The sequence below is a fragment of the Providencia sp. NPDC089933 genome, from assembly GCF_049545585.1.
Lineage (GTDB): Bacteria > Pseudomonadota > Gammaproteobacteria > Enterobacterales > Enterobacteriaceae > Providencia > Providencia huashanensis.
In genome coordinates this window covers 1-56,966 of the sequence record NZ_JBMWDT010000006.1, presented here as the reverse complement: position 1 = coordinate 56,966, position 56,966 = coordinate 1, and the positions used below count along the sequence as shown (strand labels likewise).

63 protein-coding genes (1 of these 63 running past the window's edge) are annotated in these 56,966 nt (G+C 40.7%); 40 read left to right on the top strand and 23 right to left on the bottom strand.

All coding sequences use genetic code 11. The features are described 5' to 3' along the window. Nucleotides 1–92, top strand: partial view of a Do family serine endopeptidase gene (locus ACPEH5_RS10265; protein ID WP_042846207.1) — the final stretch only. Its footprint begins 1,303 nt before the window's first position; the window shows 92 of its 1,395 coding nt (coding positions 1,304–1,395); its start codon lies beyond the left edge, outside the window; it ends in the stop codon at nt 90–92. Between the two features lie 116 nt (nt 93–208). After that, nucleotides 209–1,273: an outer membrane-stress sensor serine endopeptidase DegS gene (gene degS, locus ACPEH5_RS10260; protein WP_042846208.1), complete on the top strand. Its 1,065-nt coding sequence runs from the start codon at nt 209–211 to the stop codon at nt 1,271–1,273. A gap of 108 nt (nt 1,274–1,381) precedes the next feature. Here degS and murA read toward each other — a convergent pair whose 3' ends face one another. The 7 genes from murA to mlaF form a co-directional block, all read right to left on the bottom strand. After that, nucleotides 1,382–2,644, bottom strand: a complete 1,263-nt coding sequence (gene murA / locus ACPEH5_RS10255) for a UDP-N-acetylglucosamine 1-carboxyvinyltransferase (RefSeq protein ID WP_281110765.1) — start codon at nt 2,642–2,644, stop codon at nt 1,382–1,384. A gap of 52 nt (nt 2,645–2,696) precedes the next feature. Then, on the bottom strand, nt 2,697–2,951 hold the full coding sequence (ibaG, locus tag ACPEH5_RS10250; RefSeq protein ID WP_042846210.1) for a BolA family iron metabolism protein IbaG: 255 nt from the start codon (nt 2,949–2,951) through the stop codon (nt 2,697–2,699). Nucleotides 2,952–3,169: 218 nt separating this feature from the next. Beyond that, nucleotides 3,170–3,460, bottom strand: coding sequence for a lipid asymmetry maintenance protein MlaB (gene mlaB / locus ACPEH5_RS10245; protein WP_042846211.1), 291 nt, complete (start codon nt 3,458–3,460; stop codon nt 3,170–3,172). 1 nt (nt 3,461) lies between these two features. Next, on the bottom strand, nt 3,462–4,091 hold the full coding sequence (mlaC, locus tag ACPEH5_RS10240; protein WP_042846213.1) for a phospholipid-binding protein MlaC: 630 nt from the start codon (nt 4,089–4,091) through the stop codon (nt 3,462–3,464). A 34-nt stretch (nt 4,092–4,125) separates the two neighbouring features. Continuing rightward, entirely contained in the window at nt 4,126–4,623 is a 498-nt protein-coding gene (mlaD, locus tag ACPEH5_RS10235) for an outer membrane lipid asymmetry maintenance protein MlaD (protein ID WP_042846214.1), read from the bottom strand. Nucleotides 4,624–4,626: 3 nt separating this feature from the next. After that, nucleotides 4,627–5,409 carry a lipid asymmetry maintenance ABC transporter permease subunit MlaE gene (gene mlaE / locus ACPEH5_RS10230; RefSeq protein WP_042846216.1) on the bottom strand — a complete coding sequence of 261 codons (783 nt, stop codon included), beginning with the start codon at nt 5,407–5,409 and terminating at the stop codon, nt 4,627–4,629. Between the two features lie 6 nt (nt 5,410–5,415). Then, the gene (mlaF, locus tag ACPEH5_RS10225) at nt 5,416–6,219 is read right to left on the bottom strand and encodes a phospholipid ABC transporter ATP-binding protein MlaF (protein ID WP_042846218.1); all 804 of its coding nucleotides are present in this window, start codon (nt 6,217–6,219) and stop codon (nt 5,416–5,418) included. Between the two features lie 477 nt (nt 6,220–6,696). Here mlaF and kdsD point away from each other — a divergent pair, with 477 nt between their 5' ends. The 11 genes from kdsD to rnk all read left to right on the top strand — a co-directional run bounded on the left by kdsD (nt 6,697) and on the right by rnk (nt 14,340). Then, nucleotides 6,697–7,665, top strand: coding sequence for an arabinose-5-phosphate isomerase KdsD (kdsD, locus tag ACPEH5_RS10220; RefSeq protein ID WP_042846220.1), 969 nt, complete (start codon nt 6,697–6,699; stop codon nt 7,663–7,665). Nucleotides 7,666–7,679: 14 nt separating this feature from the next. Beyond that, nucleotides 7,680–8,240 carry a 3-deoxy-manno-octulosonate-8-phosphatase KdsC gene (gene kdsC / locus ACPEH5_RS10215; RefSeq protein ID WP_281110764.1) on the top strand — a complete coding sequence of 187 codons (561 nt, stop codon included), beginning with the start codon at nt 7,680–7,682 and terminating at the stop codon, nt 8,238–8,240. Between the two features lie 16 nt (nt 8,241–8,256). Next, entirely contained in the window at nt 8,257–8,832 is a 576-nt protein-coding gene (gene lptC / locus ACPEH5_RS10210) for an LPS export ABC transporter periplasmic protein LptC (RefSeq protein ID WP_042846223.1), read from the top strand. A 1-nt stretch (nt 8,833) separates the two neighbouring features. Beyond that, complete coding sequence (gene lptA, locus ACPEH5_RS10205; protein WP_042846225.1) at nt 8,834–9,397, top strand: lipopolysaccharide ABC transporter substrate-binding protein LptA; 564 nt, start codon at nt 8,834–8,836, stop codon at nt 9,395–9,397. Between the two features lie 5 nt (nt 9,398–9,402). Then, a complete protein-coding gene (lptB, locus tag ACPEH5_RS10200) occupies nt 9,403–10,128 on the top strand; it encodes an LPS export ABC transporter ATP-binding protein (protein WP_042846227.1) in 726 nt (241 codons plus the stop codon). Nucleotides 10,129–10,171: 43 nt separating this feature from the next. After that, a complete protein-coding gene (rpoN, locus tag ACPEH5_RS10195; RefSeq protein ID WP_129466429.1) occupies nt 10,172–11,617 on the top strand; it encodes an RNA polymerase factor sigma-54 in 1,446 nt (481 codons plus the stop codon). A 22-nt stretch (nt 11,618–11,639) separates the two neighbouring features. Beyond that, nucleotides 11,640–11,927, top strand: coding sequence for a ribosome hibernation promoting factor (gene hpf, locus ACPEH5_RS10190; RefSeq protein ID WP_042846231.1), 288 nt, complete (start codon nt 11,640–11,642; stop codon nt 11,925–11,927). Nucleotides 11,928–12,020: 93 nt separating this feature from the next. Then, nucleotides 12,021–12,488 carry a PTS IIA-like nitrogen regulatory protein PtsN gene (ptsN, locus tag ACPEH5_RS10185; protein WP_042846232.1) on the top strand — a complete coding sequence of 156 codons (468 nt, stop codon included), beginning with the start codon at nt 12,021–12,023 and terminating at the stop codon, nt 12,486–12,488. Between the two features lie 117 nt (nt 12,489–12,605). After that, nucleotides 12,606–13,457 carry an RNase adapter RapZ gene (gene rapZ / locus ACPEH5_RS10180; RefSeq protein WP_042846233.1) on the top strand — a complete coding sequence of 284 codons (852 nt, stop codon included), beginning with the start codon at nt 12,606–12,608 and terminating at the stop codon, nt 13,455–13,457. Then, the gene (gene npr / locus ACPEH5_RS10175) at nt 13,458–13,730 is read left to right on the top strand and encodes a PTS phosphocarrier protein NPr (RefSeq protein WP_042846234.1); all 273 of its coding nucleotides are present in this window, start codon (nt 13,458–13,460) and stop codon (nt 13,728–13,730) included. Between the two features lie 199 nt (nt 13,731–13,929). Then, a complete protein-coding gene (gene rnk / locus ACPEH5_RS10170) occupies nt 13,930–14,340 on the top strand; it encodes a nucleoside diphosphate kinase regulator (protein ID WP_042846235.1) in 411 nt (136 codons plus the stop codon). A 339-nt stretch (nt 14,341–14,679) separates the two neighbouring features. On the opposite strand, the gene pmbA is transcribed toward rnk, so the two are convergent. Next, nucleotides 14,680–16,020, bottom strand: a complete 1,341-nt coding sequence (gene pmbA / locus ACPEH5_RS10165; RefSeq protein WP_042846236.1) for a metalloprotease PmbA — start codon at nt 16,018–16,020, stop codon at nt 14,680–14,682. A 181-nt stretch (nt 16,021–16,201) separates the two neighbouring features. Here pmbA and yjgA point away from each other — a divergent pair, with 181 nt between their 5' ends. The 4 genes from yjgA to ACPEH5_RS10145 all read left to right on the top strand — a co-directional run bounded on the left by yjgA (nt 16,202) and on the right by ACPEH5_RS10145 (nt 19,143). Continuing rightward, entirely contained in the window at nt 16,202–16,747 is a 546-nt protein-coding gene (yjgA, locus tag ACPEH5_RS10160; RefSeq protein WP_042846237.1) for a ribosome biogenesis factor YjgA, read from the top strand. A 167-nt stretch (nt 16,748–16,914) separates the two neighbouring features. Beyond that, on the top strand, nt 16,915–17,148 hold the full coding sequence (locus ACPEH5_RS10155; protein WP_042846238.1) for a hypothetical protein: 234 nt from the start codon (nt 16,915–16,917) through the stop codon (nt 17,146–17,148). Further along, the gene (locus ACPEH5_RS10150; RefSeq protein WP_042846239.1) at nt 17,145–17,465 is read left to right on the top strand and encodes a low molecular weight protein tyrosine phosphatase family protein; all 321 of its coding nucleotides are present in this window, start codon (nt 17,145–17,147) and stop codon (nt 17,463–17,465) included. The genes ACPEH5_RS10155 and ACPEH5_RS10150 overlap by 4 nt, the downstream gene beginning before the upstream one ends. 88 nt (nt 17,466–17,553) lie before the next feature. Next, entirely contained in the window at nt 17,554–19,143 is a 1,590-nt protein-coding gene (locus ACPEH5_RS10145; protein WP_226619140.1) for a hypothetical protein, read from the top strand. A 45-nt stretch (nt 19,144–19,188) separates the two neighbouring features. Here ACPEH5_RS10145 and ACPEH5_RS10140 read toward each other — a convergent pair whose 3' ends face one another. The 11 genes from ACPEH5_RS10140 to ACPEH5_RS10090 all read right to left on the bottom strand — a co-directional run bounded on the left by ACPEH5_RS10140 (nt 19,189) and on the right by ACPEH5_RS10090 (nt 31,556). Further along, nucleotides 19,189–19,776 carry an RBBP9/YdeN family alpha/beta hydrolase gene (locus ACPEH5_RS10140; protein ID WP_173424814.1) on the bottom strand — a complete coding sequence of 196 codons (588 nt, stop codon included), beginning with the start codon at nt 19,774–19,776 and terminating at the stop codon, nt 19,189–19,191. Between the two features lie 59 nt (nt 19,777–19,835). Further along, nucleotides 19,836–20,123, bottom strand: a complete 288-nt coding sequence (locus ACPEH5_RS10135) for a barstar family protein (protein ID WP_042846241.1) — start codon at nt 20,121–20,123, stop codon at nt 19,836–19,838. 15 nt (nt 20,124–20,138) lie between these two features. Next, nucleotides 20,139–20,627 (bottom strand): ribonuclease domain-containing protein, encoded by a 489-nt coding sequence (locus ACPEH5_RS10130; protein WP_042846243.1) that lies wholly within the window; start codon nt 20,625–20,627, stop codon nt 20,139–20,141. Between the two features lie 101 nt (nt 20,628–20,728). Next, nucleotides 20,729–22,174, bottom strand: coding sequence for a metalloprotease TldD (tldD, locus tag ACPEH5_RS10125; protein WP_071548617.1), 1,446 nt, complete (start codon nt 22,172–22,174; stop codon nt 20,729–20,731). A gap of 5 nt (nt 22,175–22,179) precedes the next feature. After that, nucleotides 22,180–23,031: a deaminated glutathione amidase gene (gene nit1, locus ACPEH5_RS10120; RefSeq protein WP_048606184.1), complete on the bottom strand. Its 852-nt coding sequence runs from the start codon at nt 23,029–23,031 to the stop codon at nt 22,180–22,182. Next, on the bottom strand, nt 23,031–26,822 hold the full coding sequence (gene yhdP / locus ACPEH5_RS10115; protein WP_281110763.1) for an AsmA2 domain-containing protein YhdP: 3,792 nt from the start codon (nt 26,820–26,822) through the stop codon (nt 23,031–23,033). The genes nit1 and yhdP overlap by 1 nt, the downstream gene beginning before the upstream one ends. Nucleotides 26,823–26,846: 24 nt before the next feature. Next, nucleotides 26,847–28,316 carry a ribonuclease G gene (gene rng / locus ACPEH5_RS10110; protein ID WP_042846247.1) on the bottom strand — a complete coding sequence of 490 codons (1,470 nt, stop codon included), beginning with the start codon at nt 28,314–28,316 and terminating at the stop codon, nt 26,847–26,849. Next, a complete protein-coding gene (locus ACPEH5_RS10105) occupies nt 28,313–28,900 on the bottom strand; it encodes a Maf family protein (RefSeq protein ID WP_129466433.1) in 588 nt (195 codons plus the stop codon). The genes rng and ACPEH5_RS10105 overlap by 4 nt, the downstream gene beginning before the upstream one ends. A 36-nt stretch (nt 28,901–28,936) precedes the next feature. Further along, entirely contained in the window at nt 28,937–29,425 is a 489-nt protein-coding gene (gene mreD, locus ACPEH5_RS10100) for a rod shape-determining protein MreD (RefSeq protein WP_042846252.1), read from the bottom strand. Nucleotides 29,426–29,462: 37 nt separating this feature from the next. Continuing rightward, complete coding sequence (mreC, locus tag ACPEH5_RS10095; protein WP_042846254.1) at nt 29,463–30,431, bottom strand: rod shape-determining protein MreC; 969 nt, start codon at nt 30,429–30,431, stop codon at nt 29,463–29,465. 81 nt (nt 30,432–30,512) lie between these two features. Then, complete coding sequence (locus ACPEH5_RS10090; protein ID WP_004908213.1) at nt 30,513–31,556, bottom strand: rod shape-determining protein; 1,044 nt, start codon at nt 31,554–31,556, stop codon at nt 30,513–30,515. A 603-nt stretch (nt 31,557–32,159) separates the two neighbouring features. Here ACPEH5_RS10090 and ACPEH5_RS10085 point away from each other — a divergent pair. From ACPEH5_RS10085 to accC, 4 genes are all read left to right on the top strand, one after another. Next, nucleotides 32,160–33,140, top strand: a complete 981-nt coding sequence (locus ACPEH5_RS10085) for an oxidoreductase (RefSeq protein ID WP_210846904.1) — start codon at nt 32,160–32,162, stop codon at nt 33,138–33,140. A gap of 233 nt (nt 33,141–33,373) precedes the next feature. Further along, entirely contained in the window at nt 33,374–33,838 is a 465-nt protein-coding gene (gene aroQ, locus ACPEH5_RS10080) for a type II 3-dehydroquinate dehydratase (RefSeq protein ID WP_042846258.1), read from the top strand. Between the two features lie 18 nt (nt 33,839–33,856). Beyond that, nucleotides 33,857–34,327, top strand: a complete 471-nt coding sequence (gene accB, locus ACPEH5_RS10075) for an acetyl-CoA carboxylase biotin carboxyl carrier protein (protein ID WP_042846260.1) — start codon at nt 33,857–33,859, stop codon at nt 34,325–34,327. Between the two features lie 12 nt (nt 34,328–34,339). Further along, entirely contained in the window at nt 34,340–35,686 is a 1,347-nt protein-coding gene (accC, locus tag ACPEH5_RS10070) for an acetyl-CoA carboxylase biotin carboxylase subunit (protein WP_042846261.1), read from the top strand. A gap of 75 nt (nt 35,687–35,761) precedes the next feature. On the opposite strand, the gene ACPEH5_RS10065 is transcribed toward accC, so the two are convergent. Genes ACPEH5_RS10065 through ACPEH5_RS10050 form a run of 4 tightly spaced genes read right to left on the bottom strand, consistent with a single transcriptional unit; the run spans nt 35,762 to nt 41,013 of the window. Next, complete coding sequence (locus tag ACPEH5_RS10065) at nt 35,762–37,012, bottom strand: anaerobic sulfatase maturase (RefSeq protein WP_129466436.1); 1,251 nt, start codon at nt 37,010–37,012, stop codon at nt 35,762–35,764. Nucleotides 37,013–37,043: 31 nt separating this feature from the next. Beyond that, the gene (locus ACPEH5_RS10060; RefSeq protein ID WP_048606178.1) at nt 37,044–37,760 is read right to left on the bottom strand and encodes a GntR family transcriptional regulator; all 717 of its coding nucleotides are present in this window, start codon (nt 37,758–37,760) and stop codon (nt 37,044–37,046) included. Between the two features lie 48 nt (nt 37,761–37,808). Then, complete coding sequence (locus tag ACPEH5_RS10055; RefSeq protein WP_240133299.1) at nt 37,809–39,578, bottom strand: sulfatase; 1,770 nt, start codon at nt 39,576–39,578, stop codon at nt 37,809–37,811. A gap of 13 nt (nt 39,579–39,591) precedes the next feature. Next, nucleotides 39,592–41,013: a PTS transporter subunit EIIC gene (locus ACPEH5_RS10050; RefSeq protein ID WP_042846264.1), complete on the bottom strand. Its 1,422-nt coding sequence runs from the start codon at nt 41,011–41,013 to the stop codon at nt 39,592–39,594. 149 nt (nt 41,014–41,162) lie between these two features. On the opposite strand from ACPEH5_RS10050, the gene ACPEH5_RS10045 reads away from it, so the two are divergent. The 19 genes from ACPEH5_RS10045 to ACPEH5_RS09955 all read left to right on the top strand — a co-directional run bounded on the left by ACPEH5_RS10045 (nt 41,163) and on the right by ACPEH5_RS09955 (nt 56,893). Continuing rightward, a complete protein-coding gene (locus tag ACPEH5_RS10045; RefSeq protein ID WP_042846266.1) occupies nt 41,163–41,519 on the top strand; it encodes a YidH family protein in 357 nt (118 codons plus the stop codon). Between the two features lie 8 nt (nt 41,520–41,527). Beyond that, nucleotides 41,528–41,827 (top strand): DUF202 domain-containing protein, encoded by a 300-nt coding sequence (locus tag ACPEH5_RS10040; protein WP_240133300.1) that lies wholly within the window; start codon nt 41,528–41,530, stop codon nt 41,825–41,827. A 144-nt stretch (nt 41,828–41,971) separates the two neighbouring features. Then, a complete protein-coding gene (locus tag ACPEH5_RS10035; RefSeq protein ID WP_042846269.1) occupies nt 41,972–42,214 on the top strand; it encodes a YhdT family protein in 243 nt (80 codons plus the stop codon). Further along, a complete protein-coding gene (gene panF / locus ACPEH5_RS10030) occupies nt 42,204–43,658 on the top strand; it encodes a sodium/pantothenate symporter (RefSeq protein ID WP_042846270.1) in 1,455 nt (484 codons plus the stop codon). Before ACPEH5_RS10035 ends, panF begins: the two co-directional genes overlap by 11 nt. Nucleotides 43,659–43,679: 21 nt before the next feature. Next, nucleotides 43,680–44,564 carry a 50S ribosomal protein L11 methyltransferase gene (gene prmA, locus ACPEH5_RS10025; protein WP_042846272.1) on the top strand — a complete coding sequence of 295 codons (885 nt, stop codon included), beginning with the start codon at nt 43,680–43,682 and terminating at the stop codon, nt 44,562–44,564. Nucleotides 44,565–44,881: 317 nt separating this feature from the next. Then, nucleotides 44,882–45,865 (top strand): tRNA dihydrouridine synthase DusB, encoded by a 984-nt coding sequence (dusB, locus tag ACPEH5_RS10020; protein ID WP_004908195.1) that lies wholly within the window; start codon nt 44,882–44,884, stop codon nt 45,863–45,865. A gap of 7 nt (nt 45,866–45,872) precedes the next feature. Continuing rightward, on the top strand, nt 45,873–46,169 hold the full coding sequence (gene fis / locus ACPEH5_RS10015; RefSeq protein WP_004258438.1) for a DNA-binding transcriptional regulator Fis: 297 nt from the start codon (nt 45,873–45,875) through the stop codon (nt 46,167–46,169). Nucleotides 46,170–47,653: 1,484 nt separating this feature from the next. After that, entirely contained in the window at nt 47,654–47,992 is a 339-nt protein-coding gene (locus tag ACPEH5_RS10010) for a helix-turn-helix domain-containing protein (RefSeq protein ID WP_042846274.1), read from the top strand. Between the two features lie 90 nt (nt 47,993–48,082). After that, the gene (locus tag ACPEH5_RS10005) at nt 48,083–48,604 is read left to right on the top strand and encodes a fimbrial protein (protein ID WP_042846276.1); all 522 of its coding nucleotides are present in this window, start codon (nt 48,083–48,085) and stop codon (nt 48,602–48,604) included. 65 nt (nt 48,605–48,669) lie between these two features. Beyond that, nucleotides 48,670–49,197 (top strand): fimbrial protein, encoded by a 528-nt coding sequence (locus tag ACPEH5_RS10000; RefSeq protein ID WP_155405707.1) that lies wholly within the window; start codon nt 48,670–48,672, stop codon nt 49,195–49,197. Nucleotides 49,198–49,267: 70 nt separating this feature from the next. Beyond that, nucleotides 49,268–51,835 (top strand): outer membrane usher protein, encoded by a 2,568-nt coding sequence (locus ACPEH5_RS09995; protein WP_281110762.1) that lies wholly within the window; start codon nt 49,268–49,270, stop codon nt 51,833–51,835. Nucleotides 51,836–52,016: 181 nt separating this feature from the next. After that, nucleotides 52,017–52,802, top strand: coding sequence for a fimbria/pilus periplasmic chaperone (locus ACPEH5_RS09990; protein ID WP_281110761.1), 786 nt, complete (start codon nt 52,017–52,019; stop codon nt 52,800–52,802). Between the two features lie 50 nt (nt 52,803–52,852). Beyond that, nucleotides 52,853–53,464 carry a fimbrial protein gene (locus ACPEH5_RS09985; RefSeq protein ID WP_129466439.1) on the top strand — a complete coding sequence of 204 codons (612 nt, stop codon included), beginning with the start codon at nt 52,853–52,855 and terminating at the stop codon, nt 53,462–53,464. Nucleotides 53,465–53,480: 16 nt separating this feature from the next. Beyond that, nucleotides 53,481–54,005: a fimbrial protein gene (locus ACPEH5_RS09980; RefSeq protein ID WP_240133302.1), complete on the top strand. Its 525-nt coding sequence runs from the start codon at nt 53,481–53,483 to the stop codon at nt 54,003–54,005. A gap of 9 nt (nt 54,006–54,014) precedes the next feature. Beyond that, a complete protein-coding gene (locus ACPEH5_RS09975; protein WP_129466440.1) occupies nt 54,015–54,515 on the top strand; it encodes a fimbrial protein in 501 nt (166 codons plus the stop codon). Between the two features lie 10 nt (nt 54,516–54,525). Beyond that, nucleotides 54,526–55,023, top strand: a complete 498-nt coding sequence (locus tag ACPEH5_RS09970; protein WP_042846282.1) for a fimbrial protein — start codon at nt 54,526–54,528, stop codon at nt 55,021–55,023. Between the two features lie 8 nt (nt 55,024–55,031). Then, the gene (locus ACPEH5_RS09965) at nt 55,032–55,550 is read left to right on the top strand and encodes a fimbrial protein (protein ID WP_042846284.1); all 519 of its coding nucleotides are present in this window, start codon (nt 55,032–55,034) and stop codon (nt 55,548–55,550) included. A gap of 19 nt (nt 55,551–55,569) precedes the next feature. Continuing rightward, on the top strand, nt 55,570–56,100 hold the full coding sequence (locus ACPEH5_RS09960) for a fimbrial protein (protein WP_166686615.1): 531 nt from the start codon (nt 55,570–55,572) through the stop codon (nt 56,098–56,100). Between the two features lie 34 nt (nt 56,101–56,134). Continuing rightward, a complete protein-coding gene (locus ACPEH5_RS09955) occupies nt 56,135–56,893 on the top strand; it encodes a hypothetical protein (protein WP_281110760.1) in 759 nt (252 codons plus the stop codon). Nucleotides 56,894–56,966 lie beyond the last annotated feature (73 nt).

The window sequence follows — 56,966 nt, the reverse complement described above, 5'->3', positions numbered from 1 at the left end:
AATTCCGTAAAATTATTGACGGTAAGCCACCAGTGCTAGCAATGAAAGTATTGCGTGATGGGGAAACCTTGTATCTATTAATGAAAAATTAATTTATTAAACTCCATCTTAAAATCAATAAAACAGGTACAGTATCACTCTGCTGTGCCTGTTTTTTTATGTTATGCTCAAGGGTACGTTGAAAAAATAACTGAATGTTCGATATTTTATGGTTAAGAAGCTAACTTTATCCGTCATGCTTGGCCTGTTAACTGCATTGATTATTATCGTTGCGGTTCCTTCGTTGCGTCCTCAAGGCTTAGCTGACTTACTGTATGGTAAAACAAATAGCGAACCCGTCAGTTATAATAAAGCTGTGCGCCGTGCGGCTCCAGCTGTAGTGTATGTGTATAGTAGTTCCAAGGGCAGTTTTTCCCAATCTGGTCGTGAACTAAAATCTCTCGGTTCTGGCGTAATCATGAGCCCAAATGGCTATATCATTACGAATAAACATGTTGTTGATAACCCAGACCAAATCCTTGTAGCCTTACAAGATGGCGCTATCTTTGATGCCTTGTTAGTCGGTTCGGATTCATTAACTGACCTCGCTGTGCTTAAGATAGACGCAGACAACCTGCCTGTAATCCCCATTAACACCAAGCGTGTTACCCATGTTGGTGACGTCGTTCTTGCTATTGGTAACCCCTATAATATTGGTCAAACCGTCACCCAAGGTATTATTAGCGCAACTGGCCGTGTAGGGCTAAGCTCAACACGCCGACAAAACTTCCTACAAACTGATGCTTCAATTAATTCAGGTAACTCAGGTGGTGCATTAATCAATACTGAAGGGGAATTAGTTGGTATTAACACGCTTTCATTTACCGCAGGCCAAGGTATTAGCTCTGAAGGGCTAAGTTTTGCTATTCCAACGGCACTAGCGACTAAAATCATGGATAAACTAATCCGTGATGGTCGGGTGATCCGTGGTTACATTGGGATCACCGCCCGCGAACTACCACAAATTAGGTCAAACAATAATAATATCAATCAAATACAAGGTTTACGTGTTTTCCAAGTGGCTCCGAATGGGCCTGCCGCCAAAGCGGGGATTTTGCAAGGTGATATTGTTTTATCCGTTGATGGTAAGCCTGCCATTTCTGCGGCAGAAACCATGGATTTAGTGGCTGAAATTCGCCCCGGAAGTAAAGCCGCAGTACAAATATTACGGGATGGCGAAGTCAAAAATATTGATGTTATTATTGAGGAAATCCCTGAAGGCCAAGCGGGTTAATTTATTCATTCTCTTTGTAATAAAAAAGGTTGTTCCATTCGAAGAACAACCTTTTTTTGGGTTTAACTAAGTCAATAGGTTTACTACCGACCTGTGCTAACAATATGACTAATCGTCAGAATGTACTCGCTGAATATCAGCACCTAAACCACGTAATTTATCTTCAATGTGCTCATAGCCGCGGTCAATATGGTAGATACGGTCAACCGTCGTAGTCCCCTCGGCTATACAACCCGCAATAACTAAACTTGCTGAAGCGCGTAAATCTGTTGCCATCACTTGGGCGCTGGTCAGTTTTTCAACGCCATGACACAACACAGTATTACTTTCAATTTCAGCATGAGCGCCCATTCGGATCAACTCTGGAATATGCATGAAACGGTTTTCAAAAATCGTTTCGGTGATCATCCCTACACCATCAGCAACAAGGTTGAGCAAACTAAATTGTGCCTGCATATCCGTTGGGAAACCTGGGTGTGGTGCTGTACGTAAAGTAACTGCTTTCGGGCGTTTACCTTCCATATCTAAGCTAATCCAGTCATCCCCTAATTCGATTTTCGCACCAGCTTCACGTAATTTAGCTAATACAGCATCAAGTGTATCTGGGCGTGCATTACGACAAATCACTTTCCCACGAGAAACTGCGGCGGCGATTAAAAATGTCCCTGTTTCGATACGATCAGGTAGAACTTGGTAGACACCGCCACCTAAGCGCTTAACCCCCTCAATCACAATACGGTCAGTACCTGCACCTGTAATTTTGGCACCAAGGGTATTAAGAAAATTAGCAGTATCTTCAATTTCTGGCTCACGAGCCGCATTTTCAATCGTTGTCGTACCTTCAGCCAACGTTGCTGCTGTCATAATAGAAACAGTCGCACCCACACTGACTTTGTCCATCACAATGCATGCGCCTTTCAAACGGCCGTCTACTGTTGCTTTTACATAACCATCTTCTAGAACAATATTTGCGCCTAATTGTTCTAAACCAGAGATATGTAAATCAACAGGGCGCGCACCGATAGCACAACCACCTGGTAAAGAAACTTCACCATGACCAAAACGCGCGACTAATGGTGCCAATGCCCAAATAGAAGCACGCATCGTTTTAACCAAATCATAAGGTGCACAATAAGTTGTCACAGTGCTGGCATCGACATACACAGAACCATTACGCTTAACTTTCGTACCAAGCTGATTCAGTAATTTAATGGTGGTATCAATGTCCCTTAAATGAGGGACATTCTGAATTTCTACTGGCTCTTCAGCCAATAAAGCAGCGAACAAGATTGGTAATGCCGCATTTTTTGCGCCAGATATAGTCACCTCACCCTCTAACCGGGTTGGCCCTTTAACTAAAAACTTATCCATTCAAGTGTTCTCGTATGTCGAATTTTACAGGCTGTTCGCTTAGGCTTTGAAATCAAAGACCACTAAGTTTACGATCGCGCTCCCATTGCGCAGGGGTGTACGCTTTAATTGATAAAGCATGAATGCGGTTATCCGCAATATACTCCATCAAAGGCGCATAAATTGCTTGCTGTTGCTTAACACGGCTCATGCCGTCAAACATGTCACCGACGGCAATAACCTGAAAGTGGCTGCCATCACCAGTAACAATAGCCTCATCCAGAGACAGCTTATCCATCAATACTTGCTTAATTTCGTTGGTATCCATAATGACTCAATTTTATTAATTATTTGTGATTTATAATATTACCCTAACTCACCATGTTTCGTTGCCTATATCAAAACATCGTAATCGGAGCAGTCAAGGCAAGACCCTATCCTAAAGGATTAAGCTTAACACTTAAACCAAAGAAAACGCCTCTCGAGCTGAAAAGCACATAGAGGCGCTTATTTTTACATAACTTGACTTAGTTTAGGACATTTAACCTAACTCGCAATCACCGTTTGAACCCCATATAGTTCAATCAATGTTTTCAAGTTCTCACTAATACCAGTAATACTCAGCGAGCGGTTCTTAGCTTGGAACTCGCCTTTTAAACGAACTAGCATCGCAAGACCTGCAGAGTCAACATGTGTTAAACCGGATACATTGATATTACCTATGCTTTCTAGTAATACCGTCTTTTTATCCCAAAACACCATTAAAGAATCGCGGTCTAACGTCCCCGTTAGATGCAATGTCATTTCTGTTTGTTCCCATGCTAACGGGTGGCTCATATTACTTTTTCTCTTCTAAAGTAATCGGGGCTTTTGCGCTAGCTTCTAACTGTTTTGTTAGGCCATCAACGCCTTGCTTACGTAAAATATCACCCCATTCATTTTGTTTGGTGGTGATCATGCTCACGCCTTCTGCAATCATGTCGTACGCTTGCCAGTAACCTGTTTTACTATTTTTACGCCATTGGAAATCTAGACGTACAGGTGGGCGACCATTGGTGTCAACGATTGTTACACGGATAGCAACAATGTTTTTATCCCCGATAGGTTGCTCTGGTGCAATCTGATAAGTTTGCCCATGATACATCGCTAATGCCTGGCCATAAACCTGTTCTAGATAAGCTTCGAATGCTTTGAAGTAAGCTTCACGCTGCGCTGGGGTTGCACCTTTATAGTAGGTGCCTAACACTAAAGCGCCCGCATATTTAATTTGAACATAAGGCAAAAGCTCTTCACGAACAATCGTTCTTAAATACTCAGGATCTTGCTTAATTTTCGGCTGTTCTGCTTTTAATCGATTAAAAGTTTTCGCTGCCGCTTCATCCATTAATTTATAAGGGTTGGTTTGGTCTACCGCCATAGCAAATGGAGCAATAACAAGCATGGCAACCATCATTAAACGTTTAAACATAATTAATTCCTTACTATTCAAAGAGAGCTTCAAATTACTCTGTCGCAGGCTCTGTACCTTGACTATCACCACTCTTATACAAGAACTGTCCGATGAGATCCTCTAGCACCATGGCAGGCTTAGTGTCTTCTAGACGCCCGCCATTTTTCAATATTGCAATACCTAACTCTTCATCATCTGGGCCAATATTCATTGCGATATATTGCTCCCCTAGTAACCCAGAAGTACGAATTGAAAGTGAGCTAGAGTCAGGAATATTGTCGTACTCGCTCAATAAATCAATTTTAACTTCGGGAATATAGTTTTTTTTGTCTAAAGTGATACTGGCAACTCGACCAATAACCACCCCACCGACTTTAATTGGTGAGCCTTCTTTTAAACCTCCAATGTTTTCAAAAGAGGCAGAGATTTGGTAGGTAGATTGGCTCCCAATCGACTTCAAATCAGCAACTTTTAAACACAAAAAAATGATTGCGGCTATCGCCAGCAACATAAAACAACCCACCCATATTTCACTTTTTTTACTTTGCATGACTTAGTTCCCAAACATCAGTGCGGTAAGTACGAAATCCAGTCCTAAAACAGACAATGATGCATGCACAACGGTTCGTGTTGTTGCTTGACTTATCCCTTCAGAAGTGGGGATTGCATCATAGCCATTAAATAGCGCTATCCAAGTTACTGTTAAAGCAAAAACTAAGCTTTTAATCACACAGTTAACCAAATCTAGCCGCCAATCAATTGAGGATTGCATTGACGCCCAGAAAAAACCTTCATCGATACCCTTCCAATCAACCCCAACCAATGCGCCGCCTAAGATACCGACAGCAACAAAAATCAGTGATAACAATGGCATACTAATAAAGCCAGCCCAAAAACGCGGAGCAATGACTCGCCTTAAAGGGTCAACTGCCATCATTTCAAGGCTAGAGATTTGTTCAGTTGCTTTCATTAGACCAATTTCGGCCGTTAATGCTGACCCTGCCCGCCCAGCAAATAATAGAGCTGTCACAACAGGACCAAGTTCACGTAATAGGGAAAGCGCCACCATCATCCCTAAGCTTGCCTCTGCACTAAATGTTGTCAGGACAAGGTAACCTTGTAACCCAAGAACCATTCCAATAAACAAACCTGAAACAGCAACTATCAGTAAAGACTGTACGCCAATGGCATACAATTGTTTCATCAATAATGGCCACTGTTTACGAAACTCTGGTTTGCCAAGTAAAGCGCGAAACAGCATATAACCAGCTCGACCAAACGCAGAAAAAATATCAATCCATCGGCGTCCGAAGGCTGCGATCGCCTTTATTATCATCTTATTTTACCCTAATAAATCAGCCAGATAATCATTGGCGGGAAAACGGAATGGTACCGGACCATCGGCAATACCATCAAGGAATTGCCGCACACGGGGATCTCGATTTTCACGTAATTCATCCCCTGAGCCATGTGCAATAACATGCTGCTGCGCAACAATATATGCTTTATCAGCGATGCTCAACACTTCTGGAACATCATGGGATACAACGACACATGTTACCCCAAGTGCTTGATTAAGCTCATCGATCAGTTTGACTAAAACCCCCATTGTTATCGGGTCTTGCCCCACAAAAGGTTCATCAAACATAATTAAATCAGGATCAAGAGCAATTGCCCGAGCTAAAGCCGCACGTCGCGCCATACCACCAGATAACTCAGACGGCATTAGCTTTGCTGCGCCACGTAACCCGACGGCTTCTAATTTCATCATTACCGTAGTATGAATCAAAGATTCCGATAAATTAGTATGTTCACGCAGTGGAAAAGCGACGTTATTAAATACGTCCATATCCGTAAATAAAGCACCTGACTGGAATAACATGCTCATTTTTTTACGTGATTGGTACAGCTTTGAACGTGACAAACTAGGAATGTTGTCACCATCAAACCAAATTTCACCTTCATTTGGTCTTAATTGACCACCAATCAAGCGCAGCAGTGTGGTTTTACCGATCCCTGATGGCCCCATAATCGCCGTAATTTTCCCACGAGGAACTGTTAGGTTAATATTTTCAAATATTTTCCGACTTCCTCGAGTAAAGGACATGTTCCGAACTTCAATTAAGTTGTCTGTCTGTGCTTGCATTGTTAAATAACTCGTTATACATCGTGCTTGAATATTTTTTATCCGTTCAGATGTTACCGAAAGATAAACTGAAAATCGTCAAATATCACAACCAAATAGAATTTATAGTATTATAGCGTCGAAAATGTGACTTTTAGTGTTACAACTGTATATTTATATAAATGAAACAGGCTATAAACAATAGTATTTACTTATAATCAGTAAAAATTATCAGTAAAAACAGCAGACAGCTCTTAGAATTCCGTAATTTATTGTACTTAAGAATACGCGAATTTACCCATGTTTTTTTGGTCCAAGATGCTATGGGATCTCACTTTACATACCAATTAAACATCGTCTCGCAATGAAATAACAATTAGACGCAAAACTATCCTTAAAGATAGCTTAACAGACAAAATACTTACTGATACTAAGTATTCGTTATACAATTTAATTCCGCTTATCCGATTAACTTAAAAGCTACGCATGGAACTAGAAATGTCAAACTTCGATTTTCAGAAAGTAGGTAAAGAAGTTCTCCATATCGAACACGAAGGTATAAAAAACCTTGAGCAATACATCAATACAGACTTTGACCGCGCTTGCCAGCTTATTTTTGGCTGTGAAGGGAAAGTCGTCGTTATGGGGATGGGAAAATCGGGGCATATTGGCCGTAAAATTGCCGCTACACTCGCAAGTACAGGGACACCTTCGTTTTTTGTTCACCCCGGAGAGGCCAGCCATGGTGACCTCGGGATGATTACCCATAAAGATGTCGTGTTAGCTATTTCCAACTCCGGTGAATCAGGGGAGATTTTAGCTTTACTTCCTGTTTTAAAAAGAATTAAGGTTCCCTTAATCTGTATGACCAACAACCCTGATAGTAATATGGGGAAATATGCTGATGTCCATTTGTGTATAAAAGTGCCACAAGAAGCGTGCCCTCTAGGACTTGCACCAACCACGAGTACGACTGCAACACTGGTCATGGGTGATGCACTCGCGATAGCCCTGTTAACCGCTCGAGGTTTTACAGCTAATGACTTTGCACTTTCTCACCCAGGCGGCGCACTAGGGCGCAAACTTTTACTCTTAGTTCGTGATTTAATGAATACGGGTGATGATATCCCCCATATTCCTAAAAGCGCGTCTTTGCGTGAGGCTTTAGTCGAAATTACACGCAAAAAACTTGGAATGACCGTTATTTGTGATGACAACATGAATATTGAAGGCATTTTCACTGATGGGGATTTACGCCGTATATTTGATATGGGTATTGACTTAAATAATGCTAAAATTGCCGACTTGATGACCCCTGGAGGTATCCGCGTTTCTCCAAATCTGTTGGCTGTTGAAGCCCTTAATTTAATGCAATCTAAACATGTTACATCTTTATTAGTTGCCGATGGTAATCAATTAGTGGGTGTGCTACATATGCATGATTTGCTTCAAGCGGGTGTTGTATAACATAAGGAAATACAATGAGTTCGGGAAATATAGAAACCTGCTATGGCCCTGTTGCCAACGCCATACTCACAAAAGCAGCAAAAGTGAAATTACTGATCTGCGATGTGGATGGTGTAATGTCTGATGGTTTGATTTATATGGGAAATAATGGCGAAGAGCTTAAAGCTTTTAATGTTCGTGATGGCTATGGTATCCGCTGCCTATTAACATCAAATATTGAAGTTGCCATTATCACAGGTAGAAAAGCCAAACTCCTTGAAGATAGAGCACAAACACTAGGCATTACATATCTTTACCAAGGGCAAAGCGATAAGCTTTTGGCGTATCAGCAACTGTTAGATACACTACAACTATCAGATGAACAAATAGCTTATATTGGGGACGATCTGATCGACTGGCCAGTTATGGCAAAAGTAGGCTTATCTGTCGCCGTAGCGGATGCACATCCGTTGTTACTGCCAAAAGCTGATTACATCACCCGACTTGGTGGTGGCAAAGGTGCAGTCCGCGAACTTTGTGACCTTATTCTTCTTTCTCAAGGTAAATTGGAAGAAGTGAAAGGTTTATCAATATAACGAATAGATTAAATTCATGAGCAATGCGAAGAAGTGGTTAATCATTATTTTATCCTTGATTGCATTAGGGCTTATTGGCTGGAACTTAGCCGGTAATGATGCTATTAACCCAGAGGATAAAGTAATTAATGATGGGCAACCTAATTATCAAACTGATGATTCGGTGACTTTTGTCTATAATCCAGCGGGAAATTTAGCTTATAAGCTCGTATCAGATAAAATAGATAACTACACTGAAGGGAAAATCACTTGGTTTTCAAAACCTGTTTTAACCACTTATAACGAGGCAGGTCAGCCTACATGGACGGTCAAAGCCTTCAAAGCCAGATTAACAAACGATAGAATTCTCTATCTATATAGTGATGTTCAGGTCGATAGCTTAACTAAAGAGTCACAGATCCAACGAATTACAACTGAAAGTGCAGTTGTCAATTTGACAACACAAGACGTTTCATCTGACGATAAAGTGACCATTATTGGACACGGTCTAAATTCAACGGGCTTGAAAATGAAGGGGAACCTCCGTACAAGAACGGCTGAATTAATCGAAGATGTAAAAACTCATTATGTGTTACAACCAGAAGAGCATTAAAATGAATCAAGTAACTAAGAAGCGTTTTATTCAAGGGGCTGTTGCCAGTGCAATGTTAGCTCTTAGCCTACCTGCGGTAGCACTGAAAAGCGATACACAGCAGCCAATGACGATTAATTCGGTCAAACAATCTCTTGATTTAGAAAAAAACGTCACCACCTTTACAGATGACGTGATCATTAAACAAGGCTCAATTGATATTCGAGCCAATAAAGTGGTTGTGACTCGTCCAAGCAGTGACTCTGATAAAATAATTGTTGAAGCGTTTGGTAGCCCAGTCACGTTTTATCAATTACAAGATGATGGTAAACCAATTAAAGGGCATGCAAGTAAGGCACGCTATGAGGTTGATAAGCAGCTCGTTACACTAACGGGTAATGCATACCTCGAGCAGTTAGATAGCAATATCCAAGGTGATAAAATCACCTATTTGGTGCCGACGCAACAAATGGAAGCATTTAGTGATAAGGGCAAACGCGTAACAACTGTGTTACTCCCAGCACAATTGCAAGAAAAAGGCCCAGCGGCGAAAAATTCATCAGCAACTACGAGTAAGAGTAAATAATCGTTATGGCGACACTAACCGCGGAAAATCTGGCAAAAGCCTATAAAAAACGCAAGGTTGTTGAAGATGTAAGCCTTGAAGTTAAATCAGGCGAAATTGTTGGCTTACTAGGGCCAAATGGTGCTGGTAAAACAACAACCTTTTATATGGTGGTCGGCATTGTTCAGCGGGATGCAGGCAAAATTTTGATTGATGGCGAAGACATCAGCCTCCTACCGCTACATGAACGTGCGCGTCGCGGTATTGGCTACCTTCCTCAGGAAGCCTCTATTTTCCGTCGCCTAAGCGTTTATGATAACCTGATGGCTGTATTAGAGATCCGCGAAGATTTGAATTCACAGCAACGTAAACAGCGAGCTGAAGAACTGATGGAAGAATTCAGTATCACCCATCTTCGTGACAGCCTAGGGCAGTCTCTATCAGGAGGTGAGCGCCGTCGTGTAGAAATAGCGCGTGCACTGGCAGCGAACCCCAAATTTATTTTATTAGATGAACCCTTCGCTGGGGTTGACCCAATTTCAGTGCTCGATATCAAAAAGATTATTCAGCACTTAAGGGATTATGGCCTTGGCGTTCTAATTACAGACCATAACGTACGCGAAACATTAGATGTCTGCGAAAGAGCTTACATTGTGAGCCAAGGGCACCTAATTGCTCATGGTACGCCAACCATGATCTTAGAAAATGAACAAGTGAAACGGGTATACTTAGGTGAAGGTTTCCGGTTATAAATTACGTGTCAGCTTTCTTTTTCAAGGAGAATAAAACACTTTCATGAAGCAAAGTTTGCAGCTTAGAGTTAGTCAACAACTTGCAATGACACCCCAATTGCAGCAGGCTATTCGCCTGTTGCAACTGTCTACACTTGAGCTGCAACAAGAAATCCAACTAGCGTTAGAAACTAACCCGCTTCTTGAACAAGAAGAATTAAATTCTGAAACCGAATCTATTGAATCTCTGAGTGATAATACTGACAGCAGTGAACTTGATACCAAAGACGCACTTGAAAACCAAGACATGCCTAATGAGCTTCCTTTGGATGCTGATTGGGATGAAATCTACACAGCGGGTACGCCTTCAGGCACCACTAATGATTACAGTTATGATGAATTACCTGTTTATCAAGGTGAAACCACACAGACTTTACAAGATTACCTAATATGGCAGTCTGAGCTGACGCCCTTTACTGATACAGACCGTGCGATAGCCACCTCAATTATTGATTCAATTGATGATTCAGGTTATCTCACCACTACAATTTCTGATATACATGAAGGAATTGCTAACCCTGAAATTAGCTTAGAAGAAGTTGTCGCTGTTTTAAAACGAATTCAACATTTCGACCCATTAGGCGTCGCCGCTCAAGATTTAAAAGAATGTTTACTGATTCAGCTTTCGTTATACCCCAAAGAAACCAACGGGCTACAAGAAGCCAAACTAATTATTAGCAACCACATTGATTTGCTTGCAAATCGTGACTTTAGGCAACTCAGTAAATTAACGCGTCTAAAAGAAGATGCGTTAAAAACCGCCATCGATTTGATCTTAACGCTTAACCCTAAACCAGGCCAATCCATTAATACTGGGGAATCAGAATACGTAATTCCTGATGTTTTAGTGAAAAAAATAGCAGGACACTGGCAAGTTGAGCTAAATACAGATAGCATCCCTAAACTGAGTATTAATAATCATTATGCTTCTATGGCTAATAATTCAGCGAATGAGGATGACACACAGTATATTCGTAGCCATCTTCAAGAAGCAAAATGGTTAATAAAAAGCCTAGAAAGCCGTCATGAAACACTATTAAAAGTGGCGACTTGTATTGTGGAACAGCAACAAGAATTCTTTGAGCTGGGTGAAGAGTATATGAAACCAATGATATTGGCTGATATTGCCTATCAGGTCGATATGCACGAATCAACCATCTCTCGAGTGACAACTCAAAAGTTTCTCCATAGCCCGCGAGGCATTTTTGAGTTGAAATATTTTTTCTCCAGCCATGTCAGTACGGATACAGGTGGCGAAGCCTCCTCAACCGCAATTCGAGCGTTGGTGAAAAAATTGGTTGCTGCAGAAAACCCTGCAAAACCATTGAGTGACAGTAAATTGACGAGTATGCTGGCCGAACAAGGCATTCAAGTGGCTCGTAGAACTGTCGCTAAGTATCGTGAATCGTTATCTATTCCGCCCTCAAACCAGCGTAAACAACTGGTTTAATTGATAAAATAAGGAAGGTTGTATGGAATTTCAGATTACTGGACACAATATTGAAGTTACTCCAGCATTGCGCGAAACTGTTGAGAAAAAACTCAAAAAATTAGAGCAATTGTTTGATCGTATTAATAGTATCCAAGTTGTCTTGAAAGTTGAAAAGGTTCAGCAAATTGCTGAAGCAACCGTGCAAGTCAATGGAGCGGATCTCCATGCATCAGCGGAAGAAAACGACATGTACGCAGCTATCGACTTACTTGTCGATAAACTGTCGCGCCAATTAACTAAGCACAAAGAAAAACTGAGACAACACTAATACATTTATCCGGCTAGCAACTGAGCCGATGAATGTTTCGAACCAGATGGTGGCATACACCATCTGGTTTTGTAGTCCTAAGTGAACAATAAAATGAATAGTGATATAGAAATCCAGTTAAGCGTTGTTTTATCATCAGCCTGTACACGTAATAATGTTGTGTGCACGAGTAAAAAAAGAGCCTTAGAAATTATTAGTGAGCTGGCTGCCGTTGAATTGGAATTACCTGAAAATACGGTATTTGAAGCATTATTAACCAGAGAAAAAGTAGGAACGACAGGTATTGGCGGTGGAATTGCCATTCCTCATGGAAAGCTAAGCGAAGGTGATAGCGCACGCGCTGTCGGTGTATTTTTACACTTAGAGGAACCAATTGCTTTTGATGCAATTGATAATCAACCTGTAGACCTGCTTTTCGCGTTACTGGTGCCATCTGACCAATGTAAAACGCACCTACATACATTGTCACTTATCGCTAAAAAACTAGCAGATAAAACATTGTGCAAGCGCTTACGCAGCGCACAAAGCGATGATGAGCTATACAGTATAATTATAGAGTAAATGATAAATTATGTTTCTTGTCATAGCTAAATGATATTATTATGATTTCTAATGTAGAAATGGCAAGATACCGCTTATCAAGAAACACATCATTAGGAAACAAAAGGGAGTAAGCTCATGGTGCTGATGATTGTCAGCGGCCGTTCCGGTTCGGGAAAATCCGTTGCCTTACGTGCGCTGGAAGATATGGGTTTCTATTGTGTGGATAACCTACCGGTTGTATTACTACCGGAGCTAGCTAATTCATTGGCTGATCGTAATATTTCAGCAGCAGTGAGCATTGACGTGCGTAATATGCCCGACAATCCAGAAATCTTCGAAGAGGCTATTGATAAACTACCATCAAGCTTCTCTCCTCAGCTATTGTTTCTGGATGCCGATCGCAACACTCTTATTCGCCGTTACAGTGATACTCGCAGGTTGCATCCTCTTTCGAGTAAAAACCTTTCTCTTGAAAGCGCGATAGATGAAGAAAATGAATTGCTAGAGCCACTGCGCTCTCGTGCAGACTTAGTTATTGATACCTCTGAGATGTCAGTTCATGAGTTAGCTGAGATGCTAAGAACACGTTTAATGGGCAAACGTGAGCGTGAGCTAACCATGGTGTTTGAGTCTTTTGGCTTCAAGCACGGTATTCCTATCGATGCTGACTATGTGTTTGACGTGCGCTTTTTACCAAACCCACACTGGGACCCCAAATTGCGCCCAATGACAGGTCTTGACCGCCCTGTTGCCGCATTTTTAGATAGGCATACTGAAGTGCATAACTTTATTTATCAGACTCGTAGCTACTTGGAGTTATGGTTACCTATGCTCGAAACCAATAACCGCAGTTATTTGACCGTGGCGATTGGCTGTACGGGCGGTAAGCACCGTTCTGTTTATGTTGCAGAGCAACTTGCCGATTATTTCCGTTCCCGTGGCAAAAATGTACAATCTCGCCACAGAACACTGGAAAAACGTAAATAAATGGCAGTAAAAGCCACTATTACACTAAAAAATCGGCTCGGTATGCATGCAAGGCCGGCTATGTTACTCTATGATTTAGTTAAACAATTTAACTCAAAGGTTATTTTGCGTAATAATAGCCAAATTGAGGCTGAGGCCGATAGCGTTATTGCGATGTTGATGTTAGACTCGGAACAAGGTAGTAAGATTGATATTGAGGTTAGCGGCCCCGATGAAAATCAGGCTTTATCCGCAATTATTAACCTGTTCGAAAGCGGGTTTGATGAAATTTGAGAAACAATAGTCAAGCTAAGCTGTAACAATAAAATTTCAATCTGCGTATTTTTACAAAGGCAGGCTTAGAGATCGTGATCGCGATCTCTTCCCTTTAAAGCGTATAGCGCCTAATATTTTAAACAAATTTATTTACAGCGACACCCCCTACCTTTTGGGTGGGGGGTGTTTGCTTTGTACGTCTCTATTGGAGTGTGGTATGACAAAGCCAACAATTATTATCAATGATTTAGATGCTGAACGCTTGGATGCACTGATGGAACAGCCGGCTTATGCGGGCACACCTGTTGCAGAAGCACTCAATGATGAACTTGACCGTGCGGATATTCTTAGCCCACAAGAAATCCCAGCAGATGTCGTCACAATGAACAGTACCGTTCGCTTTTTAGATTTAATCAGTAATGAAGAGCATACGCGTACACTCGTTTACCCGGCTTCCTTAAAAGATAGCGCTGAACAATTATCAGTAATGGCGCCTATCGGTGCTGCACTGTTAGGTTTACATGTTAATGATGAAATCAGCTGGGAATTACCTAACGGCGTGCAAACTCGAGTTCGAGTACTAGAAATCGTTTATCAGCCAGAAGCAGCCGGTGAATTTCATCGTTAATGTTTATGGCAATAGAATTAAGGGGAGTTTAGCGGAACACACTGTTGGCTAAAGCCTCTGACCTATTCAAGCACTCATCTGAGTGCTTTTTTTGTACTGACTACTTTGCAGAGCAAGTTACACTTGTAACCCCCCTTTCCTACTTTAACCACTAAACCTATATAGCTAAACAGTGATAAAAATAGGCGCTGAGAATAGCGACTGCAATATGACACGCTGATGCTATTCAAATAATAAATTTAAAATCAACTAATTAACAGAATTCTTTATACTAAAATAAAACGCCTAATAAAATATATTAGGCGTTTTATTGTCAAACCGTTAGTAATAAGAGGCGTGTTACTCCCCAGCAATGCTCATTTCGGGGATCAAGACTGAACCACACTGAATATTGCTACGAGTTTCGATATCATCCGCAATAGTCACCATATTTGCCCACATATCTTTTAGATTACCGGCGATAGTGATCTCGCTTACAGGATATTGGATTTCCCCATTTTCTACCCAAAAACCTGAAGCACCACGCGAATAATCACCGGTAATGCCGCTCACACCTTGCCCCATTAACTCGGTCACGATTAAGCCTGTCCCCATTTGCTTGAGTAGCCCATCAAAAGAAAGACCTTGCCCTGCTATGCGCCAGTTATGAATTCCCCCCGCATGCCCGGTACTTTGTAAGCCCAGTTTTCTTGCTGAATAGCTAGTCAGCAACCAAGTTTGCAGAACGCCATCTTCCACAATATTGCGCTCAACGGTGCGTACCCCTTCACTATCAAATGGCGAAGAGGCTAACCCACCAATTAAATGCGGCTGCTCATTAATGGTTAACCAACTAGGCAGAATCTGCTTTCCTAGGCTGTCTAACAAAAATGACGACTTACGATAAATGCTACTGCCACTAATCGCCCCAACGAGGTGACCAAATAACCCTGTGGCGACTTCTGCAGCAAAAATCACGGGAGCCTTCATTGTTGGTAATTTTCTTGGTGATAAACGTGACAATGTGCGACGGGCGCATTCTTGACCTACCCATTCAGGGGATTGCAGTGCATCTATGCTACGGCCAATCGTATAAGCGTAATCCCGTTCCATCTGACCATTTTGTTCCGCAATTACACAGCTAGACATCGAATAACGGCTCGAACAATAGCTTTGCAGCATACCATGGGAATTACCAAATACACGGACACCGTAGTGACCATTAAAACTTCCACCTTCGGTATTTACAATGCGCGAGTCTGCATTTAGCGCTGACATTTCTGCCACAGAGGCTAAGCGAATAGCTTCTTCAGGTGAAAATTCAGTAGCTTGAAATAGCTTGAGATCAGGTGCATCAAAGGCCAATAATGACTTTTCAGCAGGCCCCGCACATAAATCTTCCGAGGTAAAACTTGCGATATCAATTGCTGCCTGTACGGTACGCTCAATCGCTTCAGGGCTTAAATCGGTTGAAGACGCGCTCCCTTTGCGTTGTTGATGATAAACGGTGATCCCTAATGCGCCATCACTGTTAAATTCAACATTTTCAACTTCACCTTGACGAGTGCTTACACTGATCCCTGTACTTTTATTCACTGCCACTTCAGCAGCATCGCAACGTGTTTGTGCAAATTCTAATGCGCGTGCGACCGCTTCTTCGAGTTTTTTACGTTGTTCAGTGACTTGTTCAGTTATACTCATGCAATTAATCCAATAATGTGGGGAAAAGTGATTTTCTACCCTAACAAGCAAATGCTAGGTAGTCATAAAGGGGTTTTCCCAGTTACAATAGATAATAGTCAAATGTTAACACTCACAACGCAGTAAATCATGCTAATTACTCGTAATTACATTACTGTGTTTGGTAAAAAGGAAAATTGATATGGCCAAACAGCCTGATGACTGGCTGGATGATATCCCAGCGCCGCAAGACGAAGAAGAAGAGGAGATCATTTGGGTCAGTAAAAGCGAAATCAAACGCGATGCTGAGATCCTCAAAAAACTGGGTGCTGAGCTAGTCGATTTAAGTAAAAGCGAATTAGAGCGCATCCCATTAGATACTCAACTCCTTGAAGCAATTGAGCTTGCTCAAAAAATTAAGCGTGAGGGACGCCGCCGTCAATTACAACTTATTGGCAAATTACTGCGTTCACGAGAAGTTGAGCCGATTACCGAGGCGCTAGATAAACTTAAAAATCGTCATAACCAGCAGATCGTGATCTTACATAAAATAGAAGATCTACGCACCCGCTTGTTAGAAGGCGGTGATGAAGTGATTGAAGATGTTGTTGCGCTTTTCCCGAGTACTGATAGGCAACAACTGCGTGCATTAGTCCGTAATGCTAAAAAAGAACGCGAAACCAATAAACCACCAAAAGCGTTTCGCCAAATATTTCAATATTTGAAAGAGCAATCTGAAATTTCTTAACCCCTTTTCCCCTAGGCTACCTTATAGCTAGGGGAAATTAAGCAATAGTCTGAAAGTCCCTTCCTTGCTATTGATAGCGTGCCGAATGCCACGTATTATCCCCCTGTTAGTCATACTCTGACCCGTATTATCGCGGCTGCTGAACCACGATAAATAATGAGGAAGATATGGATAATACCCGAGATAGAGCATGGCGCAGAGCCAAAGCTCGCATCAATAAATCACGTGATCAACTTAACGCACGCTTAGTTGACTGTTATACCCCAGAAAAAAACTGGAAACAAATGTACGGTCGAAGTGAAAAAATGGTCCGTGCAGCTCAACTAGGCATGGCTTACCCGCAAGTTAGTCGTAGCCAACTTGTACGTAACAGCCTTGAAGAGATACAAAATAACCAGTGAATATTCTATTCATTTGCAGTAAAAATCAATGGCGTAGTCCAACCGCTGAACAGATCTGGCGCAACCATGAGAGTTGGGTCACCCGTTCAGCGGGAACAAGCCGTAATGCAAGGTGCCCTGTAAATGCGGATTTGATCCGCTGGGCAGATGTGATTTTTGTCATGGAACAAAAACATAAAAACCGCTTACAAGCTGATTTTTCACGCTTACTTGAATACAAGCCACTTCATATTCTTGATATCCCTGACAATTATCAATATATGGACCCTGAATTGGTTCAAATATTACAAGACACTGTTCCGAGCTATCTTTCTTAGTAGCGTAAACTTAGCCAATTATTTTTTTGCAAGTTTTGCACTATTTCAACAATATATTATGAATATAATCAATGAAATGGTTGATATTATGAAAAAATGGTTGTCCTCAATTTTTGGCCAAAAACAATCTGGTTACCCATGTGTATGGGATACAAATAAGCCGTCGATTTACCAACAATTACTCCCGTGGCAAGAGCAACTTTCTCCCTTACCTGAATCCCTCTCTGAACTTCCTAATACACCAAGTGTGGATGATAACCAAGTTCGCTGGGCAAATGGGGCAGAAGATGGGGTATTAGGGCATCATGGCGGCTTCGGTAACAGTGAAACCGATATACATGAACTCTATTCGCTATTAAAGGCAGCTGTTGAAAAAGGGGATAAACCTTCTGTTAATCAATTTTATCAATATGTGGCTCAAAACACGCCAATTTCTTATATTGATGATTTAATTGAGCTTATCGTCAAGAAACAAGACTTGCCTGCCGCTAAATTAGCCGAATTTACCGACTGGCTGTTACACAATAGCCCCGATAAAAATACAGTGAAGCTGGCGATTGCCTTTTGTGTATTTTTTCCTAGCCACGAGCGGCTAAACACGCTGTATACCCTTGCAGCACACGATGAATTTACCCTTTATGCTATCTTTCCCATTCACACCATCATTGAGTCACCTGAAGAATATGAAGTAATGTGGATAAAAATGGCTAAGCGAGTTGAAGGTTGGGGACGAGTGCAGCTTATTGAACGCCTGCCCGAACAGTTAAGTGAAGAAACGCGGCAGTGGATACTCACTGACGGTTATATGAATCAGGTAATGATTGAATACACAGCTTGGCAATGTGCGACTTACTGTCACCTTGCAGATGAACTTGAGACATTGAGCAATATAACATTGCTAACCGCGGCGACTCATATCATCCAAGCTCTACTCGATGGTGGTCCAGCCCGTGATATCCATGATTATGAAGATGCACCACGCTGCTGCTTAAATTATTTACAGCAAGTCAAAAAGCATGATTATTCATTAGAATACTATTTTACTATTCAAGGAATTCTTGAGTTCTTCCAAAAACATAATAACCAATATGACAACAGTTCTGACATTATTTCATTAGCACAATTAATTTTAGATAATCCATATTGGGATACCTTAATCAATCATGGCCTAAACAGTCATGACAGTTCACTATTTCGCCAAGCCACTTATGTTGCAAAGTCACGCAAACAAGACGTTTTTCCATACCTCTATGAAAAACAATATACTCAACCAGAAAGCAATCTATGGTATGAGTTAATGCAAACTGATGATATTGAAAAAGTTAAGCAAGTAGCTGCACTCGCTGAAGAGCAGTTTGTTTTAGATGAAATTGCTACAGGCCCTCGTGATGACTTAGGAATTGGGTCCAACTACCTGCCACACGGTCAACTGGATTTTATTCTACAAGAACTGCATCGCTTTCCAGGTATTGGCTTCCCACTCATTCAGTGCGCTTTGCAAAGCCCCGTTGTACGTAACCGTAATATGGCGTTAAAGGCTTTATTCAGTTGGAAAAGAGAAACATGGCCGGAAGGTTTAGAGGCATTTTTAGCTAATTGCTACGAGGTTGAACCAAATCAGGAAACTAAACAACGATTTGATTCATTGCTAAAAGGCTTGCCATTTGATGACACCTAATTAGGTTAGCAAAGCAAGCACAACACCGTCTGCTTTGCTTTCCCTTTAGCTGAAATGGCGTTTGATTGTCTCTAATAGCGTTGGAAACTTTGTATAACCTTCCCTATCAAGGAAATGGCCTGCATTTTGCTCAAAAATCACCTGCGTTTTTAACAGTTCCGCCAGCGCTTTTGATGACTGAGGTGACACTATTTCATCATTGGTTGATATGATTGAAACACGTTTATCAGCCACACCAATCAATGAAGCGTAATTGAGCGGGCTGGTAGTATGACTGCGCAGTTCAGGAAGCGTCTGCTGCTCTTCATCAAAACCCGACACTAAAATATAGCCGGCAACAGCTTGGTTTTGGCTATCAATAAATTGTAATGCCGTCACACAACCAAGGCTATGACCAATAAAGATAGTATTCTCATCAATATCAAAAGGTAAGCTTTGCAATTTTTGCTGCCATTTTAGCGGATCAGGTGATAATGGCTCAGGCATAGCAGGAACATGAACAAAAGCGCCCAAATTTTCAAGTTCAGATTTTAGCCACGGAAACCAATTCTTTTTAGGTGAAGCAGTATAACCATGCACAATAACAAATTTTTTGTTTTGCAGTGGTAATGGTGTTGATGTGAAATCACTCATTCTAAAATCCCTATCAACTCAGTTATCTTACTTAAACTTTACCATGAGTAATGGGTAGATCAGTTAGAGCTTTTTGTTATATCTAAAGCAAAAATAAACTCTTCTTCCCACATATCTTGCGCATCATTCATAACGTCAATAATGTCTGAAAATTGAATACGCTGTTCAGATGTCATATGTGAAAATGTAATCGTTACAGGTAATTCAATACCTGCGGAAACCATGTCCCATAAGGCATCAAGGTTATATCCAAACCAATCTGGTAACGAAAATTGCTGGGCAAACTGATGATAAAAATCGTCAAATGTATTAATGTGCCTAAAGTCAAAACTGACATTTTTACTCATCATTCGCCCCTTGTCTTATTTTACTTGTTTAAAGCTTTTATAATGATCTTGGGTGATAAAAATCATCCCATCTGAAGAGTATAACAAACGGTCAGCCCCTCTATGCCCACAACGGTAATTAATATCGGCTTCAAACCACTGGCGTTCTTGTGCAATAGGTAACCTTTTCTCACGATTAGAAAAACGATCTCCCCCGATTGCCCTGCCGGGTAGAACCTCGCAGAGATTACCTTTTTTCGCATTCCACCCTGCTTCACGAGCCTGTTTCTTCGTCATATAAAAGGCTGGAAGCTTTTGGTATTTTTCCATAAAACTGACTACATTATCTTGCGCAGTGAGTTTATCGATGGTTTGCGGAGCTTCCTTTGGCGTTATCGCTTCACGAGAAGGCGGGTTATTTTGAGTCGCCGGTGGTTCCGGTGCCGTTTTGTCCCCGCCATTAAAATAGAGGCTAATCACAATCAAAATAGCCATTAACACTACGGATAAAAGACGTTTATTCATAACACCTCTGTTATTTTGTGCTTTGCAAAGACACAATCGCCCCAGTCACAATAGCGTCACTAGGGCGAACAAAGCCTATTTTATATTATAGTCCTGAAAAATTACGCGGTACCACCAACGGTAAGTTTATCCAGTTTTAATGTGGGTTGACCGACACCAACAGGGACACTTTGCCCTTCTTTACCGCAAACCCCGACACCTTTATCAAGGGCTAAGTCATTACCGACCATTGAGATTTGTTGCATAGCCTCAACACCAGAGCCAATTAATGTCGCCCCTTTCACTGGAGAAGTAATTTTCCCATTTTCAATCAGATAAGCTTCTGATGTAGAAAATACAAATTTACCCGAGGTAATATCCACCTGACCACCACCAAAGTTCGGTGCATAGATACCTTTGTCAACACTCGCAATAATTTCTTCAGGTGTTGAAGACCCCGCTAACATATAGGTGTTAGTCATTCGAGGCATTGGTAAGTGCGCATAAGACTCACGACGTGCATTGCCCGTTGGAGAGACTCCCATCAGGCGTGCATTCAGTTTATCTTGAATATAATTACGCAAAATACCATTTTCTATTAGAACATTATACTGACCCGGTACACCTTCGTCATCGATTGCAAGAGAGCCACGACGACCAACAAGAGTGCCATCATCTACAACAGTACACAGTGACGACGCCACCTGCTCACCAATTTGGCCAGAAAAAACAGAGGTACCACGGCGATTAAAGTCACCTTCTAAGCCATGCCCTACCGCTTCGTGCAGTAAGACACCCGGCCAGCCAGCGCCAAGAACAACAGGCATCATACCCGCTGGTGCGGCAACCGCAGATAAATTCACCAAGGCCATACGCACAGCTTCGCGTGCATATTGCTCAGCAACAACTTGCCCTTGATGGATCTCCAAGAAGTACTCATAGCCATAACGGCCACCACCACCACTTGCGCCACGCTCACGTTTACCATCATGCTCAACAAGTACACTGACCGATAAACGAACTAGCGGGCGAATATCTGCTGCCAGTGTACCGTCTGTTGCAGCCACCAGCACTTGCTCATAAACCCCCGTTAAACTTGCATTGACTTCAATTACACGAGGATCTTCTGCACGAGCGACCTGATCTACACGGTGCAACAAATCAATTTTTTGCTCTCGAGATAGGCTCTGTAGCGGGTCGGTCACTGAATACAGTTTTTTATACTCAACACCCGTTAAAATTTGTGATTTGCCAGAGCCCTGTTCATTGACAATGCTGCGTGCCGCTTTCGCACTTTGTGCCAGCGCTTGCAGTGAAATTTGGTCAGCGTAAGCAAAACCTGTTTTTTCACCACTCACTGCTCTGACTCCAACACCTTGGTCAATATTGTAAGAGCCATCTTTAATGATCCTATCTTCAAGAACCCACGACTCATGGAAACTTGACTGGAAGAAGAGATCTGCGTAATCCAGATGGCGTTCAGATAACATCCCTAAGATGTCATACAGATTTTCTTGTTCAAGGCGATTGGCGGCCAGCAAATGTTCGCTGACAGAAACTAAACTCATATTCGTTACTCTTTGGTTTCTTTTTTAATTAATGATGTCAGTTGCGGCCTAAAGCGGTTATGTTTTACCACTCTGATTTGCTCACGCATGACACCTAAGCTGTCCGTTTTTATATTCAAGACGGTAGATGCGACCGCATCCACATTCTTTTTGATAACTTTACCCCAACCATCGACTGCGAGGCTATGCCCCCATGTGCGACGTGTACCATGAACCCCAACTTGGGCTGGCGCTAGAATGTAGCACTGGTTTTCAATCGCACGAGCACGTAACAGAGGTTCCCAATGCGCCTGACCGGTATAACGAGTAAATGCCGCTGGAACTGAAATAATTTCAGCGCCTTGCTCACGTAACGCTTGGAACAAACCAGGGAAACGCAAATCATAACAAATCGTCATGCCAAGGCGACCCACCGGGGTATCAACAACCGTAATATGTTCGCCACGTTGATAAATTACGGATTCGTTATAATTACCTTGCTCATCTTCAATATTCACGTCAAACATATGAATTTTATCGTAGCGTGCTTTAATATTTCCTTCGGAATCAAATAATAAACTACTGCTGGTAATACGCTCAGGGTCTTCACGGCTAATCAATGGCATAGACCCAACTAAAATCCAAACATTATAACGCTTAGCCATTGCAATGACGGCATCTTGAAGCGGGCCTTTCCCCTGAACTTCAGCTTGTTTACGGTAAGCCGCTGCATCTGCAAATAATAATGCATTCTCAGGTGTCAGTACTAACTTAACAGTGTCAGGTAACTGTTTGATTTGTTGCTCTATTTGTGCCAAATTGTGTTTAGTATTATTTCCGCTACATAACTGCAAAAGTGCAACATTACCATTTTTCATTACTCTTGAGTCTCCTTCAGTTGGCGTAATACTTCATCAATTTTTGGCTCGTCCAAGCTACCTGTCACGCGATAACGAATAACAGAAACTTTACTCCATAATGGACCGAGCACTTTTGTCGCTGCGAAAACAGCAGCGCCTGCAAAAGGGTTTAACACAAATGCGGTTGCTACACCTACTGTAGCAGAAATTTCAGGAGTGATGACCGCATCTAAGTTAATTTGCCGTTTAACGAGGTTGATTTCCCCACTCAGCGCAATATCTGCAACCAACCCATCAACATAAGTATTTTTGGATGCCATCACACCATTATGAATAGTGGCATCACCTTTAATAGAGTCAAAATTAAAGTCATCACTGAACGTATCGCGAAAATCGAGTTGTAACTTACGCAATAACGCATCAAAACTCACTAGACGTAGAATTTGCCCAGCTCGACCTCCGCCCATTTGTGCTATTGCACCTTTACCTAATTTCGCTGACAACTTACCATTTAAGGTAGCAATATCCGGTGACCATGGAAGGTTCGCCCAGTCTAAATCGAATTGTATGGTATAAGGTGATTCAATAATGGGCACTAATATCCCGAAATAGGCTGCTGTTTCATCAAATGCGGCCCCCGTCAGAGAACCCGCGATTTCTGTTTTATTACCGTTCTGACTGTGCCAAATTGCATCTAATTTTAACTGTGTCGCACTATTATTTAATGTACCACCCGTTAAGCGTAGTGAGTGCCCCATAGGCTGAATATTGGCGCTGATTTCCCCCAATTTCTGCCCTGCAACCCAGCACTCTTTACAATTAAAGTGCAATTGTGGCCATTGGCTAAAATCAAACTGAGCAGGCCCCGCTAAGCTATCTTGATTACCTGCAAGTGAACTTGGGTTGTAATACAAATAATCAATAGCGACCTGCCATGGTTGATTAGCAAAAATTTGTAGTGACCCTTTTAAATTTTCGCTATCAATGTTGACTTGCTGCTCTGCACGCTGCAAATCATAGGTAAAATTGACATTTTTCCAATCTTGCCCGCCAAGGTTAATTGTTGGAATATGGATATCAAGTGATTCAGGTAAACGGATACTCATATCCCCTTGGCCGCTATTAGATGACATTAATAGCCCTGCAAGGCTCTGCCAATTCTCATCGGTCATAGGCGGTAAATCCACCGCAAAAACTGACTGTTTTGGTAGCTCTGGGAGCTTATTTTGCCATGGTGCAACATGCGCTTTTAATAACTTTAATGGCTCATCACCCAAACTCCACAGCGTGTTAAAACCAAGACGCTTGCCAATATCACCACCTACCGTCAATTGCTCTGTTGTTCCTTTAGCTTGTACATTTATTTCCCCAAGCTCAGCCAGTAATTGGTTATTCAATGCAGGTAACTGGCTTTTGAGTTGTTTTAAGCCCGCGGTGACATCAATTTGTAAACCGACCTGTTGTTTCGCCGACTCGGGTATTGTGATAGCAACATGGCTTTTCCAATCACTATTACCAGAAACCCGTTGTTTTATTTCCTCAGGTAGCATTGATAACTTATTCAGTGCCCAATTCCCCGCAATATCAACGTTTACCTGATAATCTTTAGCCCCGTCTGATGTGTTAAAATCTACGGAAATAGGTTGACCAAACCACTGCCCCTGAAGTTTCTCACCTCGTAAGTCACCATTATTAAAGACGAAACTTCCTGTGAGAGAAGAAATTGTGCTATCAATCGGCTGAATGAATAAATCATTTTTATTAAGGTTAACGCTTCCTGTTGCTACAACATCTTTCCCGGCCACCAGTGGGATAGATAGCCCCAACTGGCCATTCACCGTACCACCTATTTGTAACTCTTCTAGAGTGTCACCAATTGAGTGCTTCATCGGCGTATGGGTAAAATATTGTTGGATTTGTTTTCCAGTTCCACTGACATCAGCATTGATATACAGCATTTCTTTCGTGTAATCAGGGATATTGGCATCAAGGTTAGTTGCAGTCGCATCGGCGAGTTTGACGCTTGGCACATGCATGAATAACCCAGCACGCCTAAAGTCCAAGTCGATATCTAAATCCAATAAGGCTGGCCATTCATGATCGTACTCAAACGTTGCATCACGTAACGGGACATAAACTTGGAATTGACCATCATTATTATCATAAGGGAAATTTGCTGGGTCACCTTTATACACTAAGGTTGCATTATCCACCTTTCCTGCAATAACCGCCTTTGTTAGGTAATCAGCAACATCTTGCCCCATCAGTTTTTGTGGAAAATAACGCCATGCGTCTCCCGCATCATCCAAACGTAAGCCAGCTAAAATAGCTAAATCTGCATAATTCCCTTTCTTCGCTTTGGCATAACGAAACTCCCCGTTTGCCCAAAGTGATTTGGCTTGTACATCTAAAGATGGGCTCCAGAGCTTAAATTCACTGTCATTATCCAACCAATAAAGCTGCCCATTAGCCATTTTTATCTCAAAAGGAGCTTTAAATTCGTCACGATAATCCACCTGACTATCTTGTAAGCTAACTGAGGCTCCCCCACTTTGCATGCTACCCGCTAAGACACCCGAAAAATGATTAATCGAAGGAAGCGCTTTCCATTTTTTCCAGCTAACATCCTGCCAATCCATACTAATTTGCATGAGTTCTGGCATATTCTGTGTGAGATCAAGGGCAAACTCACTGACGACACCCGTTGGTTGGCGATGCTGCCAATCCTGTACCATCTCGGGCGTTAGAAATGAAAAAGTGGGTAATACTTCACTTAAGCGTTCTAATTCAATATTTTTTGCTCGTATACGCCAGTGGTCGTTATCCTGATATTTTTTTGAAGCGGGTAAATACAAAACAGAAACATTACCTTGCGGCCAAATATATTCATTGGTTTTCAACGTATCAAGTTCAGGGATATTAAATAGCCAGCCATTCCCCTGCCTTTTCATGCGTAGCAATAAATCATTCACTTGCAGGTTTTGCGATAAACTGCCGGTTCCCCAGTTAGCTTCCCCTTGACGCAATTGAACTAGCCCACTTTCAATTTGCTGGTTTTTCAAGCTAATCCATGAAGAGAGGCTAAAGTTAGCATCTCGTAATGACGTGTTTTCTCGTAGCCAGCGACTAAGCCAAGGTTGCATATCAATATTATCGGCTTGCAGGTAAAAAATACCGTCACTTAAGACACCGTTTTTATCCGATACGTCTAATTTAACTTGCAAATAACCATGTTGTTTATTGATTGTTTCGAGGCTGACAAAACCTTGAGCCCTATGACGTTCATTTTCATTTAGCCAAGAGAGTTCAGGTAAAATTAAGGTGGTTTTTTGCCCTGAGGGCGTGAGAAAAGTTAACTGACTTTCTTTTAAGATAAAGTGGTCGAATTGACGTAAAAACAATTCTTCAATGCTGTCTAATGACTCCCCCTCAGAGGAACCTTCGAAATTAAAAGGGACTTTATAATCGACATTGAGCTGATAGAAGGTTAAATCACGAAAGCGCCAACGCAACGATAATATTGAACTCCAAATATCTAATTCGACGTCAATCACGCTCGCGGTTATATCTGTGGTTTCATTTTGTAATTCCACATTAGATAACATGAAGGTTGGGCCAAAATACTGCCAAGCCCCTTCAATTTTGCCAATTTGCACTGTGACATCATTATTTTTTTCAATGTAAGCAATGATATCTTGGCGGTAGCTATCAATATTCGGCAAGAGGAAACGCAAGCCTGTCAGCACTAGTGCGCACAGCAATAAGATAACCGCAGTGGTTACTAGTACTACACGTGGTAGTCGTTTCACTCATTTCTCCTTCAAACAATAATGCTACATCATGACAACATCAAAACGTTCCTGACTGTATAGTGGTTCAATCTGGACTTTAACCTGCTTACCAACAAAAATTTCAACTTCGGCAAGTGCGTGAGATTCGTCCCCTTTAAGTACATCCACAACCGCTTGAGATGCATAAACAAGGAACCTATCTGCATCGATAGTGCGATGAACTCGAACTATTTCCCGTAAAATTTCATAGCACACAGTTTCTACTGACTTAACTGTACCTCGACCTTGGCAAGTTGGGCAATCATCACACAAAACATGTTCAAGGCTCTCTCTTGTCCGTTTACGCGTCATTTCGACTAAACCAAGCTGAGAAAAGCCATTAATGGTCGTTTTAACTTTATCTTTAACCAGTGCTTGTTCTAATGATGCTAACACACGGCGGCGATGTTCTGGATCAACCATATCGATAAAATCGATAATAATTATACCACCAAGGTTTCGTAAACGAAGTTGCCTTGCTATTGCTTGAGTAGCTTCAATATTAGTATTGAAAATGGTTTCTTCTAGGTTACGATGCCCAACAAACGCCCCAGTATTAATATCAATGGTCGTCATCGCTTCAGTTTGATCGATAATTAAATAACCACCTGATTTTAACTCGACCTTTCTATCCATCGCGCGTTGGATTTCATTTTCGACATCAAACAAATCAAAAATGGGTTGATTTCCCTGATAGAGTTCCAATTTTGCCGTCATTTCAGGTACGTATTCTGCAATAAACTCTTGTAATTGAGTATAAGTCAAACGGGAATCAACGCGAATACGATCAAGATGAGCACCTGCAAAATCACGAATAATACGAAAAGCGAGAGCCAGTTCACCGTAGATTTTAGTCCGAGTAACATTACGTTTTTTACGCTCAATCACTTTAGCCCAAAGCCGTTTTAGGAAGGCGGCATCTTGTTTAACTTCTTCCTCGCCCACCCCTTCCGCTGCGGTACGGATAATAAAACCGCCATTTTCATCACAATATTGAGAAACGCACTGTTTTAGCCGTTCTCTTTCTTCTTCACTTTCAATGCGTTGTGAAACACCAACATGGGATGCCCCAGGCATAAAAACCAAATAGCGCGATGGCAATGTAATATCTGTCGTCAAACGAGCCCCCTTGGTTCCTAGAGGGTCCTTAACAACTTGGACAATCAAGTCCTGCCCTTGTTTTACTAATTCAGCAATGTCTCTGACATGAAAGTTTTTTTGCTCATCGCCAGCAATACATTCAGTGTGCGGCATAATATCAGAGGCATGCAAAAAGGCAGCTTTATCTAGACCAATATCAACAAAGGCCGCCTGCATACCGGGTAACACGCGGCTCACACGGCCTTTGTAAATATTCCCTACTAGCCCTCTTTTGGCTTCCCGTTCAACATGTATTTCTTGTAAGATCCCACCATCAATATAAGCAACACGCGTTTCAGATGGTGTAATATTTACTAATAGTTCCGCAGTCATGACTTCCCCTTACCATCACCTAACGCTAAAAATCGCTGAATGAGTTCATCTGTTTCAACCAGTGGTAAACCAACAACTCCATGGTAACTACCGTTAATTTTCCGTATAAAACGCCCACCAATTCCTTGTATTGCATATGCTCCCGCCTTATCCATAGGCTCGCCTGACTGTATATAATCCCGTATTTCAAGTAAAGATAACTCGCGAAAGGTCACATCTGTCACAATCAGTGACTGTATAGTCTGTTGGCGGTTAGATAATGCGATACCCGTCATTACTTGGTGTGTTTTCCCCGATAGCGCGCTTAGCATGGCTTCCGCATGTTTGTTATCTTGAGGTTTTTCCAATATTTCCCCATCAAGCACCACAATCGTATCTGCACCTAATACCGGACAATCTTCAGGGGCAATTGCAACACCAGCCAATGATTTATCGCGCGCAAGGCGTTGGACATAATCTTGAGGGGACTCACCCTGCTGCCACTGTTCTTCTACCTCTGGGCGTAAAACCTCAAAGGTATAGTTAAGTTGCTGAACTAGTTCACGCCTACGGGGTGAGCCAGACGCAAGATAAATTAAATTCATAAACTGTATTCCCTGTCAGAACGGATACCTAAAGCCTTAACACACTGAAAATTGTCGGCGAATTTTTCGTAGAAGCAAAAATAGCCATGGCCACAGAATACCATTCACTAGGCTATTCCAGAATACTTGTGGGTGAAATAATACTTGTGAAGACAGAAACTCAGCCCAAAAAACAGCTAAATCCTGAATGACTGTCAGTAACATAATCACTAAAGCTTGCTGCCACAGAGCCATATTACGCAATAACTGGTGCTTATAAGCAACAAGATAGCAAATTATACTAAAAGAAAGGGCATGAACCCCCAGAGCAGAACCTTGAATGGAATCAACGATAATTCCCAAAATAAAACTTGTGCCTACGCTAACACGATGCGGCAATGCCATGACCCAATAAGTGAGGATCAATAATAACCATGTAGGGCGGTAAAAACTTAGTTGTTCAGGCCAAGGCATGACTTGCAAAATTAAGGCAATAAAAAAAGATAACCAAATGATGGCTCGCCCGTTACCACGATACTCATCCATTCTATTTTCCCCTCCTCACCATACTCAATTCCCCTCTCTATGGTTCTGATACTGGAGACATTGACGGCGGCAGTGGAGGCCCCTGAATTTCACTTGGATTAGGTAATACTTGAGGCAGTACTTTCATTAAGCGTTCATTAGCCGCACGATATACCTCTGACGGCTTTAACGGAGTTTTAGGGTCGTTATCATTTCCCCATAAAAGGAGCAGATAACGTAAACGTTGTAGTTCTGCACTCGGCTTGGCACTAATAATCGTATAAGCGCGTTGTGTATCGTGTTTAACCGCAGAAACAACGGCAACTGGGTAACCTTCAGGGAAACGCCCCCCTAACCCAGAAGTCACTAATACATCCCCTATGCGAATATCGGTATTTTCAGGTAATGGCTCTAATTGTATGTCATCCGTACAACCAGACCCAGCAGCAATAACACGCACATCATTTCGTAGTACTTGTACGGGCAATGCATGAGTTGTATCACAAATGAGTAAAACACGACTATTGAAGTTACTGACGCCGACAACTTGGCCTACAACACCTTTATCACTAATAACAGGCTGCCCTTCGTAAACCCCTTCGTTACTGCCTTTATCTATCACAACTTGGTCGCGATATGGTGTATTCGCCCCTGAGATAACTTGCGTTACCATCATGTGTTCATCTTGACGAAGTGGCGAACCTAGCAACTCTCTTAAACGTGCATTTTCTTGTTTAAGTTGCTCTAGTAAAAGATTATCCGCTTTTTTCAGCAACAATTCTTGACGTAATGCCCTGTTTTCAAACTGTAATTGTTCGCGAGAGGTGAAACTTTCAGAGATGTTATCCAAAAATTGACGTGGCCCATTTGCTAAAAAATAGAATGGGCTAACCGCCGTGTCTAAGTAAGTACGGATTTTATTGAAAGGCTCAAATCGATGGTCAATCACCACCAGCACAAGTGCAATGATTACCGCAAAAATAATGCGTAACTGTAGGGATGGACCTCGCCTAAAAATTGGCTTCATGTGTGGCTAAGTTTCGCTAATGTCAGAGGATCAAAAATAGTCAAAGCAGCTAGGGTTTACTAGCTGCTTATAGCTGGCCATTTAGTCTTCGCTAAACAGGTCACCACCGTGCATATCGATCATTTCTAATGCTTTCCCGCCACCACGAGCGACGCAAGTTAGCGGATCTTCTGCAACAATAACTGGGATACCAGTCTCTTCCATCAATAAGCGATCTAAATTACGAAGCAGCGCGCCACCACCAGTTAATACCATACCGCGCTCTGAGATATCAGATGCTAGTTCAGGTGGGCACTGTTCAAGCGCTAGCATTACCGCGCTGACAATCCCAGTCAGTGGCTCTTGTAATGCTTCTAAAATTTCATTTGAATTCATTTTGAAACCACGAGGTACGCCCTCTGCAAGGTTACGACCACGGACTTCAATTTCATAAACTTCATCCGTTGGGAATGCAGAGCCAATCCCGTGTTTAATACGTTCTGCGGTTGCCTCACCAATCAGTGAACCGTAATTACGGCGCACATAGTTAATGATGGACTCATCAAAACGGTCACCACCAATACGTACTGAAGATGAATAAACAACACCATTTAAAGAAATAACCGCCACTTCAGTGGTACCACCACCGATATCAACAACCATAGAACCCGTTGCTTCAGATACAGGTAAACCTGCGCCAATTGCTGCTGCCATTGGTTCTTCAATTAAGAATACTTCACGTGCCCCTGCACTCAGTGCGGATTCACGGATAGCTTTACGTTCAACTTGCGTTGCCCCAACTGGTACACAAACTAATACTCGTGGACTTGGACGTAAAAAACTGTTGCTATGAACTTGTTTGATGAAGTGTTGTAACATTTTTTCTGTCAGGAAGAAGTCGGCGATTACGCCATCTTTCATTGGTCTGATTGCAGAAATATTACCAGGTGTACGTCCCAGCATCTGCTTGGCTTCACCACCGACCGCCGCAACACTTTTTGGCGAACCGGAGCGGTCTTGACGAATAGCAACTACAGAGGGTTCATTTAATTTGACGCCTTGTCCTTTAACATAAATAAGGGTATTGGCCGTACCCAAGTCAATAGACAAGTCATTAGAAAACATGCCACGAAATTTTTTAAACATAATGAAAGAGTTATCCTGCAAGCTGGGGACGAATATAAACCCGTCTACTCTACCAACCACTTGAAGCTGCCTCAAGGCGTTAATGGGCGACTTCTAAAAATATGGTTAATTCATCTATTATCACGTACTGTACTGTACATGCTTCTCATCAAAACGAAGCAGATAAAAGCCCCAAAAATAGATATTTATTTTACTTTTTCCATCATTAGATGAAATTACGTAAAAAACCTATTCTTTGGCTGTTATATACTCCATTGTTTGTATTCCCAGTGTGACAAGTAATTATAACTACAAGTTCAAATAATATTGATATCTTTTTATTATTGCTACTCACTGGTTATTTTCACTACAAATTAGATGAATTTCACGAGTGTTAGCTCTATTATCTACCAAAAATAAGGCAAATTTGTATCAGTACGCAAAATGAATTAGTCGCGATGCGTTATTTTGCATGATAAAAGCCTATGTATGCCAGAAAAAAATAAATTTTTACAAAATAATTACATTATTAATAGCTTAAGAACCGTTATTACGTCAATGAAATACCGTTAAATTTTCGGCATTTTTACATGACATATTTAATCATTTTACTAGGAGTGAACGATGAAAGCTCTCGTCCTAAATCAAGCAGATGAAAAAATTGTCGCAAATATTCAATCTCTGACAACAGAAATGCTGCCAGCCGGAGACATTATAGTCGATATTCACTGGTCAACGTTAAATTATAAAGATGCTTTGGCCATTTGTGGGAAAGCAGGCGTAGTACGCCAGTATCCGATGGTCCCTGGTATTGATTTTTCAGGGGTAGTCCACCACAGTGAAGACCCAAGGTTTCAAGTTGGTCAGCATGTGTTATTAACAGGGTGGGGAGTCGGTGAAACCCATTGGGGCGGGTTAGCCTCCCAAGCGAGAGTTCCTGCGAAGTATTTAACCCCATTACCTGAAAATTTATCCTTGAAGCAAGCCATGATCATTGGTACGGCAGGCTTCACTGCCATGCTATGTGTTAATGCGTTAGAAGAAGCAGGCATCACTCCAGATAAAGGCGAAGTGATTGTTAGTGGGGCAAGTGGTGGCGTAGGGAGCACTGCCGTGCAATTACTCTCCCTTTTAGGCTATGACGTTGTCGCAATTTCAGGGCGCGAAGAGAATAACGCTTACTTGCAAAGCTTAGGGGCTAAAAGGGTATTACCTCGCAGCGATTTCACCCACGCGGCCAAACCATTAGATAAACAACTGTGGGCTGGCGCTATTGATACTGTAGGCGGGGAATTGCTAGCCAATCTTCTTGCTCAAACCAATTACAACGGGGCAGTAGCAGCTTGTGGTTTAGCCGGTGGGTTTAACTTACCAACCAGTGTGATGCCTTTTATCTTACGTAATGTGCGTTTACAAGGCGTTGATTCTGTTTACTACCCAGCGGCAAACCGCCCTAAAGTGTGGGAACGGCTTTCTCAAATACTGCCAGCCTCATTCTATGAGCACGTCAGTTCAGAGATTAAACTGGAAGATTCTGCTGAATTTGCACAAAAACTCTTAAAAAATGAAGTAACAGGGCGTACCCTTGTCAATCTACGCACCTAATCACAAATTTGCTGCGGTATTCTCCAAAAATAAGGATTACCGCACAATTCACAAAATAAATTCGGGTAATTTCTCTGATAAGACCAGTATTTTGCTGCTAAATGCCACGAAATAATTATAATGGCTCCCCTTGTCAGCCAAAAAAACATTTATTTTTATGATAAATGATGACAAACCCTCAACATCGGGTTATGTTGTCGGGCTATTGATATATCGTCGGAGTTAGCAGCATAATGACAGAAGATATTCACATTTTGCTCCTGAATGGGCCAAACCTGAACCTGCTAGGAACGCGTGAGCCAGGTACCTATGGCAGCAAAACCCTATCAGACATTGTTTCCAAACTGACGCAGGAAGCCAATGAGTTAGGGGTAAAATTGAGCCATTTTCAGTCAAATGCAGAACATGAGTTAATCGATAAAATTCATGCTTCCCGCAATGATGTTGATTTTATTCTAATCAACCCGGCTGCATTCACACATACCAGTGTAGCTCTGCGTGATGCGTTACTGGCAGTTTGTCTTCCATTTATCGAGATCCATATCTCGAATGTGCATGCCAGAGAACCATTTCGCCAACATTCTTATTTATCCGACCAAGCTGTCGGTGTAATTTGTGGTCTAGGCGCGGATGGCTACAGTTTTGCTTTGCAGGCTGCAGTTAACCGTGTGCGTCTAATTAATTCAATCCAAATATAAGAGTACGGAATCATATCCATGGATATTCGTAAAATTAAAAAGCTGATCGAGCTGGTCGAAGAGTCTGGCATTTCTGAACTGGAAATTTCTGAAGGTGAAGAGTCAGTACGTATCAGCCGCATTTCTGCCGCTTCTCAGGCTATGGCAGCACCGCAACAATATTACTCAGCACCTGTCGCACAACAGCCTGCATTAGCAAATGCTGTTGCTCCATCAGAAGCAATGGCTGCACCAGCGGCTCCAGCTGCAGTTGCAGGTCACCAAGTCCGTTCACCAATGGTAGGGACTTTCTACCGTGCACCAAGCCCAGAAGCACAACCGTTTGTTGAAGTTGGCCAAACTGTCAGCGTTGGTGATCCTCTTTGCATCGTTGAAGCGATGAAAATGATGAACCAAATAGAAGCAGATAAAGCAGGCGTAGTTAAAGCTATTCTGCTGCAAAACGGTGATGCAGTAGAATTTGACGAGCCACTAGTTGTTATCGAATAACGAGGCGTCTCCATGCTGGAAAAAATTGTTATCGCTAACCGTGGGGAAATCGCACTACGTATTTTGCGTGCCTGTAAAGAACTTGGCATCAAAACTGTAGCGGTTCACTCAACGGCTGATAGCGATCTAAAACACGTGTTGCTGGCTGATGAAACCATTTGTATCGGTCCTGCAGCATCCGCGAAAAGTTACTTAAATATCCCTGCGATTATTTCAGCAGCGGAAATTTCAGGCGCGCAAGCGATCCATCCGGGATATGGTTTCTTGGCTGAAAACGCTGATTTCGCAGAACAAGTTGAAAACTCAGGCTTTATTTTTATCGGTCCAAAAGCTGAAACCATCCGCCTAATGGGCGACAAAGTTTCTGCTATTAACGCGATGAAAAAAGCAGGTGTTCCTTGCGTTCCGGGTTCAGATGGCCCGCTAGGCAATGATGCAGAAAAGAATAAATCCATCGCAAAACGTATTGGCTACCCTGTAATCATCAAAGCATCAGGTGGTGGTGGTGGTCGTGGTATGCGTGTGGTTCGTAACGAAAAAGATTTAGAATCATCGATTAACCTCACACGCGCAGAAGCCAAATCTGCATTCAATAATGACATGGTTTACATGGAAAAATTCCTTGAAAACCCACGTCATATTGAAATTCAAGTGATGGCGGATGGTCAGGGTCACGCTGTTTACTTAGCAGAGCGTGATTGTTCAATGCAACGCCGTCACCAAAAAGTGGTAGAAGAAGCTCCAGCACCAGGTATCACGCCTGAAATTCGCCGTAATATCGGTGAGCGCTGTGCAAATGCATGTATTGAAATTGGTTATCGCGGTGCGGGTACCTTCGAATTCTTATTCGAAAACGGTGAATTCTATTTCATCGAGATGAATACCCGTATTCAAGTTGAACATCCAGTTACTGAAATGATTACTGGTGTCGACTTAATTAAAGAACAGTTACGTGTCGCATCTGGTTTACCGCTATCTGTAAAACAAGAAGACATTATTGTTCACGGTCATGCTGTTGAGTGCCGTATTAACGCTGAAGACCCGAATACATTCATTCCAAGTCCAGGTAAAATCACCCGTTTCCACTCTCCTGGTGGTTTTGGTGTGCGTTGGGAGTCGCATATTTACGCAGGTTATACTGTACCTCCTTATTACGACTCAATGATTGGTAAATTAATTACTTACGGTGAAACTCGTGAAATTGCCATTTCTCGTATGAAAAATGCATTAAACGAGCTGATCGTCGATGGTATTAAAACCAATATTGAATTGCACCAGATGATTATGAATGATGAAAACTTCCAAAAAGGTGGGACTAATATCCACTATCTGGAGAAAAAACTGGGTATTTCTGAATAATTTTTTGAAATAGCCCGTTTTATTTATCGTCAAAAAATACCGCGAAGCTCAGCTGCGCGGTATTTTTTATTGAATTTAATTAATATGGCGAATTGGGATTGTATTTTCGATAGGTGCAGCACGCTGGAATAAGTGTAAATTATCCATCACCGAGGCTGGGGGGCGACGAAAACGTAGCTCATTCGCCATATATTGCATATAGGGGTCAATGTGGCTAAAAATTGCCTTATAACCCTCACATAAATGATTATGCCATTTATTCTCAACTTTTTCTGTCCTATGCTTTGGGCATCCCCCATGACAAGCAAACTTAAATTCACATTTTTGGCACAATGAAGAAAGGTTGAGTTTTTGTTGGCCAAAACGTTGCTGCTGCTTACTATAAACTAGCTTATTGAGAGGCTTACTTAATAAATTACCCAGTTTAAATTCGGGATAGACAAAATGGTCGCAACTATAAATATCCCCATTTTGCTCAGCCACTAAACCGTATCCACACGCCGGCTGCATAACACAAAAACTAGGCATATCACCAGACCAAGCCGCAAGCGAGTTATCAAACAACTGGACAAAGACCTTCCCAACATCTTTTCTTACCCAAATATCAAAGACTTTATTAATAAAATCACCGTATTGCTTCCCTGTTATTGACCATGAGGTTAGCGTTTTCTCTCCCGCTTCTTGTGGGTAGCTCAAATGTTGAAATTTACTATTGTTCATTTCATATTCGACAACAGGAATAAACTGCAGGTAATTAGCTTGAAGTTCTTCGGTAATAAAACGGTAGATTTCTTCTGGGTATTTTGCCGTCTCATTATTAATCACCGTCAAAATATTAAAATCAATTTGATACTCTTTGAGTAGGCGAATTGCATTGATAACTTTATCAAAAACCGAATTACCTGAATTGGATTTTCGATAAATATCATGTAGCCATTGTGGGCCATCAAGGGAAATTCCGACTAAGAAATGATGTTCTTTTAAAAACTTAGCCCATTCAGCGGTTAACAATACCCCATTTGTTTGTATGCTATTGTAGATTTGCTTTCCTTTTCCATACCGCTTTTGGTATTGGATCACTCGTTGGAAAAAATCCATCCCCGCCATTAACGGTTCACCCCCTTGCCAAGTAAAATCAATTTCATGGCTTGGTGATAATTCAATGTACTGACGAATATATTCACGTAATGTATTGTCGTCCATACATTTTAATTTTTTACTATTAAAATCAGTTTGGTGTTCTTTTTCTAGATAAAAGCAGTAATCACACTTTAAATTGCACTGATAACTTGTTGGCTTAGCCATTATGTGAAACGCTTTTTTCATAGTAACCTCTTAAGTTTTGGCAACGGACATCTTAGCTGCCATTCACTTTATACTCGTAATAGTTGCTTAAATAACTACCTTCCATATATAAAATGGCTTCATTATCTTTGTTGTAGTCAATACGGCAACGAGAAAATATGGGGGTTTTCTCATCGATATCTAATAATTCCATTTCTTGTTTTGTTGGAACAAGTGCTGATAATTTTTCAGTATAATGGTTTGAATTTAGCCCTTTGGATTCTAAAAAAAGATAAATAGACTCTTCTAAATCCTCTGCTGTAATGCTTTCAATACAAGGTGGAAAATAAAAACAATTGTATTGAATCGGTTTATTTCCTTTTGTAATAACCCTTTCCACTTTGGTCAGGACTGAGCCTTCCGGCAATTTCATAATTTCACTGATATCTTTATTTGCCGCAACTTTGTTTATCGAAATAATATTACGTTTTACTCTTTGTGTTGCAGCCCCCAATACTTGGGTATGGATTGTTGCATAGGCTTTTTTAGAATTTCGAATAACAAGAGTGCCAACCCCTCGAGATCGCTTTACATACCCTTCTTTTTCTAATTCCGAAAGTGCCCTTCTTGCCGTGATCCTGCTGATCCCAAACATTTCTTGAAATTCAGCTTCTGTCGGAAAAGTATCGTTTTTCCTATATTCACCTTTATTTAGCTTATCGACTAAAATATCATACACTTGCGCGTATAACGGTTTTGAATGCGTACTATAATCTAGTTGTTTTTTCATATATTAATCACAATTACCCGATGTTAGCCCACCGGGTAATGCTCTTATTTATTTTAATCGCATTTCCAGAACTACCCGGTATAAAAGCTCATTATGGTTTTCTACTGGAAAATTATCAATAATGAAATCAACTAGCTGTTTTTGTGTTAACCCACCTTCTAATTGTTTGATAAACCTGTCCTTTATCGTCTTTAAATGACGGGTTTCGATATATTGTAATAATGACATCGCACCATATTTAACTTCCTGCGTGAGCGGATATTGGTCAAATACAGTTTTCGCTGCTCCAGCCTGCTTATGCTCTTGTTCAATTTGCTCAAGGGAAACAGGTTGCTCTTTCGATAAACCATAACGAGCATACAACTCTTCAGGAGCATCATTTTGTAACATCATTAAACGAATATTTTCGAGTAAACGCTGTTCTATTGCCACATTGAGGATTGGTGACGTTTGTGCCGGGTCTTGCTTAACATGGTATAAGCGATGTCCAAAACGGTCTGAGTCTGTTGTCATCACACTCGTTGCAGGGATTTTTAATACTGAGCAACCTTGTGTGAAATCAAACCCCTCATATAACTCTGTTCCTTGTAACTCTTTAGGCGTAAACCGCCGGTTTATACGTGTTGGCATCAAAGTATAATCATGAAGCCCCTCGGTTCCTTGAACAACAGGAGAGCGCATATAAACATACTCACCATCTGTGATATTAATCTGACAGCCATGGTAGCCAAACAGCGCATATTCGCGAATAGGTTCATCTTTAGCAAGCCCAGCTAATATGCTTTTTCCTTGCATATTTTTAGGGATTGGTGCATTAAAATAATCAAGTAACGTAGCCGGTATATCAATAGTTTGAGCCAACATCTGCCTTGATACCCCATTGGTATCCAAATCAGGGTGGCAAATAAAAAATGGTGTATTCGCGATTTCGTTATAAAGTGGCATGATATTTTTCCCCCACCAATCATGTTCACCTAATAAGAAACCGTGATCCGTATTTACAATTAATAGCGTATCTTCCCATAAATTGTATTTATCAAATATATCAAGAACCTGACCAACATATGCATCGACCATCGTTACTAGTGCTTGATAAAAACCACGGATCACTTTTTGCCTAGACTCATCCTCAGTGACAAAATAATACGGCGGCCAGCCATCAAAATGAGCATTGGATAAACCATAAAGTTGTAGGTATTTTTCAGGTACATAAAACGGTTCATGAGGATCAAAACACTCGAGCTGTAAAAACCAATTATCATCCGAGTGATTAGTTTCAATAAATTCAATACCGTGACTAATTGTTTGTACCAGTGGATGATCTTTTTCATCCTGCATATATTGCTGATTAATCAGGTGCTGGGTACGACTGGCTATTTTACGCTGTTTATTTTCATCAGGTTCACCTGATTCATAATGAACAACTGGCTTATTCACAACACCTTTCCAGTTATCCCCCTCTTGCCCCCGAATAAATTCATATGTTGAGAAACGCGAGTGGTAGGTTGCACCGCCATCTCGCCAGTAATGTTTGTGATCCGTAACTAAATGAGTATGAATACCTTGTTTTTTCAGTATTTCAGGCATCGACTCATCAAATGGCTCAATCGGGCCCCAGCTACGATGAAGGAAATTATATCTCCCGGTATGCAATTCTCTCCTTGCAGGCATACAAGGCATACTGCCAACATAAAAATTATCAAACTTCAGTGCGCGTTTACGTAATCGCTCAAAATTAGGAGTAATGGTTGTTTGGCAGCCATAAGCCGACAACATATGTTTATTCAATGAATCAAACATTAACATTACAGCTTTCATTGTTATTTCCTTTTTACTGGTACTTTCTGATACGTCCAACAACATAAGTCAATACGAAAGCAATACTCGCACCGACTAACCAACTAAAAATGTATTGGAGATATTTACCATCCGCTATCAGTGGTAGTGCGGATAGCCCTGCGGCTCCGACCCCATTGGCTGTTACATCCAATAAGACGATCATCATTCCCCCAAAACCAGCACCTATCGATCCTGTGATAAATGCAAAGCCTGCTGGGATGTTTACCCCAAAGATAGTCGGTTCACCTACGGCTAAAATACTGGTCGGGATAGCCCCTTTAGCGACACGTTTCATTACCGGATCTTTTGTCATTATCAAGACGGCAATTGCAGCGCCGACCATACCGGAATTACTCATGATTTGAATCGCAAATAACTGCGAACTTCCTGTTGCTTGAATTAATTCTAAATGGATAGGAATTAACCCTTGGTGTAAACCAAGAGAAATTAAAAATGGGAATAAAGAAGATAAGATAAAACCAGCCGCTAAGCCACCATGCTGTAAAATTCCGGACAATGAGCCTAAAATACCATTAGATACAACGCCAGCTACTGGCATAATACCAAATAGCAAAAGCGCAGTCATAATGATGATTGTCAACGTTGGGGTTGCAATAACATCTATCATACTCGGGATATAGCGGCGTAATCGCTTTTCTAACCAACAGCTAATCCAAACCGCAAAAATAACCCCAATTAACCCACCTTGTCCCGGAGTTAGTCCCAAAATAGCAACTTGAGGCGCAATCGTAATTGCCCCTAAAATCCCCCCTAAGATTTCAGTTCCCTTAAACTCTTTAGCAGCAAAAATACCGGTGAATACAGCTAGTAAGCTAAACAAGCCGCTCGCAATAATCCCCATAATAGTACTTATTTCTAACAACCCTTGTTGTTGCAAAACCACTTGGGCTGCTGACATATTAGCGGTTGCTTGAATTCCCTGAGCTAGCGCCTCGGCATGTGCCGAGTTAACAATAATGTTATTGATCCCCATTAAAGTACCAGCAGCAATTAAGCCGGGTAATAATGGAACAAAAATATTCGCTATACTTCTTAGCACGGCTTTAACTGGCGTTTTTTTCTTCGCTTTATTTCTAGCGATTTCAGCTTTAGCTAATACATCGCTTTCAGGTTTATCATCCTGCAATACAGTGCTTTCAGAGTCCCCGTTAGATAGTAGTTGATTAATTGCGTCAGCAATATTGTTACATTTTCCCGGTCCGACAATCACTTGCAATGTTTCATCACTCACCACTCCTAGCACGCCAGGTAGTGCTTTCAAACCTGCAATATCCGCCTTTTCTTCATTTTTTAATGTCATTCTCACTCGAGTCATACAATTTGTGACGTGAATGAAATTTTCAGAACCGCCTGATAATTCTATAATTTTTTTTGATATTTTATCGAGATCCATAGATCCTCTCTTACGGTATAGTAAGGCAAAATGCTTTGTTATATTGTTATAACATTTAGATTAATATATCATCAGAAAAAGAAAGCCCACACTTGCATTAATGTTTTGTGATTTTCTTCTCACTTTTTCTAAAAAAGATAGGAATTCCAATGACGATAAAAAAAGAAAACTGGAAAATACTTGGGAAAGCGCCGGATTACCGATTCACATTAGCTAACGAAAGAACATTTTTAGCCTGGATTAGAACAGCGTTGGCTTTTTTAGCTGGTGCAATTGCCATCGAACAACTATTTCAATCTATCGAATTTCCATGGATAAAAATGGCACTGGCATTAGTGCTCGCTGTGGCGGGTGGGCTGACTGCGGCGATGGCATTGTATCGCTGGAAACAAAACGAATTAGCAATGCGGCAAGATAAACCCCTTCAATACACTTCTTTTTTATTGTTAATTACATTGTTTATCATGACCGCAGCCTCTTTCGCACTCTTATATATTTTACTATAGGCAGTGCAATGCGAGACCCCGGACTACAACCAGAAAGAACACAGCAAGCTTGGAGCCGAACGCTACTCGTTTTAGCACTAAATATATTGCTATTTCTGCGTTCTGGGTTACTCAATCATTCATACCTAATGCTAACCGCAGCTGCGGCTGGCGCATTATTATTTTTGATCATTACATTCAAAAGACATAATGCATCTACCCCCCCTAAAATAGGATTAAAAATAAACAATTCTATATTCTTATTTTTTGCGTCATACACCCTTATTTTTATGTCTTTTATGCTGGTTATTAAGATTTTATCTACTTAATTTGACTTTATCTCTCAATATTTAGCTAAGTTCATCTTAAATAAATCACTGCCTTTAATCGCTTTTCTCTGAATTTTTCACACTCCACTCCCAGATTATCGTACAATCCCCGATTATTTTTGTGAGAATGAGGAGGAATAACGGATGGACAAACGTTTTCTTCAATCAAATAAAGAGGCCCGTTGGTCACTCTATTTAACGATAGCCTATATGATAGGCTGGGTTATTTGTGCATACCTTCCTAGCAATACGATGGGAGTTACTGGGTTACCATTATGGTTTGAATGGTCATGCCTAATTTTGCCCGTCATCTTTATTCTACTGTGTATTATGATGGTTAAGCTCATATTCAAAGATATCTCTCTGGAGGAGAATGATGCAGATTGAAGTTCTCCTACCATTAATCGGTTACCTTGCCCTCGTCTTTCTGTTATCAATTTATGCCTATAAAAAGCGGAAAACAGGCGAATTTCTGAATGAGTATTTCTTAGGTAATCGTTCCATGGGCGGTTTCGTCCTTGCAATGACAATTACCGCAACCTATATCAGTGCGAGTTCATTTATTGGAGGCCCTGGAGCCGCCTATAAATATGGTCTAGGTTGGGTACTTTTAGCGATGATCCAGCTACCGGCAATCTGGCTTTCCCTTGGCGTACTGGGTAAGAAATTTGCTATTTTAGCGCGCCGCTATAATGCAGTGACCCTTAACGATATGCTCTACGCTCGCTATCAAAGCCGCTTCTTAGTTTGGTTTGCAAGTGTTAGCCTACTCATTGCTTTTTTTGGCGCCATGACAGTGCAATTTATTGGCGGCGCAAGGCTATTAGAAACAGCAGCTGGTATCCCATATACCTATGGTTTGATAATTTTTGGGGTATCTATCGCCCTCTATACAGCTATTGGTGGCTTCAGAGCCAGCGTATTGAATGATGCATTGCAAGGGCTAGTTATGCTTATCGGGACAGTGATCCTACTTGTTGCCATCATTTACCATGCTGGTGGGCTCCCTACAGCCATCGAAAAGATGCATGCCATTGACCCTAAATTAGTGTCGCCCGAAGGGGCTGACGATATTCTGAGTGGGCCTTTCTTAGCTTCTTTTTGGGTTCTAGTCTGTTTTGGCGTGATTGGTTTACCCCACACCGCGGTGCGTTGTATTTCATACAAGGACAGCAAAGCTGTTCACCGAGGAATTATTTTAGGCACTATCGTGATGGCAATATTGATGTTTGGTATGCACTTTGCGGGTGCATTAGGGCGCGCAATTTTGCCTGATCTGACCATCCCTGACCAAGTGATACCAACATTGATGGTACAAGTCCTTCCTCCATTTGCCGCTGGGATTTTCTTAGCAGCACCGATGGCAGCAATTATGTCGACTATTAATGCTCAGCTCTTGCAGTCCTCAGCCACTATCGTAAAAGATATTTACCTCAATGCAGTGCCCACGCAAATTAAAAATGAGAAAAAACTGGCTCGGATCTCTAGCTGTTCTAGTTTGATCTTAGGGGCTTTGCTTTTGATCGCTGCGTGGAACCCACCTCAAATGATTATTTGGCTGAATTTATTAGCGTTTGGTGGTCTTGAAGCGGTTTTCTTGTGGCCATTAGTTCTTGGGCTATATTGGGAAAAAGCCAATGGTACAGGGGCAATTTGCGGTATGGTTGTCGGTGGCGTATGTTATGCCATTTTTGCTTCCTTTAAGATAGAACTTATGGGCTTTCACGCTATCGTTCCATCGCTAATTTTCAGCCTCATAGCCTTCTTGATAGGTAACTTTTTTGGCAAAAATCCAGTACAATTGCCCACAATTAAGACATCAACAAATTAGATTTTAACATAAGAGATAAATATGCCTTGGATACAGATCCGCATCAACTCAACAGGTCCACAAGCAGAAGCTCTTGGCGATGAACTCATCGAAACTGGGGCGGTATCCGTCACTTTTCAAGATAGCCATGATACCCCTGTTTTTGAGCCCCTACCTGGAGAAACTCGTCTTTGGGGTGATACTGACGTCATTGGTTTATATGATGCAGAAACCGACATGAAATGGGTGGTTTCTCAATTGGAAAATAGCCCTCTTCTTGGAACTGGGTTCATTCATAAAATCGAACAATTAGAAGATAAAGACTGGGAAAGAGAATGGATGGATAACTTCCACCCAATGCGCTTTGGTGAGCGTTTATGGATCTGCCCAAGTTGGCGCGATGTTCCGGACCCAACTGCCGTTAATGTCATGTTAGACCCAGGCTTAGCCTTCGGAACAGGGACCCACCCAACAACATCACTGTGTCTTCAATGGTTAGATAGCCTTGATCTCGAAGGGAAAACGGTAATCGACTTCGGATGCGGTTCGGGCATTTTGGCGATCGCAGCATTGAAACTAGGTGCCGCTCATGCCATTGGTATCGATATCGACCCTCAAGCTATTACTGCAAGTCGCGATAATGCGCAACGTAACGGCGTTTCCGAGCGTTTATCTCTCTACTTATCGAAAGACCAACCGGAAGCGCTACAAGCTGATGTCGTAGTTGCTAACATCCTTGCTGGCCCTCTACGTGAATTAGCCCCAATGATAAGCGTATTGCCTCGTGCAGGTGGTTTACTGGGTCTTTCTGGGGTATTAGCCACTCAAGCAGAAGGGGTTGCTGATGCTTATCGCCCCATGTTTGAAATTGACCCTGTGGCTGAAAAAGATGAGTGGTGCCGTATTACCGGTGTCAAGCACTTTTGATGGCTTTTTTTATCAAAATTAGGGAATAATTCCTTTGAAAATAACGCCAGAATAGATTATCTTATAGCTCAAATATTGCTCAATAGCTGGTGATAATCTGTTCTGCACGAGATTTGAACAACGCAACAGTTATTTTAATAAATCGTTATCGAGTACGCTTAACTATTTGTTAAATATAACTAATTTTTTAGTTGCTAGAATGCAAGATAAAAAAATTAGTGATAAATAACCGTTTGCTCAAAGTTTGTCCTTTCATATCTCGTAAAAAATGCGTAATATACGCGCCCTTGCAGTCACAGTATGGCCCCCATTTAGTTATGCGAATCGGACAATATCAGTTGAGAAACTGTCTTATTGCTGCCCCAATGGCTGGCATTACAGATAAACCTTTTAGGTCACTCTGTTATGACATGGGCGCAGGTATGACGGTATCAGAAATGCTTTCTTCTAACCCTCAGGTTTGGAAGACAGACAAATCTAGGCTCAGAATGGTTCATCGTGATGAACTTGGGGTACGTTCCGTTCAAATAGCTGGCAATGATCCCGATGAGATGGCTGCTGCTGCTCAAATTAATGTTGAGAGTGGCGCTCAAATTATCGATATCAATATGGGCTGTCCAGCTAAAAAAGTGAATCGTAAGCTTGCAGGTTCTGCACTGCTACGTTATCCAGAAATCGTTAAGTCGATTCTAGAAGGTGTCGTAAAAGCAGTGGATGTACCTGTTACTCTTAAGATCCGCACAGGTTGGTCACCTGAAGAGCGAAACTGCATAGAAATTGCCAAATTGGCCGAAGATTGCGGCATTCAAGCACTCACCATTCACGGCAGAACTAGAGCCTGTCTGTTTAATGGGGAAGCTGAATATGACAATATTCGGGCAGTTAAGCAGACTGTTACCATTCCGGTTATTGCCAATGGCGACATTACTGACCCGCTAAAAGCCAGGGCTGTTTTGGACTACACAGGGGCTGATGCCTTGATGGTAGGACGAGCGGCTCAGGGAAGACCATGGATCTTCCGGGAAATCCAGCATTATCTGGACACAGGTGAAATATTGCCACCGATGCCAATGGCAGAGGTACAACGCATTATGCTAGCGCATGTACAGGAATTGCACGACTTTTATGGTCAAGGCAAAGGAGCCCGTATAGCGCGCAAACATGTTTCTTGGTACTTAAAGGAACATGCACCTGATGACCAGTTTCGGCGCTCATTCAACACCATTGAGGATGCCAGCGAACAGCTGGAGGTGTTGGAAGCATTTTTTGAAAATTTTTGCGTAAATAAAGATAAGAGCTGACAGAACTATGTTCGAACAACGCGTAAATTCTGACGTACTAACCGTTGCTACTGTAAATTCACAAGATCAAGTAACTCAAAAACCGTTACGTGATTCAGTCAAGCAAGCACTGAAGAACTATTTTGCTCAATTAAATAATCAAGATGTTAACGATTTATATGAGCTGGTATTGGCTGAGGTAGAACAGCCTTTGTTGGACATGGTTATGCAATATACCCGTGGAAACCAGACCCGTGCAGCCCTGATGATGGGTATCAACCGCGGTACTCTGCGTAAGAAACTGAAAAAATACGGCATGAACTAATCCTAGTCGGTTAATGCAGTGTTTTTACAGGCACCTTCTATATTTTAGAAGGTGCCTTTTTGTTTAAATGACTGGGCACCAGAAACGCCACAGTACTGCGACGCATGCGGCTAGTATATTTTACTCTTCTATTGCAGGTATTTAGTATTTCTCATTAAATACACAAAATGTACTGCTCTAGACTAACCTAGCTTTACTCCCTACCAGTTAAATTACCATTCCCCCCAATGCCCTTTCAATCCCTAAAAGCCCCTATAAACTTATACTTCACTCACCTATTTTATTAGATAACCTATTTTATTCCCTGTTAACCCTAGGTTGATTTAACTTAAATATAATAAATTTAAATAGCCTCAATAAATCACATCATCTAAAATATAATAATAAATACTATATTCAGTAAATAAAATTCACAGTGCGCTTACCATCACAGCAAACACATCAAAAAATTTAATTATTAATAATAAGCTATTAAAACAGAAGGAAATTTAATATTTAAAGTACTCAGTCATTATTAATAGTTTGCTAAAACACAAAAAACATTAATCACTCACTGAGTTTAAAATATTATTATTTCACCATTCTCCAAATAGTAAATAAAACTATAGCCCAACCTAATAACCCTTGTTCAACTTACATAAGTCTACGCTGATTAAAAATCACATAACTGACTAACACCCTTCCATTTGACTTTATATAATAAATTCTGAACTCATTGTTATACAAGAATTTAAATTATTTTATTAGTAAAGATAGCATTTATTACAGTACCTACTTTTCATAATAGGTCAATGTCATTTCCTGATGTATATACAGATTTATATACCTTAAAAATAATTAGTCGAACAAGAAAAAACAATGAACAACTTATTGAGGAAAAACTGAATGAAAATTATTACCATAGCGGTTTACTCATAGGATATTTGGTGATGTTAAGTACCTATGCGCTTATTATTATCTGATAATTATGTTAGTTAATATTTATTTTTCACTCACAATGAGAGTTTTCTTTACTTAAACCAAACCCCATGATATTTAAGTATTTTTCACTATATATACCACGTTTTGATTACTCACATTATGTGTTTTCTTTGCTTTTTACGCACTTAAACGTTACAAATAAAGATAAAGTATGAAAAATGTTAATATCGAGTTAATATTCTGTTTTTATCTTTAGAATTGCTTTTTTGTATCGTCATTGATTTATCAATTTTTGATAAATTAAAAAACACACATCTCGCAGAAAATCACAACACATTGATTTATATATAATTATAAAAACTGTAAAAAGTGTAAATTTATGGTTATTCATTAAAAACTTCAAATTAGTGAGTTTGCTTTTAAATTTCTCACTCTTTATAATTGTAGGAAATCAAGGCAACGATGAATATTATTAGCTTTCTCTTTAATTAAAGAACTAATATTAATAATAAGTTACTGATTTATTAATTTAAATTAGTAGTTTTCTTTTGGAAAATAGTTGTATGAACTTACAAGAACATAAAGATGCTCCAAGTGAGAATTCTGCCAATTGTTTTTCTTCTTATTGTGGAGTTGTAATAAAAAGAATAAGAAAAGAAACTGGTATTACTGGAGCTCAATTAGCAACAAAATTAAATATTTCACAACAGCAAATGTCTCGCTATGAAAGAGGTGTCAATAAGCTAACAGTCGATATGTTATTTAATATCTCAGTAGCTTTAAACATCTCATTTGAAAGTTTAATCAAGAACATTATTATTGAAATAAACAAATCAAATTATGATGACGTGGTAACTTTAAGAAAAAGCATCACGGCATCTGATACCATCTACTTTTATTAAGTAACTTTATTAAGTTTAATAATTAAAGTGGCTTTAAACATTTTCAAACAAAAACACATCAAATATTTATTATGATTCTCTGAGGAATATATGAATAAAGTTATTTTTGCAGTTTTAGTATCGAGTGCAATGAGCGCTTCTGTATTAGCCGCTGATATGGGGCACGGTAAAGTTACATTTAAAGGCGCTATTATTACAGCACCTTGTTCAATATCGCCTAATTCTATCGATCAAACTATTGAGTTAGGACAAATTGCAGATTCAACATTAATGGGCGGAGGTAGATCAACCCCACGTACATTTGATGTTTCATTAGAAAACTGCAAATCCGAAAACTTAAAAAGTGGAGTCCAATTGACTTTCAGTGGTGCAGCTGCAGCATTTGATACAACAAATAAGACATTAGGACTTGTCGGTACAGCTTCCGGAGCAGGTGTTCAAATTACTAACCCAGCTGGCCAAGTAATCACACTGGGCAAACCCTCTCCATTCCAAATAATCCAAAATGGCAGCAACACTCTACGTTTTGCCGCATATTTGATTGGTGATGGTGATAAAGCAAAAACAGGTGAATTTAGCTCTATAGCTGACTTTACACTGAACTACGAGTAAACGAATAAATGGCCTGATGAGATAAGGATATCGCTCAGGCTTTTAAAATTCGGTGAGAGGTACGCATGATAAATAAAATGAGAATTATCAAAGGTACATTTGGATTGCATTGTATCGTCTTGGCCTTTTCAGCGAATGCTGGAGCGAGCATCAAAATGCAAGGCTCTATTATTGAAACAGCTTGTTCTATTGATGTTGGAAGCCGAAATCAAACTATTGATATGGGAAGTTTACCTTTAGCCGCCATTCATAGAGATGGCCAAGGACCTGCTCGTACTTTTCATATTCGTTTAGTTAATTGTGTTTTAGCTCGGCAAAACCCCGCTAAGCCAAATTGGCAATACTTTCAAGTCACCTTTGACGGCTCACAATCGCAAGGGTTATTTCAAGTAGATGGCCAGGCGAGCGGTGTTGGACTACAGATTCAACGCGAAGACGGTGAAATTGCCATCCCAGGAAAAAGTTTATCGCACCAAACACTTTCAATTGGTGAACGCGACCTGTCATACAATTTACGGTTAGTAGCAAATAAAAATGCGTTGATAGCAGGGCAATACTCTAGCCACATACGTTTTAAATTAGATTACGAATAGACCGCATAAGTCGTTGTTCATTTCGGTTATTAAATAAACATCATAGATAAAAATAAGAGAAGGTGGGGCAATGACCTCGGATTTCATTCGCACCCCGTTACTTGGGTGGTTTCATCCAAGTGTAGTGGGGCTATGTATTACACTGGTAGTAAGCTTTGCTGGGCAGGCGAAAGAGATTGAGTTTAATACCGATATTTTGGATGTAAACGACCGAGCTAACATTGACTTGAGCCAGTTTTCAAAATCCGGTTATTTAATGCCAGGTGAATATAGTTTTGCTATTTATGTGAATAAGCAGACGTTACCAGAACAACCTATTTATTACTACACCTCGCCTATAGATGAAGGTGATAGTTTAGTGTGCTTAACGCCAAGTATTGTCGAACAATTTGGTCTGAAACCCGAGGTGATGAGCAAACTGTCATGGTGGCATGAAGGAGAATGTTTGTCACTTGATAGCTTAAAGGGAACCGATGTTAAAGCTGATTTAGCTAGTTCAACATTATATATCAATATGCCGCAAGCATATTTGGAATATACCGCTGAAAATTGGGACCCTCCTGCACGTTGGGAAGATGGCGTATCAGGGATGGTCTTTGATTATAACGTCAATACACAAGTATCACAGCAAACACGCGGTGGCGAGCAAACTAATTACAACACCAGTGGAAATGGCGTAGTTGGAGTAAACCTAGGCGCATGGCGTGCTCGTGCTGATTGGCAAATGCGATTAGATAAACAACAAAGCCAAAGCGTAACACATTCGTTAGATTGGTCTCGTTATTATATTTACCGAGCCATTAAATCTTTGGGTGCAAAATTAACCTTAGGTGAAGATTATCTGGTGTCAGATATTTTCGATAGCTTCCGATTTACGGGAATGAGTTTAATTACCGATATTAATATGCTCCCTCCTAATTTAAGAGGGTATGCTCCTGAAATTACTGGGGTTGCCACTAGTAACGCGACAGTAATAGTGAGCCAGCAAGGCCGTATTATTTATCAAACACAAGTTGCGGCTGGCCCCTTTCGTATTCAGGACTTAAATGATGCCATGTCAGGTGAATTAAATGTTGAAGTTAAAGAACAAGATGGCTCAATCCAAACTTTCACAATAAATACAGCTACGGTCCCTTACCTAACTCGTCCGGGGCAATTACGTTACAAGTTAGCAGTAGGACGTCCTACTGATTGGCAACACCATGTAAATGGTGAAACTTTTGCGAGCGGTGAATTTTCTTGGGGAGTCAACAACGGTTGGTCATTATTTGGTGGCGCAATTGGCGCTGAAAATTATGCTTCTGCAGCACTCGGTATCGGACGTGATTTAATGATGTTTGGAGCATTATCGTTCGATATTACACATGCACGCTCTAATTTAAAAGGAATGACTGATGTTGGAAATAAAACCTATAAAGGCAACTCATACCGCCTAAGTTATTCAAAACACTTTGATGCTTATAACAGCCAAGTAACCTTTGCAGGTTATCGTTTCGCGGAAAAAGGTTTTATGAGTATGTCAGAGTACTTAAATGCGCAAATGAGTGGGGTTCAGCAATATAGCAGCAAAGAAATGTATACCGTTTCATATAACCAACAATTTCCGAGTGTCGGATTAAGTGCATATCTTAATTATTATCACCAAACCTATTGGGATCAGCCAGATAATGACCGCTATAGCCTATCTATAGCCAAGTATTTTGACATGGATAAGCTAAAAAATTTAAGCATTAACCTGACGGCGTATCGTAATAGTTATCAAAATACGAACGATGATGGGGTATATGTCTCTTTATCAGTGCCATGGGGAAATTCTGGTTCTCTCAATATGAATAGTAGTTGGAATAAAAATGATAACACTCAAAGGATCGGGTATTACGACCGTTTGGATGAGCGCAGTAATTACCAACTAAGCACAGGGATTTCTCGTACTGGTGCTTTAGTCAGTGGTTTTTATTCTCATCAAGGTGATATTGCATCATTAAATGCAAATGCTACTTATCAACAAAACCGCTACCGCTCTGCTGGATTGTCTTTACAAAGTGGGATCACCGCAATACGAGACGGTGTTGTATTCCACAGAAATAACCAAATGGGGGGAACACGTATTTTTGTCGATACTGATGGCATAGCTGGCATTCCCTTACGAGGGTACGGCGCAACAGTTGACTCTAATCGTTTTGGGCAAGCAATCTTAACTGATGTGAATAGCTATTACCGTAATCAAGTGAGCGTAGACTTAAATGCCCTACCCAATGATGCACAAGTAACACAATCGGTTAAACAAGGAACATTAACGGAAGGTGCTATAGGTTATCGTCAATTTGAAGTCGTTGCTGGTGCAAGTGCCATGGCCATATTACGGCTCGCTGATAACAGTTACCCACCGTTTGGTGCTTTGGTATTTAATCGACGAGGCCAACAGGTAGGAATGATTGGTGATGAAGGAAGCGCCTATTTAACTGGATTAAACCCAAATGATATTTTGCAGATACGTTGGGATGAGAGAACTCAATGTGAAGTGACATTACCGGAAACTTTACCAACAGGAGAAGCATTGTTTTCTAGCTGGTTATTACCGTGTCTCTCTGCTGGTAATAAAAACTCAATCAACACAACCTTCGAGGAAATGAATTGAGTAAATATCAATACAATTACAGGCACTTTTTTCATCAAATATGAAATTGTCAATTCAAGACAACCTACTTTTCTAGTAAATCAATGCGAATGAATAATTTTATTCGTTCGATATTTATGAATGCAGCGTAAATAAAAGACTCTGCTTTTACAGAATGAGAAAATAAATAATGAAATTATTAATGACAAATAAATTATGCCATAAATTATTTGGCTCGGTATTACCCTATTCTTCTATTTGGTTATTAGGAAGCATACTCAGCATAATTGGAGTATCTCCAGTTCAAGCTGCAATAGCACTAGATAGAACACGGGCTATTATTACAGAAAATGATAAATCAATTAGCCTAAACATCAGTAACGAAAATAAACAACTGCCTTATTTAGCGCAAGGGTGGATTGAAAATGAAAAAGGGGAAAAGATCAGCGAACCATTTACAGTTCTTCCCCCAGTTCAGCGACTAGAGCCTAGCGCTAAGAGTCAGGTGAAAATACAATCACTTCCTGGTACAGCTGTGTTACCACAAGACAGAGAGTCGGTGTTTTACTTTAACTTGCGTGAGATCCCACCTAAAAGTGATAAGCCAAACACGTTACAACTCGCATTACAAACACGAATTAAATTGTTCTATCACCCGAAAACGATTATTCCGACACGTGAACAAATGAACACCCCGTGGCAAGAAAAGCTGACATTAACGCGCAAAGATAACCAATATACAGTGACCAACCCAACGCCTTACTACGTCACTATAGTAGATGCAGCACCGAGCACAGAAGGTAAAACCGTTGATGGCTTTGAACCTATTATGATTGCCCCCAAAAGTAGTCAAACGATGAGTGGAGCAGCTGATGCATTGGGTAACAAGCCAGTTTTAACTTATATCAATGATTACGGCGGGCGCCCGGTACTATCTTTCCAGTGTCAATCTCAGAGTTGTTATGTCGTCCCTTCACAAAAACCTTAAAACGAGACGATATCAATCGCAATTACTGTGTTTGAGTAGGAGAAATCACCATGAATATAGTACTGGAATTAGAACGATATCGTCATGCGTTAGGAGGGATGCTGCTAGTGTTACTAGCCACTACTGTTAACGCCACGGAATTGGACAAAGTGGATAATTGGGATGTAGATGGGGCAAATGGCACTCTATATGTTCACGGAGCTTTAACTGAAAGTGCTTGCCGATTAGCGATGACTTCTGCAAATCAAACAATCGACCTAGGTACAATCGGGACGGGGCAACTTCAGCAAGTCGGGCAATCAGGCCCCCCCATAGCTGTCGTGTTACGTTTGGAAGATTGTTTAAGTGGGGAAAGCCGTAATCGAAACCAATTGGGTGACTTACTTTGGAGCCCCGATATGCCTGCAATGAAAATCCGTTTTTTAGCACCAGCTGATAAACAAAATCCATCTTTAGCGGCAGTTATTGGAGCAAAAGGAATAGCATTAGAATTCAGTGATGCAACTCACTCTCCCATTGCATTAGGGCAGTATAGCTTGCCTCATTTAGTATCACCTGGGCAAAATCAGTTAACGTATTACGTGACTCCAGTGAGAACAACCATGGGGTTAAATGCAGGCGCCTACTCCGCCTTAATTCGATTTCAATTGAATTATGATTAACAGAAAGGCAATGCACATGTCATTAAAAAACAAACAAGAATTCCGCCTTGCCATATTCAAAGGGATGATGGTAATTGGAATATTGTCAGGAGTACTTAATCAAACACAGGCAGATACTGCAAATTTAAATTTAAAACTAACAATTATTACACCCCCCCAGTGCACCATCAGTAATGGTGATGAAATAACGGTTTCATTTGGGCAAGTTCAACAGGGGTTAATAGATGGCGTCAGCTATAAACGTACTCCAATTGACTATAGGTTAGCGTGTACTAGTGTTGCAACAAATGCTTTGAAAATGTCACTTTCTTGGAGTGCGGTGACTTTCAATGGGTTATCAGCTATTCAAACCAATCGTACTAATTTAGGAATAGCAATATACCAAGATGCAACTCAATTAAGTAATGGAGACAGCCTAAATTTCAACCTACTTGGCGCTCATCCCGCATTGTATGCCGTACCAGTCAAACCGACAGGCACTATGTTATCAGACGCGGGGGCATTTTCTGGTGCCATGACCATGACCTTAAATTATCAATAGGATGAAAAAATGAGGGCAAAAATCCACAGCTGGTTATACATGTTTATCACATTCAATATAGTGTCATTTCCAGCATCAGCCGCGTTTACGGTGAATTTTAATGGTACGTTAGTTGTCACACCGCCAGAATGTACAGTTAATGGAGGTTCAACAACCGATGTACAATTTGGCGATGTACATGAAACATTGATTAATAATAGCAGTTATAAACGCACGCCAATTATGTATGCATTAAATTGCACACAGGTATACAACAACGCGCTAAAAATGACCTTAACGTGGAATGCCATCACGTTAAATGGCCAAAATGTAGTGCGCACTAATCGAAGTAATTTAGGAATAGCTATTTATCAAGATAATACTCGCTTGAATAATGGAACATCATTGAACTTCACCTATGGTGGGAGCATGCCCGCATTGTATGCCGTCCCAGTAAAACCAACAGGAACAGTACTCACTGACGGTGGTGAATTTAATGGTGTATTAACGATGGTTGTTGATTACCGCTGAGGAAATCTTTATGAAATTAAATCGGTGCTTAAAGTCAATTTTAACTTTCGTTATTCTGATTAATTCTGGTATGGCATTCGGTATCGGAGCTAATTTATCCGGAAACCTAATAGTAACACCTCCAGAATGTATTTTAAATAATGGACAACAGCAGGCTGTGCATTTTAACGATATTTTATTAACGCGTATCGATGGAATTAACTACCAGCAGACATTGGTATTTAAATTGACATGCACACAGCTGGCGAAGAATGCAATTAAACTTACGATTCAAGGTGATGTAACTAGTTTTAATAGCAATGGAGCGCTCAAAACTAGTCACTCTAAACTGGGTATAGCATTTTATCTAAATGATGTACGCCAAGCAATTAATGAGACTATAAACGTGAATTATACTGCATTACCTACAATTAAAGTGGCCCCCATAAAAAATCTAACTGCGAGCTACAGTAATACGGATGGAGGTGCATTTACTGCGCTAGCAACCCTGAAAGTAGATTATCAATGAGGGACATAATGGGAACATTATTACAAAAAATTTGCTTCTTACGTAACGGGCTAGGAGTAATACTCCTCACTATTGTCTCATGGAACTCACAAGCTAATTGGCTATTTGATGGGACATTGATTATTCCGCCAGTCTGTCAGCTAGGACATGAAGACCCGATCAGAGTTTCTTTTGGGAAGGTGGGAGTGCGAAAAGTTGATGGGCATTTATTTAAGCAAAATATTCCTTATCAACTTAATTGCCAAGGAGATTTAAATCAACCTTGGGATATCACTTTATCTTTTAATGCAACTTTAGCAGGTTCAGGATTTGATAATGCAACATTGCGTACTTCTAGCTTACTGAATGTAAACAAGCTAGGCATCCAAATACAAAAAGATGGTGTACCGCTGGAGTTAAATAAGGCATTTGCTATTGATACAGGGCATTTACCAGTACTATCTGCAGTTCCGATTAAGCGAACTGGCGTTGATTTAGTGGGAGATGATTTTACAGCACAAGGTACATTAGCGATTGCATTTCAATAAATACACCATGGACTAAGAGATGAAAATACAACTAGGCCGCTGGCTTCCTTGGGTAATATTAAGTATATCATTCCCAACATTTGCAGATGACGTACTTTTTGATGGCACGCTGGTAGAGGATGCCTGCGAAGTATACCCAGGGGATGAAAATATTGAACTCGATTTTGGGACTGTAATTGATGAATATCTATATCTCAATACACGTACGCATAGTCAGCCTTTTACTATTCGCTTAATTAATTGTGATTTGGTATTAGGAAAAGAAGTTCAAGTTACCTTTACAGGTAATGAAAGCACAACTTTACCTGGATTATTAGCTTTAAATAATGTAAGTCACGCAAAAGGTATTGCTGTGGGATTAGAATCAGCTAATGGTACGCCAATAAAACTGAACAAAATGAAAGGTCACATTCAAGGATTGCATTCTGGTAATGGTAATAATTTGAATTTTAAAGCATATATTCAAGGTGAGCCTAAAGCACTACAAGAAAAAAACATTATTCTGGGTGATTTCGTAGCTACAACTACTTTTACACTAGAATATGAATAAAATTTTTTTATAAAGATAAATATGGAAAGCAATAATGAATAGACTATTATTTCTGTTTTTTTTATTTTCAGGGCAATGCTTATCGGAAGAACTTACCGAATTGCCTGCAGGCAGTTCATTTATTTACCCTAAACAAATATCAACAAAATGGCTTCATTACACACTTTCAAATTGTATTGGCCCAAGCAATCCACATGCAAACTGTAGAGATAATAATGATATTGTTTTAGATGGTGAAATTGAAATAACGATACGCCTTACCCAGGGTACTTTAAACCAAGCTATTAATAATAGAATTAATGCGACAAATAATTCAACCACTATTTCTCGTCAAGGTAAATTTGACTGGGTAGGAGGTGGATATGGTCTGAGGATTGAATGGACTGAAACAGTACCGGGTTTAATCTGTACACCAAATGATAATGCTAGTTATCAAAAATGTCTAAGTCGATATTTGGGAAATACGTATACTGTGAAACATAACTTTATGACTTCACAAAGTGCAGCTGTGTGGAAACATTTAAGTAAATATCCGCTATGCAATAGAGGCATTCTCTTTCAAAACCAGTTATCTACAACAGGTGTTTCTGATATTTATTCGACAGATTTTGAATCAACATGCACAAAAGGAGGGCCAAATGATATAACTCCTCCAGAATTAGAAGATTCTGCAGTGTGTAGCTTAAATAGTCAAAACTTAAATTTAAATTACTCATCAACAAACTTTAATGTTACTGGCCTCACTCAAAATGTAAATTTAATGATTTCGTGTTGTCCACTCCCCTTTAATTGAGACACGTTAAATTAGAGTTTTCTAACTGTTGACGATAGGCCTCCGGTGGGAGGTGATTTAAACTTTCATGGGT

What these genes read in the sequence shown, in the direction of transcription:
- tldD (WP_071548617.1), bottom strand. Translation starts at nt 22,174, where the DNA reads ATGAGTTTAGTTTCTGTCAGCGAACATTTGCTGGCCGCCAATCGCCTT.
- mlaC (WP_042846213.1), bottom strand. Translation starts at nt 4,091, where the DNA reads ATGTTTAAACGTTTAATGATGGTTGCCATGCTTGTTATTGCTCCATTT.
- ACPEH5_RS10045 (WP_042846266.1), top strand. Translation starts at nt 41,163, where the DNA reads ATGACGATAAAAAAAGAAAACTGGAAAATACTTGGGAAAGCGCCGGAT.
- lptC (WP_042846223.1), top strand. Translation starts at nt 8,257, where the DNA reads ATGAGCAATGCGAAGAAGTGGTTAATCATTATTTTATCCTTGATTGCA.
- ACPEH5_RS09990 (WP_281110761.1), top strand. Translation starts at nt 52,017, where the DNA reads ATGACAAATAAATTATGCCATAAATTATTTGGCTCGGTATTACCCTAT.
- rng (WP_042846247.1), bottom strand. Translation starts at nt 28,316, where the DNA reads ATGACTGCGGAACTATTAGTAAATATTACACCATCTGAAACGCGTGTT.
- degS (WP_042846208.1), top strand. Translation starts at nt 209, where the DNA reads ATGGTTAAGAAGCTAACTTTATCCGTCATGCTTGGCCTGTTAACTGCA.
- ACPEH5_RS10005 (WP_042846276.1), top strand. Translation starts at nt 48,083, where the DNA reads ATGAATAAAGTTATTTTTGCAGTTTTAGTATCGAGTGCAATGAGCGCT.
- ACPEH5_RS09975 (WP_129466440.1), top strand. Translation starts at nt 54,015, where the DNA reads ATGAGGGCAAAAATCCACAGCTGGTTATACATGTTTATCACATTCAAT.
- lptB (WP_042846227.1), top strand. Translation starts at nt 9,403, where the DNA reads ATGGCGACACTAACCGCGGAAAATCTGGCAAAAGCCTATAAAAAACGC.
- ibaG (WP_042846210.1), bottom strand. Translation starts at nt 2,951, where the DNA reads ATGGATACCAACGAAATTAAGCAAGTATTGATGGATAAGCTGTCTCTG.
- dusB (WP_004908195.1), top strand. Translation starts at nt 44,882, where the DNA reads ATGCGAATCGGACAATATCAGTTGAGAAACTGTCTTATTGCTGCCCCA.
- ACPEH5_RS09985 (WP_129466439.1), top strand. Translation starts at nt 52,853, where the DNA reads ATGAATATAGTACTGGAATTAGAACGATATCGTCATGCGTTAGGAGGG.
- ACPEH5_RS10035 (WP_042846269.1), top strand. Translation starts at nt 41,972, where the DNA reads ATGGACAAACGTTTTCTTCAATCAAATAAAGAGGCCCGTTGGTCACTC.
- panF (WP_042846270.1), top strand. Translation starts at nt 42,204, where the DNA reads ATGCAGATTGAAGTTCTCCTACCATTAATCGGTTACCTTGCCCTCGTC.
- ACPEH5_RS09955 (WP_281110760.1), top strand. Translation starts at nt 56,135, where the DNA reads ATGAATAGACTATTATTTCTGTTTTTTTTATTTTCAGGGCAATGCTTA.
- pmbA (WP_042846236.1), bottom strand. Translation starts at nt 16,020, where the DNA reads ATGAGTATAACTGAACAAGTCACTGAACAACGTAAAAAACTCGAAGAA.
- ACPEH5_RS10135 (WP_042846241.1), bottom strand. Translation starts at nt 20,123, where the DNA reads ATGAGTAAAAATGTCAGTTTTGACTTTAGGCACATTAATACATTTGAC.
- ACPEH5_RS10140 (WP_173424814.1), bottom strand. Translation starts at nt 19,776, where the DNA reads ATGAGTGATTTCACATCAACACCATTACCACTGCAAAACAAAAAATTT.
- ACPEH5_RS10010 (WP_042846274.1), top strand. Translation starts at nt 47,654, where the DNA reads ATGAACTTACAAGAACATAAAGATGCTCCAAGTGAGAATTCTGCCAAT.
- accC (WP_042846261.1), top strand. Translation starts at nt 34,340, where the DNA reads ATGCTGGAAAAAATTGTTATCGCTAACCGTGGGGAAATCGCACTACGT.
- ACPEH5_RS09970 (WP_042846282.1), top strand. Translation starts at nt 54,526, where the DNA reads ATGAAATTAAATCGGTGCTTAAAGTCAATTTTAACTTTCGTTATTCTG.
- yjgA (WP_042846237.1), top strand. Translation starts at nt 16,202, where the DNA reads ATGGCCAAACAGCCTGATGACTGGCTGGATGATATCCCAGCGCCGCAA.
- lptA (WP_042846225.1), top strand. Translation starts at nt 8,834, where the DNA reads ATGAATCAAGTAACTAAGAAGCGTTTTATTCAAGGGGCTGTTGCCAGT.
- ACPEH5_RS10000 (WP_155405707.1), top strand. Translation starts at nt 48,670, where the DNA reads ATGATAAATAAAATGAGAATTATCAAAGGTACATTTGGATTGCATTGT.
- mlaD (WP_042846214.1), bottom strand. Translation starts at nt 4,623, where the DNA reads ATGCAAAGTAAAAAAAGTGAAATATGGGTGGGTTGTTTTATGTTGCTG.
- npr (WP_042846234.1), top strand. Translation starts at nt 13,458, where the DNA reads ATGGCAGTAAAAGCCACTATTACACTAAAAAATCGGCTCGGTATGCAT.
- ACPEH5_RS10145 (WP_226619140.1), top strand. Translation starts at nt 17,554, where the DNA reads ATGAAAAAATGGTTGTCCTCAATTTTTGGCCAAAAACAATCTGGTTAC.
- ACPEH5_RS09995 (WP_281110762.1), top strand. Translation starts at nt 49,268, where the DNA reads ATGACCTCGGATTTCATTCGCACCCCGTTACTTGGGTGGTTTCATCCA.
- ACPEH5_RS10060 (WP_048606178.1), bottom strand. Translation starts at nt 37,760, where the DNA reads ATGAAAAAACAACTAGATTATAGTACGCATTCAAAACCGTTATACGCG.
- ACPEH5_RS10050 (WP_042846264.1), bottom strand. Translation starts at nt 41,013, where the DNA reads ATGGATCTCGATAAAATATCAAAAAAAATTATAGAATTATCAGGCGGT.
- aroQ (WP_042846258.1), top strand. Translation starts at nt 33,374, where the DNA reads ATGACAGAAGATATTCACATTTTGCTCCTGAATGGGCCAAACCTGAAC.
- ACPEH5_RS09965 (WP_042846284.1), top strand. Translation starts at nt 55,032, where the DNA reads ATGGGAACATTATTACAAAAAATTTGCTTCTTACGTAACGGGCTAGGA.
- hpf (WP_042846231.1), top strand. Translation starts at nt 11,640, where the DNA reads ATGGAATTTCAGATTACTGGACACAATATTGAAGTTACTCCAGCATTG.
- ptsN (WP_042846232.1), top strand. Translation starts at nt 12,021, where the DNA reads ATGAATAGTGATATAGAAATCCAGTTAAGCGTTGTTTTATCATCAGCC.
- murA (WP_281110765.1), bottom strand. Translation starts at nt 2,644, where the DNA reads ATGGATAAGTTTTTAGTTAAAGGGCCAACCCGGTTAGAGGGTGAGGTG.
- accB (WP_042846260.1), top strand. Translation starts at nt 33,857, where the DNA reads ATGGATATTCGTAAAATTAAAAAGCTGATCGAGCTGGTCGAAGAGTCT.
- rnk (WP_042846235.1), top strand. Translation starts at nt 13,930, where the DNA reads ATGACAAAGCCAACAATTATTATCAATGATTTAGATGCTGAACGCTTG.
- ACPEH5_RS10155 (WP_042846238.1), top strand. Translation starts at nt 16,915, where the DNA reads ATGGATAATACCCGAGATAGAGCATGGCGCAGAGCCAAAGCTCGCATC.
- ACPEH5_RS10055 (WP_240133299.1), bottom strand. Translation starts at nt 39,578, where the DNA reads ATGAAAGCTGTAATGTTAATGTTTGATTCATTGAATAAACATATGTTG.
- mlaF (WP_042846218.1), bottom strand. Translation starts at nt 6,219, where the DNA reads ATGCAAGCACAGACAGACAACTTAATTGAAGTTCGGAACATGTCCTTT.
- ACPEH5_RS10085 (WP_210846904.1), top strand. Translation starts at nt 32,160, where the DNA reads ATGAAAGCTCTCGTCCTAAATCAAGCAGATGAAAAAATTGTCGCAAAT.
- ACPEH5_RS10065 (WP_129466436.1), bottom strand. Translation starts at nt 37,012, where the DNA reads ATGAAAAAAGCGTTTCACATAATGGCTAAGCCAACAAGTTATCAGTGC.
- fis (WP_004258438.1), top strand. Translation starts at nt 45,873, where the DNA reads ATGTTCGAACAACGCGTAAATTCTGACGTACTAACCGTTGCTACTGTA.
- rapZ (WP_042846233.1), top strand. Translation starts at nt 12,606, where the DNA reads ATGGTGCTGATGATTGTCAGCGGCCGTTCCGGTTCGGGAAAATCCGTT.
- nit1 (WP_048606184.1), bottom strand. Translation starts at nt 23,031, where the DNA reads ATGAAAAATGGTAATGTTGCACTTTTGCAGTTATGTAGCGGAAATAAT.
- kdsD (WP_042846220.1), top strand. Translation starts at nt 6,697, where the DNA reads ATGTCAAACTTCGATTTTCAGAAAGTAGGTAAAGAAGTTCTCCATATC.
- ACPEH5_RS09980 (WP_240133302.1), top strand. Translation starts at nt 53,481, where the DNA reads ATGTCATTAAAAAACAAACAAGAATTCCGCCTTGCCATATTCAAAGGG.
- mreD (WP_042846252.1), bottom strand. Translation starts at nt 29,425, where the DNA reads ATGGATGAGTATCGTGGTAACGGGCGAGCCATCATTTGGTTATCTTTT.
- mreC (WP_042846254.1), bottom strand. Translation starts at nt 30,431, where the DNA reads ATGAAGCCAATTTTTAGGCGAGGTCCATCCCTACAGTTACGCATTATT.
- mlaB (WP_042846211.1), bottom strand. Translation starts at nt 3,460, where the DNA reads ATGAGCCACCCGTTAGCATGGGAACAAACAGAAATGACATTGCATCTA.
- rpoN (WP_129466429.1), top strand. Translation starts at nt 10,172, where the DNA reads ATGAAGCAAAGTTTGCAGCTTAGAGTTAGTCAACAACTTGCAATGACA.
- ACPEH5_RS09960 (WP_166686615.1), top strand. Translation starts at nt 55,570, where the DNA reads ATGAAAATACAACTAGGCCGCTGGCTTCCTTGGGTAATATTAAGTATA.
- ACPEH5_RS10130 (WP_042846243.1), bottom strand. Translation starts at nt 20,627, where the DNA reads ATGAATAAACGTCTTTTATCCGTAGTGTTAATGGCTATTTTGATTGTG.
- ACPEH5_RS10105 (WP_129466433.1), bottom strand. Translation starts at nt 28,900, where the DNA reads ATGAATTTAATTTATCTTGCGTCTGGCTCACCCCGTAGGCGTGAACTA.
- prmA (WP_042846272.1), top strand. Translation starts at nt 43,680, where the DNA reads ATGCCTTGGATACAGATCCGCATCAACTCAACAGGTCCACAAGCAGAA.
- ACPEH5_RS10090 (WP_004908213.1), bottom strand. Translation starts at nt 31,556, where the DNA reads ATGTTTAAAAAATTTCGTGGCATGTTTTCTAATGACTTGTCTATTGAC.
- kdsC (WP_281110764.1), top strand. Translation starts at nt 7,680, where the DNA reads ATGAGTTCGGGAAATATAGAAACCTGCTATGGCCCTGTTGCCAACGCC.
- mlaE (WP_042846216.1), bottom strand. Translation starts at nt 5,409, where the DNA reads ATGATAATAAAGGCGATCGCAGCCTTCGGACGCCGATGGATTGATATT.
- ACPEH5_RS10040 (WP_240133300.1), top strand. Translation starts at nt 41,528, where the DNA reads ATGCGAGACCCCGGACTACAACCAGAAAGAACACAGCAAGCTTGGAGC.